Consider the following 57671-nt stretch of genomic DNA (forward strand, 5'->3'; position numbering starts at 1 on the left):
CGGCAATCTGCTGTGCATTGGTGATGTCCACCTCTTCGCAAGGGCCACTCTCTAGGAGCTCTTGCTTTGGTGGTTGAGCCTTGATGTATCCTGCTACTACCTGCCCTTCTTTGTAGATTCCTCTCAGGTACATGGCTAGCTCAGTGCCGATCTGACCTGTAGATCCAATGATAAGAATGTTCTTCATCTCGTGTCTTGAAACTATGTGATGTTGTGTGATATTTTTCTTTCGGCAAAGATAGGTAATAATTTTGAGGTGGAGGGGAAATGGAGGGGAAATTGTAGGGTACAAAGAGAGTCCCAACCCAAATAGGCCAACGGCGAATCAATCTCGCCGACGTGACCTCATCCGCACCCGACAGGGTGCCATTCAGCTAGCCCCCAGTCGGAGGGGACGGTAGTCCCCGAACGACTGGCGGGAAAGAGAGTCCAAAAATAATATTCGACCCTTGTGGTCGCACAAGTCGATATAGGTGCGACCGCAAGGGGCGTGGGTGGGGTGTGCCGGAAACCCGCCAGTCTTCGGCTCTGCGAGCCTCGACTGGGGCTAGCTGAGTGGCACCCTGTCGGGTGCTGTGCGGAGGTTCTCGGGTGGGCGTGCCTTATCGGACAGGTCGGACGAGTCGGACGAGTCGGAAGAAGAATACCCCAGAGGGGGCCCTCGGCTGGGGTTCTCTCCTATGGACACCCCTTTGAATGCCACACAGCCCTTTTCTGATGCGTAACTACCGCTATTTTTATGTAGTTAGCGGGAATTATGGTAGATTTGCGGTAGTTATCGGTTGAATTGCTACGGTTGGTATGAGGTGGAAGGCATTAAACCTCACCGAGTTTGTAGCATCATAACATTGAAGATTAGGCTTTGTGGCCATAGTGCTGCAAAGGAATTTTTAGAGAAAGGAAAGGAATATGAAAAGTATGAATATCAAGGAAAGAATCGGGTCGCTACTTATTATGATGACCCTATTGATAGGACTTCCAATGGTGGCTTCTGCTCAGGAGGATAGTGCTGCAAAGATTGTGGCCAAGGAGACTGAGCACGACTTCGGGGTATTCAAGGAGAGCGATGGCGATGTGAGCCATGTCTTTGTGGTGAAGAACGAGGGCAAGTCGCCTCTAGTGATCACCCGTGTGATCTCTTCTTGTGGTTGTACTACTCCTACGTTTACCAAGGAGCCAATTGCCCCTGGTAAGAGCGGTGAAATCAAGGTGGTTTACAATCCTACTGGACGAGTTTACCCTTTTGTAAAGACTGTTTCTGTCTACAGCAATGGCAAGAAGGGGCCGCTAGTACTCACCATTAAGGGTGAAGTGGTGCAATAAAAAGCCGCTTTGCCCTTGGCGATCGGGCAAGAGATCTCTATGAATTAAGATAACGCTTGAACCCTCTGGTACCACTCTGTGGTGGCTAAGAGGGTTCATTGGCATAATAATAACAACGAAGCATTAGTGAGGAGAAATGAATAGGCAGGAGCCAGAGATAGAAAAGGGGACAGGGACAGTGATGCAAGACCTCCGGGAGCAGTCGTGGCGTGATGGGCTGTGGCTTGGGTGTTGCTATATAGTACAGGCGTTGGCGCTTTTGCTTTATCGCTTTGGAATTATCTCCACGCTCCTTTTTGTGGCTGGCTTTGTAGCGGTGCCAGTCGTTATTTATAAGGTAGGGACACGGTATAGAGACCTTACCAAAGGGGGCTATGCACGGTATCTCGAGGTGACGAGCTATCTCTCTTGGACCTATTTGGCATCGCTAATGGTGGCATTTCTCGCCTATTTTGTCGCCTTCTCGCTTCTCCTAAAGGATGCCACCTTTATTGGGATGATGGAGGAGTCGCTCAATTTGCTACAGGAGATGACTAAGGATATTGATGGGTATCAGGAGGCACTCAGTCAGCTGAGAGGGCTTACCCCTCTGCGAGTTGCGTGGACGGTGGTCTTTAATATGATTGTCCAAGGGCTTCTATACATATATATAGTGAGTATCTTTATCAAGCGAAATCGACCCAATGGAGGAGAACAAATGTAGTCTGGACCTGACGATACTGATTCCCCTCTTCAATGAGGAGGAGTCGCTCCCAGAGCTACACGAGTGGATCTCTCGTGTGGTGAGTAAAATGGGGGTGTCGTACGAGATCCTATTCATCAATGATGGGAGCACCGATGGCTCGTGGAAGGTAATCAAGGAGCTACGGAGCAAAGACCCTCACGTGGTGGCGGTGAGTTTCAACCGCAATTATGGCAAGTCGCCCGGCCTTCAGGTAGGCTTTACGAAGTCTCGTGGGGAGGTGGTGATCACGATGGATGCCGATCTCCAAGACTCTCCTGATGAGATTCCCGAGCTCTACCGTATGATCAAGGAGGAGGGGTACGACGTCGTGAGTGGCTGGAAGAAGAAGCGGTACGACCCGCTTTCCAAGACCCTTCCGACCAAGTTATTCAATGCTACGGTGCGGCTCTTCTCGGGCATTCCTCTGCACGACTTCAATTGTGGATTGAAGAGTTATCACTGGCGGGTGGTGAAGAATATCGAGGTCTATAATGATATGCACCGCTTTTTGCCTTATATGGCGAAGCAGGCGGGCTTCCATAAGATTGGCGAAAAGGTGGTTCAGCACCGTCCACGGAAGTATGGGCATACTAAGTTTGGGATGAGTCGCTTTGTCAATGGCTACCTAGACCTATTGGTACTTTGGTTTACCGGACGATTTGGTCGGAAGCCGATGCACTTCTTCGGGCTTTGGGGGAGTGTAATGTTTCTCATCGGTTTCATTGCTCTCGTGGTGCTAGCGGTTCATAAGCTGGTGGCCCTCCGGAGTGGTGTCCCCGCACGGTTGATTACCGATCTGCCCTATTTCTATGTCTGCCTAGTCGCCATCATCCTCGGCGTACAGCTATTTCTCGCTGGATTTATTGGCGAACTCCTGGCTCGTCAGTCACCTACACGCAATCATTATATCATCGATGAAGAGATTTGAGCATTTACTCCTCCCACTTGTGGCTTTGATGCTGATGAGTTGCCAGGAGGGCACTGGCCAGATGGAGTATTTCCACGAGAGTGGAAGCCGTTTCCATACCCTTTACAATATCACTTACGAGGCACCCGAGTTGCTCACCGAGCAGATCGATAGCACCATGACCGCCTTTAATGCTTCGCTCAACCCCTTTGATAGCACTACACTCATCTCCCGCATCAATCGCAATGAGGCAGTGGTGATGGACGAGATGCTCCGCACAGTGGTGGCTAAGTCGCTAGAGGTGAGCCGAGCCACCGAAGGGCGGTACGATATCACTGGTGCCCCTTACTTCGATGTTTGGGGATTTGGCACCAAGAAAGGGGTGACACGACAGGCTACCGAGGCGGAGCTAGATAGCATCGCCACCTTTGTGGGCTGGCAAAAGCTAGCACTGCAGGGCGATAGCCTCATCAAGGCCGACCCAAGGATGACGCTCAACCCCTCCTCCCTCTCCAAAGGGTATGTGGTGGATCTCGTGGCGGCAACACTGGAGCGATATGGGGTGACCAACTATCTGGTGGAGATCGGTGGTGAGATCGTGGCGAAGGGGGTAAATCCCGATGGCCATTGCTGGAGAGTGGGGATCAATAAACCGACCGAGGATAGCACCTCTACCATTAGCGAACTGGCCTATTCGGTGGAGCTCTGTGACGGCGAGGGGATGGCATCGAGTGGCGACTATCGCAATTTCAAAGTGGTGGAGGGCAAAAAGGTGGCACATACTATTGATGTGCTGAGCGGTCGTCCCGCCCACCAAGATATCCTGAGTGCTACGGTGGTGGCCCCTACCTGTATGGAGGCCGATGCCTGGGCAACGGCACTGATGGCGGTGGGGCTGGAAAGAGGAAAGCAGTTGCTTGAGCAGCAACCACAGCTTAAGGTCTGCCTTATCTATAGTGACCACGCCACCGGGGCACTGAAGACCTACAACAATGGGCTTGAACTACATGAGATAAAGTGATGAGCAAGAGTATCGAAGAGACGATAGAAGGGAAGTGGCACGAGACGCTACAGCAGATCCGCCTACAGCTACGCCGTGGTATGGATGGCGAAACCTCTACCAATCAGCGTAAGATGGGATTGGATTATGAGGTGAACTTTGGGGTCAACCTCCTAAGGCTACAAGAACTGGCCAAGTCGCTTCCAAAGGAGGAGGAACTGGCCGACCTGATGTGGCATAAGAATGTACGGGAGATGAAGCTTCTTTCTCTGATGATACGCTCCGTTGACACCCTCACCATGGAGGAGGCACTCACCTTAGCAGACGAAGTGGAGACACTCGAAGTGGCGGAGCAATTGGTCTTCCGACTCTTTCGTCGTGCCCCTTTTGCTGCGGAGCTACTCTCCACTCTCTTTGAGCGGAAGTACGATCGCCATACCCCTTCAGCTACCCTTCCCTACCTACTGCTTAATCATCTGGCGGGCGAGGAGGGCGTTACCGCCACCTTGATAGAGCAGGCTACCCCACAGATCGTGGCTGACTTTTTGGCGCCCGATTTCTATAGTAGCAGCGTCATCTATCATGCATTGGTAAAGGTGGCGTCGCTGCGTCCTGATATCGACCTTACCCCACTTTGCAACGAGCTACTTTCGAAGGGCAAAGGGACGAGCAAGGAGTTGGTACAACAGTTGGTCGAACTAGCCCAAGAGCAGCAGTAAAAAGCTATGAACGTCTCCATCCACCCCTCTTGGCAAAAGGTGCTACAGCCCGATTTCGATCAGCCTTACTTTGAGCAGATCACTAATGTTGTACGTCAGGCGTATGCCACCAGTGTGGTCTATCCGCCGGCCCCTTTGATCTTCAATGCCTTCAATCTCACCCCCTTTGATCAGGTGAAGGTGGTGATACTCGGGCAGGACCCCTACCACGGACCAGGGCAAGCGATGGGGCTCAGCTTCTCGGTGCCGAATGGTGTGCTCCTTCCTCCCTCCCTGCAGAATATATATAAGGAACTGGAGAGCGACCTCGGGCAGAAGCCACCGCAGAGTGGCGACCTCACCCATTGGGCAGAGCAAGGAGTGTTGCTCCTCAATTCTACCCTTACCGTTCAGGCACATCAAGCCCGCTCCCACTTCGCCGTGGGGTGGCAAAGGCTTACCGATCGGGTGATTCAGCTATTGAGCGAGCAGCGGTCCAATATCGTATTTATCCTTTGGGGCGCCGACGCACAGCGGAAAGCGTGGATGATTGATGAGGCGAAGCATAAGATCCTTAAGGCACCTCACCCATCGCCCCTCTCCGCCTATCGTGGGTTCTTTGGTTCAAAGCCCTTTTCGCAGACCAATTTCTACTTAATTAGTCATCATATAACGCCCATTCAATGGGTGTAATAACCATTAAAGTAAAAGAACTAGCACATATATGAATATTGCAATTGTAGGCGCCTCAGGTGCCGTTGGACAAGAGTTGATCAAGCTACTAGAGGAGCGTCACTTCCCATATACCTCTCTTCGGCTATTTGGTTCGAAGAGAAGTGCCGGGACAAAGTACACCATCAGAGGTCGTGAGATAGAGGTGGAGCAATTGGAGCATGGCGACGCCTTCAAGGGGATTGATATCGCCTTCGTTTCGGCTGGCGGTGGCACCTCATTGGAATTTGCCGAGACCATCACCAAGCACGGCACGCTGATGATTGATAATTCAAGTGCCTTCCGTATGGATAAAGAGGTGCCTTTGGTGGTGCCTGAGGTCAATGCCAAGAGGGCACTTGAGGCACCCAAGCGGATCGTTGCCAACCCCAATTGTACCACTATTCAGATGTTGGTGCCTCTAAAGGCGATTAATGATCTCTCGCCCATCACCAAGGTACACGTCGCTACCTATCAGAGTGCGAGTGGAGCCGGGCAGTCGGGGATTGAGGAGCTGCTGGAGCAGACCCATCAATTTGCCGAGGAGAAGGAGCTGACGGTAGAGAAGTTTGCCTATCAATTGCTCTTTAACCTTATTCCACAAGTGGATCAATTCACTGAGAATGGCTATACCAAGGAGGAGTTGAAGATGATCAATGAGACGCAGAAGATTATGGAGCAACCTATCCAAGTGAGTGCTACCTGTGTCCGTGTACCGGTGCTGAGAGCCCATTCCGAGGCCATCTGGGTGGAGACAGAACAACCACTAACGGTGGAGCAAGTACAAGAGGCTATCCGCCACGCCAAGGGGGCGGTGCTGATGGACCAACCAAGCGAACAGAGCTATCCGATGCCACTCTATCTCTCTGGTAAAGATGATATCTATGTGGGGCGAATCCGCAAGGATCTCACCAATCCCAATGGTATTGCTTTCTGGTGCGTGGGTGACCAAATCCGCAAGGGTGCCGCACTCAATGCCATTCAGATCGCCGAGTACCTCGTCGCCAATAGATAAATCGGGAGATGGGGGTGTCATGTCGGACGAGTCGGACAGGTCAGACGTGTCGGACGAGTCGGGCGAAAAGTTTAGTTGCAACTAACCGATTGACGAGTTGCAACTAAGCATTTGCCGAGTTGCAACTAACCGATTGCTTAGTTGCAACTAAACTAACGCTGATTTATGGGTTTGTATATCAGCTGGTTATAAAACGACTTTTTGCTTGAGTTTTGTTCCTAATATATATAGCTTGTATTAGATAAGTGGGTAAGGACCTCCGCGAGGAGGTCCGATTTGTCGTAGCCCCTAGTCGAGGCTCGCAGAGCCGATGACTAGGGGTAAATAACGTGACCAAAACCCACGACCCCTTGTGGGTCGGACAACCTATTCTAGGATTAACTTGTCTTGTCCTAGAAAAAGTTGACTCATAGATAGATTTTTATGAGTAAGTTTGTAAAAAGGAGTCAACTCCAGAAGATTTATTTTGACCGAGTTATTCACCTCTATTTTGAGGAAAACTTAGGTTATACCCAGATTTCACACCTTGTCCCTATTGGAAGGACTACGATCCTGGAGTGGGTTCATAGGTACCTAGATTCTGGGTTAGACGAAGTTATAGAGATGAAGGCGAAGAAAAAGAAGAAACAAGAAGAGCACCGCGGATATCGCAGGTATTATTATTCGGATGTGGCGTCAGGCGGGGCGTCAGGCGGGGCGCCTGAGAAAAGCTCAGTTGATTTAGAAAGAAGGGTTCAAGAGCTTGAAAAACAGCTTTTTAGGCAGACTGTTTTGACAGATGCATTGAATGAATTAATCAATGTGGCAGAAGAGAATTTCCGCATCCAAATAAGAAAAAAAGCTGGCACCAAACGGTAGATCGCTTGCACGCACAGGATCTGAAGAAATATACAATACAGCTCCTTTGCGACCTGTTTGGTGTAAGTAAGCAAGCCTATTACAAGCGAAAAAAGTCAAAACTTCATGCCAATATGGCACTTGAAGAGATGGCTGTTGAGTACGTTCTTGAGACCCGAGAGAAAGCCCCTGGCATGGGCGGTAAGAAGCTGTGGCATATGTATAAGCGAGAGTTTAAGGAGGGGACTCCACTAGGGAGAGACCGTTTTCTTGACACTCTAGACAAGCACGGCTTGAAGCTAAGGCAACGTAAAAGAAAGCCGAGAACCACCAACTCCAATCACGGTTTTAAGCTCTATGGTAACCTCGTAAAAGATATGATACCAGAAAGAGCTAATCAGGTATGGGTGAGCGACATAACGTATATCCCCATCCATTATGACGGAGTACATCATAAGTTTAGCTACCTATCCGTGATCTTAGACTCATACTCAAAAGAAATTGTCGGGTGGAGCCTAGGCGATAGCCTAGACACTAAGTACCCTATTGAAGCTCTAAATCAGGCACTTAAGAAACTTAAATCGAATGGTAAAGCTAACGATAAGCTCATTCATCACTCAGACAGAGGCTGCCAGTATGCCAGCCACCAGTATGTGGATATTCTTAAAAAGAATGACATAGATATAAGTATGACAGAAACCCCAGATCCCAAAGATAATGCACAAGCAGAGAGGATCAATAACACTATAAAGAATGAGCTCTTAAAAGGCAAACGTTTTAAAACCATCAAAGAGGCAAAGGCTGAATTAACCTCAGTCATAGAGTTTTACAACACAAAAAGGCCTCACATGAGTCTCGACTATATGACACCTGTTGAAGCCTCAAAGTGCAAAGGGAAAATCCCCAAGAGGTGGAAAAGCTATAGAGAGGAGTACCTTGAAAATCAAAAAATAGGATAGGTGCCCAAGTTTTGGTACCTTTAGTCCTGTGAGGGGTTTCCTTACGGGCTACGCCCTCCAGTCAACCCCTCACAGGACTAAAGGCTAGAAAGTCAACATAAAGCAGGATTAATAACAACGTAACATTAACCGAGTCAACCTTTTTCAGGAAACCACAACTTTGATGATTTAGTTCATATTGTCCGACCCGCAAGGGGTCGAATGTATACGTGCACCATTAGTTACCCCCTGTCGGAGGGGCTAACGCCCCTCCGACAGGGGGTAACAACAAATCGGACCCCCAAGGGGGTCCCTACCCATAGCCTATTCAATAAAGACCTTTCTAATGCGTAACCCCTGGGGGTAGGGTCGGGTGTCGCTGAAAATAGCTATATTTGTAGCAGGGAGGGGGTATTTGTTTTTTCTTGCCTATATATGATATGAGTGAGCAAGTGATTGGGTTGGAAGGTTGGAGGAGGAATGGACTGATTCCTGAGTGGTCTCGTGTGGATGCTGTGATCCTCGCGTGGCCCGATGTCTTGATGGATTGGGGCTATAATCTCGATGAGGTACAAGATTGCTACATCGATATCATTGATCATCTATTGGAATACAGTGATGTAGTGCTTTTGATAGATGATTTCCAGGATGTTCCGATGGTTTGTATGAATCGTTGGATGTCGGGAGATTTAGGTCATAGTCTGATACCCTTTTTTGACTTTTCCCTTAACGATACATGGATGCGCGATGTGATGCCCCTCTTTGGTATGCAAAATGGGGAGCGTGTGGCTTATGACTTTGGTTTCAATGGTTGGGGCTTGAAGTTTGCCAGCAATCGGGATAATCAGGCGGTGCGAGAGCTCTTCTTTGAGCGTAAGCTCTTCGACTCGAGTGTACGGTATATCAATCGCCTTGAGACCATCTTGGAGGGTGGGGCGATTGATGTGAATAGTCGTGGCGAGCTTCTGACCACCGACTCGGTGCTTCGGGAGGCGAATCGCAACCCTTCCTATCCAAAGGAGTGTCATGACCTCTACTTCCCTGAGGAGATGGGGGTACAAAGGGTCTTTGAGCTAGAAGGGATAACGCCGATGAGTGGCGATGATACCGATGGGCATATCGATACTTTGGCGCGTTGGGTAGATGATGAGACAATTGTCTATTGTGCGACGAAGAATCCTATGGATGAACAATTTAAGAAGCTGAAGCAATTGGAGACGGAGCTCCAAAAACTGAGGACTAGCGAGGGAAAGAAGTATCGACTAATCCCTCTGCCTATCCCTTCGCCAATGGAGGATGAGATGGGGGAGCCTCTGCCAGCTACTTATGCCAATTTCCTAATTGTGAATGGGGCGGTACTAGTGCCTATTTACAGCGATCCGAAGGATGAAGAGGCGCTGAGGATTATCCAAGAGACCATGCCAGACTATGAAGTGGTAGGGATAGAGTGTAGTGCCTTGGTGCAGCAGCACGGGTCGCTCCACTGTATCACGATGCAGGTACCGAAAGGTTTTATCAACATATATGAAGATGAAGGTAGGAATCATACAGCAACAAAATGGGGCATATAGGGAGGAGAATAGAAGGAGACTGAGAGAGAAGATCCTGAAGCTTGGACGTGAGGGAGCTGAACTGGTGGTGCTTCAGGAGCTACACGAGGGGCTTTACTTCTGCCAAGTAGAGAGTGTCGATCGCTTCGATGAGGCGGAGACGATCCCCGGACCAAGTACCCAATTCTATGGCAAAGTGGCTAAGGAGGCGGGAGTGGTGCTGGTGCTTTCACTCTTTGAAAAGCGTGCAACGGGTCTTTACCACAATACGTCGGTGGTGCTGGAGCGGGATGGCTCGATCGCAGGGCAGTACCGTAAGATGCACATTCCTGATGACCCCGCTTACTACGAGAAGTTTTACTTCACCCCTGGCGACCTCGGCTTTGAGCCGATAGAGACCTCGGTGGGTCGGCTTGGAGTGCTGGTCTGCTGGGACCAGTGGTATCCCGAGGCTGCTCGTCTGATGGCTTTGGCTGGGGCCGACCTATTGATCTATCCTACCGCCATTGGCACGGAGAGTACCGATACTCCTGAGGAGCAACTAAGGCAGCGTGAGGCGTGGACCCTTGTGCAGCGTGGACACGCCGTGGCAAATGGTTTGCCTGTAGTGGCGGTGAACCGAGTGGGGTATGAGCCAGACCCTTCAGGGGTCACTGGTGGCATTACCTTTTGGGGGCAATCCTTTGTGGCTGGTCCGCAGGGCGAGCTGCTAGAGCTTTTGCCAACCGATGCAGAGGCCGAGAGTGTGGTGGAGGTAGATATGGAGCGAAGTGAGCAGGTGCGGAGATGGTGGCCCTTCCTCCGTGACCGCCGAATTGATGCCTATGGCGACATCACCAAGCGGTATCGCGACTAAGCAAGGAAGAGGTAATAAAGTTAGGTAATTGGATCATGAAAAAACTACAGATACTACAGCAGGACCACTGGTTGCTCCCTTACGAGGAGTGCCTCAATAGGCGATATGAAGATGCCATGGCAAAGGAGCAACAGCTATTGGGCAAGGAGCACGCTTCGCTTGATAGCTTTGCCTCGGGACATCTTTACTTTGGCCTCCATAAGGAGTCAACGGAGTGGGTGCTTCGGGAGTGGGCTCCTAATGCTTCGGAGCTTTATCTTTTGGGCGATTGCAATGGGTGGCAGCGTGACAAGGCATTTGCCTTTTCTCCCTTGGAGAATGGGGTGTGGGAGCTGAGACTCCCCAAGGAGACCTTGAAGCACGGCGACCACTACAAACTGCTGATGGTATGGGACGGTGGCGAAGGAGAGCGCATTCCGGCCTGGGCAAGGTATGTGGTGCAGGATCCTGAGACGCATCTCTTTAGTGCCTCGGTGTGGGATCCTAAGGAGCCTTATGTGATGCAGTCGCCGAGGGCGGTACTAGGTCATGAGCCACTGATGATCTATGAGGCGCATATCGGTATGGCAACGGAGGAGGAGCGGGTAGGCACCTATCGTGAGTTTCAAGAGCGGGTATTGCCAAAGATTGTGGAGAAAGGGTACAACGCTGTACAGCTGATGGCGATTATGGAGCACCCTTACTATGGTTCTTTTGGGTATCATGTCTCTAGTTTCTTTGCCCCTTCATCACGCTTCGGTACGCCCGATGAGCTGCGGGAGCTGATTGATACGGCTCACAGTATGGGTCTGGTGGTGATTATGGACTTGGTTCATTCACACGCAGTGAAGAATGAGGTGGAGGGATTGGCTCGTTTTGATGGTACGTCGACACAGTTTTTTCACGAAGGGGCGAGAGGAGAGCATAGTCAGTGGGACTCGAAGTGCTTTGACTATGGTAAGAATGAGGTGCTACACTTCTTGCTCTCCAACTGCAAGTATTGGCTCGATGAGTATGGCTTCGATGGCTATCGCTTTGATGGAGTTACCTCGATGATCTATGAGGATCATGCGCTAGGGCGGAGCTTTTGTAGCTACCAAAACTACTATGATGGGGGACAGAATGGGGAGGCGATTACCTATCTCACACTGGCCAATAAGTTGATTCACGAGCACTATCCACATGCGATTACGATTGCTGAGGAGGTGAGTGGTATGCCAGGTATTGCTTTGCCTGTAGAGGCAGGTGGCTATGGCTTCGACTACCGACTGGCTATGAATATTCCCGACTTTTGGATTAAGCTGATCAAGGAGTGCCCTGATGAGGAGTGGCGGCCTGGCTCTATCTGGTGGGAGTGTACCAATCGTCGTAAGGACGAGCTGAGCATCAGCTATGCCGAGAGCCACGACCAAGCTTTGGTGGGCGATAAGACGCTGATTTTTAGGCTGATCGATAAGGAGATGTACTGGCACATGGACAAGGCGGACGACAATAGTGCCGTGGCTCGTGGTGTAGCTCTCCATAAGATGATCCGAATGGTGACGATGACCACGATGAATGGGGGGTACCTCAACTTTATGGGCAATGAATTCGGTCATCCTGAGTGGATTGATTTCCCACGTGAAGGGAATGAGTGGAGCCACAAGTATGCACGCCGCCAGTGGAGCTTGGAGGAGAATGGCTTCTTGAAGTATCAGCAGTTGGGTGACTTTGATAGAGAATTAGTGGACTTTGTGCGTGGGGTAGAGGACTTCCACAAGTTGCCACTAGTGCAGCTTTGGGATAAGTGGGAGGATCAGGTGTTGGTCTATGAGCGTGGTAAGTATCTATTTGTCTACAACTTCCATCCTACCGACTCCTTTGCGGACTACCGATTCCCAGCACCAGCCGGGAAGTATCGGACACTCTTCTGTAGTGATGAGCGTCGCTTTGGGGGTTATGACCTAGTGGATCTCTCTGTGCCACACTTTACGCTCTGTGACCATGAGTTGACCTTTGAAGGGCGTGGCTGGCTAAGCCTTTATATCCCAGCCCGTACAGCTTTTGTGCTGGTGCGAGAAGAATAAGGGAGCGAGGGAAGTGCTTTTTGGATAATAATTAAGACGGTAATGAAAGAAAGAGTAGAGCTTTATCCCTTGCGATTTAGGGAAGTGTACAAACAGACGATTTGGGGCGGGAATAAGATTTATCAATACAAGGGGAGACCAGCACCGGCCGAAAATATCGGCGAAACATGGGAGATATCGCCTATGGAGGGCGATGCCTCGGTGGTAGCGGAAGGACCTTTGGCAGGAAAGGACTTGATAGAGGTAACGCAGGAGTATGGAGCTGACTTGCTGGGACAGCAGGTCTTTGACCGCTTCGGAGGTAAGTTCCCACTGCTGATTAAGTTGATTGACTCACAGCAGGATCTGAGTGTGCAGGTGCACCCAAATGATGCCTATGCCGAGAAGCGCCACCACAGCTGGGGCAAGACGGAGATGTGGTATCTGCTGGAGTCGGAGCCTGGAGCTAAGATCTATGCCGGTTGGCAGAAGCAGACCTCTAAGGAGGCGTTGCCAGAGATAGTGCAGACTGATGCAGTGATGGGTTACTTGGAGGCGCATACTCCTCACCCAGGCGATCTCTTTTTCCTCCCAGCTGGAAAGGTGCATACGATTGGGGCGGGGAATCTTTTGCTAGAGATACAGCAGGCGAGTAAGATTACCTACCGTCTCTTTGACTTTAATCGAACCGACAAGGAGGGGAATAAGCGAGAGCTACATGTGGCGGACGGTGCAGAGGTGATCGACTTTTCACTCAATACGCACGGGGCTGAGCCGTACGACCGTGAGACGAAAGACCAGCCGGTATCGATGGTAGAGTGCAACTACTTCGCTACCCGTATGCTTCAACTGACGAAGGATTATGCAATGGATCTGGACGGTCGTGACTCTTTCACTATCCTATTTGTAGACGAAGGGGAGATCACTATTAATGGTGCTTATCGTCTTGGGAAGGGGGAGCTATTGTTGCTCCCTGCCGTGATGAAGCAGGTAACGATTGAGACGAATGGGGCGAAGGTGCTGGAGACCTTTATTCCCCACGAAAAGTGATGAATGACGAACTACTCGCCTATGTGTGGAAACATAGGGAGGAGGATGTACGAAAGCTGGCTCTTAGTGGTAGGAACGATGCTGGAGACTTGGACTTTCCGTCGGCACTTAAGGCGATACAAGCACGGCAAAAGCTAAAGCTAAAGCACCCTGAATGGTATGCGGTGCCAGAGGTCTTTGTCCCTGAAGCAGTGGTGGTGGAGCAATCCTCTAGTCCTGAGACGGCTGCCTACAAGAGCCAGTTTGTTCCGACCGATGGGACGGTGCTGGATCTTAGCGGTGGCATGGGGGCGGATAGCTTTGCCTTTGCCAAGGTGGCAAAAGCGGTGACCTATCTGGAACTCTCACAGGAGCGTGCCGAGCTGGCTGCCCACAACTTTAAGGCGTTGGGGAGTGGTAATATCTATTGCCATACTGGAGCTGCGGAGGTGGAGGGGCTTGCATTGGCAAAGGAGCTACAGCCAAACTTGATCTATCTAGACCCCGATCGGCGCCCTTCTGCGGCCCGGTCGAGGGTTTTTCGTTTGGAGGATAGTCGTCCAGACCTCACTACGTTGCTTCCTCAGCTCTTGGCTGTATCGCCGAGTAGTGAAGTGCTGGTGAAGCTCTCCCCGATGGCCGACCTCGCCTATTTAGAGGGGGCACTTCATTTCCCCTTTGATACGCACATCGTATCGCTCAGGCGTGAGGCAAAAGAGCTCTTATTGCACTTTTCTCCTACCGCTACCCAGAGTGTCACGGTGGTGGAGATAGGTAGGACGCGTACAATTACTTGCACCACCGATGGGCAGACTACTCGACCTGTGGAGATTAGTCATCGGGTGGGGCGGTATCTCTACGACCTCTACCCCGCCTTTGCCAAGGTGGGGTATGAGTGTTTGGGCTTAGACGATCCCGTTTGGCAGCCTGCTCGTCACACCCATCTATACTTTTCGGAGGAGCTGCTTCCCGACTTCCCCGGTCGTGCCTTTGAGCTACTGGAGCACAACCTAGGCGAGAAGCGGTGGCTGAAGGAGGTGTCTCGCCAACCACTCCATCTGCAAGCTAAAAATCTCCCCACCTCTACGGATCAATTGAGACGACAGCTGAAGGTGAAGGAAGGAGGTGACTTATTTCTCTTTGCTTATGCCGATGAAGCGGGAAAGCGAAATTTTGTACTCGCAAGGCGCCTGGAGCCGACTTTGTAACTTGATTTAACTAATTAAAGGGGGGCAACTCTCTCTAATTCCTTATATTTGTGGTTGGAGACTGTTGCACGAAGGCGATCTGCTTCGTTGCTTTCGGAATTCGGCCTAGGTCACGTACGTGAGTACGCTCCCTTCAGCCTCATCCTCAGCGCCTTGCATCTCATCCTTCGTGCAAAGTTTCGGCACATTTGATTCAAATGTGCGAGAATGGCACTTCGTGCAACATTCTCAGTTGATAAGTAAGGAATGATATGTGTAGAAACAGTGTGATTAATAGAGTCTATTTCTGGGGAATGCTCTTGGTAGTGGCCGTGACAACGACCTCTTGTGCCAAGCAGGCTTATTATATCGATGCCTATTCTCGGCAAAATGCCAAGGGTAATCACACCATTCAGTGGCAAATCAATCCTGGAATGAATGGCGAGGTGGCCATCTATGCCTCGGAAAGCCCCAATAAATATCCCGACCAGCCACTCGCTGTGGAGCAGATACGAAAGGAGGTTTACCACTATAATAGTCCGGAGGGTAGCTACAGCCACACTTACTTCTTGCTGGTCTTTAATAATAGCGACATGAGGGTGGTGACGAGTCGGGTGATTCCTACCGTGGGTATCCTCAATCTCCGTGACGCTGGGGGGTATATGACGGCTAGTGGAGAGCAGATGAAGTGGGGGATGCTCTATCGGTCGGGTGACTTATGGCGAAGCTTTGAACAGGATATTCCAATCATTGGGACTCTGGGAGTACGGACACAATACATCATGTCGCCTTCGAGGATAGCCAACTATCCTCCCCAGATGGGAATGTCGGCGATTGAGCAGATCCAAGTAGAGCCAGATAAGGAGATCGACTTCCAGTATCTCATCGATAAGATTTATGAGGGGGAGAGAAGCAGTGAGGAGATCAAGGGGATGCACCGAGAGGTACTCTATAATATAGCGTTTGATAACCCTAATCAACTCCGAATTATCCTCAATGAGATGACGAATCCCGCCAAGTATCCTATCCTCTTGAGTGATGACCTGGGGAAGGATCGGGTTGCCTTTGTGATTCTCTTGATTCACCATATTCTAGGGGTGAGTAAGAGTGATGCCATCGTAGATTATATGATGAGCAATGATAATCTGCCTGCAAATAGGTTGGAGCCGAAGGGCTTTACTATGCCTCAGGGTGTGCAGGAGGCTCTGACCGAGTACTTCAGGTGTGAACCAAATCAGATCAATGAACTCATCGACGAGATAGAGCGGAGGTATGGCTCCATAAATAACTATCTGACCGACTACCTCCACTTTGATGAAAGTAAGCAGGCTGTAATACGGAATATCCTCCTCTATTAATGCTGTAGGGAGGAAGGGCGCTTGCCAAGTGGTATCCTTCGGCGTATCTATGGTTAAGGACCTCCGTGAGGAGGTCCGATTTGTTGTAGCCCCCATTCAAGGCTCGCAGAGCCGATGAATGGGGGTAAATAAGACGATCAAAACCTACGACCCCTTGTGGGTCGGACAACCTATTCTAGGATTAATTATGATTTTCTAGGGTATGTTGTCCGACCCGCAAGGGGTCGAATATATATGTGAACTAATGCTTATCCCCATTCGTCGGGCTACGCCCTCGAATGGGGGCAATCTATGATCACCACCAAATTTATATGGTTAAAAAGTGTTATTTCGACCTATGCTCGTTTTGCGTCATAATCAGAATAGAATTTGGTCCTTCTCGTGGCGATTGTAAAGGCAACCGTAAGTAGCTTGTTTTTGATGTTGTTCATAATGAGCAAATGTGGCTTGCCTTTGCTCTTCAGCTTTTTCTTGTAGTCTATGAACTTCGAGTTGAATCTGCTCGCAGAGAGTGCCGCCATATGTAAAAGACTTGCAAAATAAGGGTCGGCAAACCAACTCCTATGATTGCCATTTTGGACGGATGTACCTGACTGATTCGGGTGTGGAGAGACCCCTAAAAAGCAGGCAAGTTGCTTGGGGTTATCGAACCTTGTAAACCCTCGAGTAACAACGATCAAAAGAAGGCTTGTGATCTTCCCGATACCTGGTATGCTCAGTAGGCATTTATGGATCTCATTAAGCTCCTCATTGGCTTTGATGATTTCCACCATTTTAGCCTCAATAGCTTTGATTTCTTTCTTCAGAAACCTCTCCTGCTTCTCTAAGCGTTGGATCATGAACTTTAGCGTCTCATCATTGGGTTCTGACTTAAGAATATGCTTATACTCTTTTATCTGACACTTCAATCGCGCTCTTTCTCTCACCTGTCCATATCGGTATGAATAAAGTCTCTCTAAGCTCTCCATATCCTTAGATAGGGGCTTATAGAGCCTAATCTGATCGCGAAAGCGATAGAAGTAGTAAGCGATCTTTTCTGCGTCTATCTTATCGGTCTTGTCGCGAACAATCTTGCCACTACCACATTTGATCGAATAAGCATTTTGTAAGGAGCAATCAATCCCCAGCACATAAAGCTGTTTAGGCAGCGTGATGCTATAGTTACCTGTATCTTCTCCACCTACGAGAACAGAGGAATAGTCGCCAGACAATGCACAAGTCTTATTCAGCCATTTTACAAATCGCTTACAACCTGGCACATCGTTTTTGAACTGCTCATTACCAATGATCTTTGGATCAATAGAGCTCTCTTCAGATACCTTGAGGATAGCTGCGTCAAATGTTTCTTTTGAGAAATCAATTCCCACAAATAATTTTTTATTCATAACTTTGTACATGTAGTGATTAGATAGCCATTAGTCGAACGATAGCTGTTTGTACTCAAGCTGTAAATAGGAGTGAAATCCTAACAATCTATATAGTATCCAACAGCGTGATTAGGTGTCCTTACTGCCCCCAATAGGTTCTATGACCTCGCTACGGTATTAAGGTTTCTCACCTAATCGACTAATGGCTATCTTTCTACAACAAAGATACGACATTAGTCTCGCTATTAGACTATTTTTACTGGCTATTTCATCTTTGATATACCCTTTATCTACGTATTTGAATTTAACTTTTTTTGTTTGATTTTGGCGGGCTCGATAAACTCGCCCGGGCTACCTGCAAACTTACAGCTACGACAAATCGGACCTCTCCGAGGTCCTTAACCATTGACTCTCTGATGAATGTCTGGTGATAAGACTTTTCTATTGCGTAATCCCTGAGGAGGGGCGCTTGCCGGTACTGGTAAGTACCACTTCCCTGAAGACTATCTGCGTTAGGGCGGAGCTGTAGGGTACTTTTTCTTTTATCCACTCTCTAAATCTCTCCTCGCTGAGGGCTCCCTTTTCAATCAATTCTATTTCTAATCCGATGCTATTGCCTAGTGTGGGGTTGTCTATCGTAAAGGCTCTCGCTGTAGCTATCAGGGGGTGTTGCTCTACAACCATTTCTAAGTGATCTAGGTGGATATTCTCTCCTCCGCAGACCACCATTCTATCCGCTCTACCTCGGTGGTAGTAAAGCCCTTGAGGGTCTCGGTAGACGAGGTCACCAGTGGCTTGCCATTTCCCTTGTCGGCTACTCATGGCCCACTTCGAGGCCACCCATAGTTCGCCCACTCCTTGGGAAGATGGGTTATTGATCTTGCACGCTACCCCTTTGATGGGTCTGCCGATCGGTATTTCTGTGGTCGCCTTTCTGAGTTCTTCGGAGGTGGCCAGCATGAAGAATCCAGCCTCCGACGTGCCGTAAAGGTTGAATAGCTGTGTATTCGGCAGTTCCTTAAGACAAAGGTGTGCCTGTGTGAGGGTGAGCCGATCTCCGCCTGTGATGATGGTTTGAAGTGAGGCGAGTTGGACTGAGGCGTTGGGATGCTGTAGCAATCTCGGTATCATCGACGGAACCACGATGAGTACTTCTATCTCTCCTGTTTTGATACTGTGCAGCGTCTCCAAGCTACTAAAGTGCTTAGTGAGCCATATCTGCTTTCCCATTGCGAGGGAGATGAGTAGTGTGGCTAACCCAAACCCGTGAAATAGGGGTAGGGGTATATAGACACTCTGTTGCCGGTGGATGCCAATTTGCCTAAGCAGAGCTAAGAGAGGAGGAAGGAAGGCGGTGGTGGAGGGCTTGCGACTTGCCTCTGTGTAGTGGCCACTGGAGCCTCCGGAGAGAACAGATATCATGCCGCCTCGTGCCACTTTCGGTAGAGCGGTATGGTTTGTGGAGGGGAGGGTGGATAGCTCTTCGGTCGTCACCACTCTGCCTTTTACAAAAGGCAAGTCGGAATCGGTAATCCATAGCTGATACCCCTTGTTTTTACTGGAGAGGTCAGAGAGCTGTTGGGCAGATAGGTCGCTATTGAGGAGGTAAAGGTGAGCCCCCAGGCGTGAGACTGCAAAAATCGAGAGCACCGCTTGGGTATGATTGCGACAGAGTAGAGCCACTTTGCTCCCCTCTGTGATGCCATACTTCTGCTGAAGGTGGCTGGCTAGTGCATAAGCTTGCTCAAGAAGCTGTAGGTAGGTCAGCTCTTCGCCTTCGCTATTGAGCGCTTTCTTATTGGGGTAGGTCTCTGCTGAAAATCTGAGCAGCGCCATCAGGCTGACCCCCTCGGAGTAGATGGCTTTTCCCCAAGTGAAGAGCCCCTTGGGGGTGATGAACTTGATCTGCCAAAGGGCTTTCAATAGGGAGAAGTGGGATTTATTTCGCATAGTTAGTACGTTGGTATATCCATTCAATATGTGTCCTAAGCAGTCGTGCTACTGGAGCGGTGATTCTTGCCCACCACGGGATATAAGTGGTGCGAACTTTGCTAAGGGCGAGGCCGAGTAGCTTCATCGCCGCTTCATCTGCCGAGTAACCAGGTAGATTGCGGTATGTTGCATTGGCTCCCGACATCGGGGTGTGGACGAGTGGCAGGTAGGCAGTCAGCACCTTGATCCCTTCTTGGTGCCACTCTACCTTGGCGGTACGTAGCCAAATATCCATGGCACCTTTTGAGGCGTGGTAGGCCGACCACCTAGGAGCGTATGGGTATAGCAGACTGACGGTTCCACTGTAGATGACCCGTCCACCACTTCGCTTCAGAGACGGCTGGAGTGCTAAGAGTAGTGCCACGTGCCCAAGGTAATTGACGCTGATCGTCCGTTCATAGTCGTGCAGTCGCTCTAGGGATTCGGGGATGGCCCTACAGATAGATTTGCCTGCATTCAGAAAGAGGTAATCTATCTTTGGATATCTTTCGGCAATCAGGCTTGAGATGCGGAGCAGCTCTTCCCGATTTCGGAGGTCCACGGGATAGATGGCCACACGGCTTTCATTGCCATACAGCTGCTCCAGCTCTTCGGTATGGCGCGAAAGGAGGATCACCTCGGCACCAAGAGCGATCAGCCTGCTAGCTAAGGCAAAACCAATGCCCGAGGAGGCACCTGTTACGAGGCATACCCGCCCCTCTAGCCTCCCCTTTAATTTGCTTTCGGCGATACAAGTGGGAGGATAGATCAGTCGTCGGAATATGTCGTGGCACCAATTCTTCATTCCAATTGCAAAGCTACATAAAAGAACGTTTATGGTGGGAGCCAAATTAAAATACCTCCAGGGGTTACGCATTAGAGAAGCCAGGTAAAAATCTGGCTAAAATAGGGTCGCAAAGGCTCTTTTGTAACTGTCTGTAATTCAGTACTATATAAATGTGTCTGCCGAGATGCAACTAAGCATTTGCTTTGTTGCATCTCGGCATTTGCTTAGTTGCAACTCGCCGATTGCTTTGTTGCATCTCAACTTTTACTCTACTAGCATAGAGGTTTTATGGAGATGCCTCAGGATAGTATTTTTGGTTCATCCGACATTTCGTGTGATACGGCAGTCATGTAGTGCAAAAAGTCTAAGTTTGAAATAGTCATCATCTCTATATCCGTAAGCATTTCTCTTCATCACTTTAATTTTATTGTTTATACCCTCCACTTTGGCCGTTGATAGCCGTCCATAATACCATGCGAGTATTTCCTTTTTAGCTGTATTGATTGTATTTGCTAATGAGATTAGAGGTTTTGAATCTGTATCTAATGCCATTGAGACCCAGCTGTTTAATCTTTCCTCTGCTTCATTAATGGTTCGTTGATTATATATTTCTCTCAGGTCCTCCTTGAGGTAATAGGCTTGAGAGAGGGGTTCGTTCATTGCGAGTGCTTTCTGGAGCTTCGTTCTCCCTTTCTCATCAATCATCTTTTCCCCGTTGGCAAGTAGGAGGTATCTTGTTCCTTTGATTAGTTTTTTCTTTCCCTCGTCCACCTCTTTTGCCACTAACTCTCTTCGCACTTTATCAAGGGTATCATTCATTAGCTTGATGACATGAAAGTGGTCAAATACGTGTATGGCATCAGGGGTATTCTCACGTACTGATTTAGAGAAGGCTGATGACATATCTGTCGCCACATACTTTATCTGAACGTTCTTCTTCCTTACCCTTTTCCAAAACGTTGTAAGAGCATCCGCCCCCTTTCCATCGCCAACATGAAGGATTCTTCCTGAGATTAGGTCCACTACGATTGTCTTATAAACATGTCCTTTTCGGACAGCGAACTCATCAATACCTATGCACTGCACCCCTTGTAAGGAGGGCTTGCTGTAGTGTCTCTTAAGATAGGTTGTGTGAATATCCTTTACTACATCCCAACTAACACCTAGCCTTTTTGAAACCTCCTGAATAGTCATTGCCCTTAGCAAATCAACCACGTACTTGGCAAAGCGATTAGAGTACGACCTATTGCCTTTAACAAAGCTGACCCTCTCGTAATCATCGTTTCCGCATTCTTTGCATTTGTATCTTTGTACTTTCATGTGCAATATGGTTTTGGTAGAACCAATTGGTAGCGCATGGATATTACGATACCGGTAGCCATTCTTCACGAGAGTGTATTCCCCGCAGCACGGGCACCTCTTTTTTGTTTTAGAATACTCTATATCTAAAACTATTTTGTTAGTTTTGTAGTGTGTAGCAGTACATTTGACTCCAACAAGACCATATACATGTCGTAGAAAACTGGTATCCATTGTGTAATTAAGCGTTTAGTGGATGATTCGCTCAATTATAATGGATTTCCAGTTTTCTTTCAAATTATCAAAGAGAAAAAAGACTCCGTCGCCCATATCTTGCGGATTTCATCCCGCAAGATGATTGGTGTATACAGGCTGACGCAGTAGTCTCAAGGTGATACAGTCACCCCATCACGCAGAATATCGGATGAGGCGTATTTTTGCCCTAGATGAAACTATAAAAGCGTAGCCTATCTTGATACTCACCCGATGATCCTCTCGATATTCTTACTCATAACCTAATCCTTGAAAATATCTCTGACCCTTAAACTTTTGTGGCGAGAAGGCATCCAAGGGATATTTAAGAGAAGTATAAATATATTAAAGTGCAGGCGTGATGCGAAAGTGGCTATGGATCGTAGGAGCTTTGCTGGTGTCTGTTTTGGCATCAGCACAGAGTAAGACTTATTCAATCAAAGGGGTAGTTTATGAGGAGGCGACAGAGGAGACTATTGTAGGGGCGGGAGTACGTCTTTTGCATCAAGCCGATTCCCTTTATGTGGCAGGTAGCTCTACAGGCACAAAGGGTCAATTTTCTCTTGCGAATATTGCCCCAGGGAAGTATCTCCTACACATCAGCTTTTTGGGTATGGAGCCCTATTATAAAGAGGTGGAGGTAGTGAATAAGAGTGTAAACTTGGGCAAGATTCACCTCTCCGAGTCGGTCACTAGGCTAGGGGTGCTAGAGGTAAGGGGGCAGGTGACGCCAATGACGGTGAAGCAAGATACGATCCAATTCAATACGGCTGCTTTTAAGATGCGACAAGGGGCTAGCTTGGAGGAACTGTTACGGCGTATCCCTGGTATGGAGATTGATGAGGATGGGAAAATCACCTATAATGGTGAGGCGATAGAGCGGATTGAGATGGACGGGCGGTCTTTTTTCGGAAACGATCCACAAATGGCTACGCGCAACCTCCCCTCGGATATGATAAAGAATCTGCAGGTGGTAGATAAGAAGTCGGACGAGGCAAGGCTCACCGGGATGAGCGATGGGGAGAAGGTGAAGGTGCTCAATCTGGAGATAAAGGAGGATAAAAAGCGTGGGTTGATCTCTAATCTATCGGCCGGATATGGCACGCAACAGCGGTATACTGCCAATGCCCTTGTCAATCTATTTAATCATGATGCGAGGTACACTATTATCGGCGAGCTGAATAATATTGATGGCGTGCGAAGGGGAAGAGGAGAGGAGACCACCCGTAGGATAGGGGGGAATTATGACGACCTCTTCCTCAATAAAACCCTGAAGGTCACTGCCGAAGCCTTTTATAATAGCCGTGATTTCTCGGTGGATGGCAAGACGATGACGACTCAGTTGCTGGGTGGCGAAAAGGCCAATAACGAGGCGGAGCAGTATCACAACTTTAGGAGGAATGAGGAGGTCAACCTTAATGGTCGCCTGGAGTGGAACCCCCAGGAGTCCACGATGCTGGTCTTTGAGCCTTACTTTAGATATAATTGGAATAAAACGGATAATAGCTCTCAATTTCAGACAACTAACCGCCAGGGTATCGCTATTAATGATGGACAATCGTTACGAACTAATGATGGAACTTCTTACGAGGTGAATGGCGATCTGCACTTCCGTCATACCTTTAATGAGCTAGGGCGGAATGTTTATGCCCGTCTCTCCTACCGATTTAATGGCTCTGATGGAGAGGGGCTTCAGCTATCTGAGACCAACTTCCGACGGTCGCAGGAGAAGAAGCTACGCGATCAGCAACAACGCTCTTATGACCGTGGAGAGTCGGGACGTTTTAGAGTCGCCTATCTTGAGCCCTTTAATAAGGAGTGGGCACTTCAATTGATGTATGATGCCAACTTTGGTAGGAGAAAGAGCGATCAATCAACCTTCAATAAGGGTGCTACGGGAGAGTACACGGAGCTAGACCCTATCTACTCAAGGGGGTCGGAGAATAGCTATTTTACCCATAGGATATTAGCGCGCCTGCGTTATAAACTTGCCCCTCGCAGTTACCTCTATGCAGGAATGGGGGTGAACCCAAGTACATCGCATACGATATCTACGCAAGGGGGAGAGGTGACCTTTGATAAGCAACGTACGGTGTGGAATTATGCACCTACCGCGATTTTGGAATACCGACCTTCGGATTCATTGCAAATCAATATCCGCTACAATGGTCGTACCAGTCAACCCTCTATGAGTCAGCTCAACCCTGCAACGATTGTCCTTTCACCGCTCGCTCAGGTGCAAGGTAATCCCGACCTACTCCCCTCTTTTTCGCATAGTGTATGGGGAAGCATCAACTTCAATAGACCTATGACTCGCCAAAGTCTCAATATGATGTGGGGCTGGAACCTCACCAATAACGCGGTGGCACCGATACAAAAGATTGACGCTACCACAGGGGTGAGGCAGACTAGCTATCAGAATATCAGTGGTAATCAGTCGCTCTTCGGCGGATTTATGATGAGTTTGCCGATGGGTGGAGCTTCGTCGAAGTGGAGTAGTTTCACCTTCGGAAGGGTGCGTTATTCGCGTGATAAGGGGTTTGTCAATGAAGCCCTTAACCGAGCCGATGTGTGGCGACCTATGCTGTCTCAAAGGATTACTTGGAGTGGCTCGTGGCTACAAGCGACCGTGGGTGGCTTTGCGATGATGCAGCAGGCGAAGAATAGCATCTCTAAGGAGATGGATAGCCGCACATGGGATTTCAATGCGTTTGGCGAAGCGATAGTCACTTTGCCCTTTGGCCTTTCCTTAACTTCCAAGCTCACCTACCAAGATGCTTCGGGCTATCAAGATCAATTGAAGCGCAACTTTTGGCTCCTCGATGCTTCGGTTAGTTACTCGTTCTTGAAAGAAAAACGTGGCACGCTACAGCTATCAGGCTATGACCTTCTACAGCAACGTACCACGTTTATGAGGCAAATCTCACTGGATCGAATTACAGATAGTGAGGTCAATGGAATTACCTCCTATGTGATGCTGACCTTCTCTTACCGCTTTAATAATATGGGTGCCGATGTCCGGCCTTCAGGAATGCACAGCGGTCAACGCCACGGAAGGGGATATAGAAGGCACTGATCTATCTGGTGGGTCGCTTCTCACTCACCAATAGAGCTACAGCGATAATCACCGCACCGATGCCGAGGGTGCTTTGTGCCGTGAGTTGCTCCCCTAGTACGGTAACTCCGACGATCACTGCAGTGAGGGGCTCAAGTACTCCCATAATAGCAGTGGTGGTAGAGCCGATGATAGGAATGGCAACAATGAGGAATAAATTGGATATCAATGTAGGCACCAACCCCAATAGGAAGAGTAAGCCCCATGCTCTTGGTGTGGGGGGTAGCTCAAGTGTCTGCTTACCGATGGATAGACCTATAAAGAATAGGGTGCTAAATAGCATCAGGTAAAAGGTGAGTCGCCACTTTGGAATGGTACCAATGGTGGTTTTATTCACCACAATAATATAGACTGCATAGCAGAAACCACTGAAAGCGACTAGTGCGATATCAGTTAGCTTTACTTGCACCCCTTCGCTACCTAAAATCCCCGAAAGTAGTACTACCCCCATAAAAGCGATGACTAGTGAGATGAGCCCACGGCGGGTCATCCGTTGTTTGAAGAATATGAGCATCAGGAGTGCCACCATCAGAGGGTACATAAAGTGGATCACTGTCGCCACGCCCGAGGTCATCACTTTGTAGCCATTGATCAGAAATAGTGCACTACAGAAGTAGAGGGTAGACATAATGAATATGATACGTATGTGCTTGGCTGTCTCCCGAAAGGATATTCGCTTTTGGAGCATTACTAGACCTACTAGAAGTGTAGCAAAGCCGAAGCGGTAGATGAGAATCGTCTCTGTCTCCATCCCCTCTCTCATGAGTGGGACGGTGAATAGTGGAATCAATCCAAATGTTGCAGACGATAGTAGGCCTGCAATATAGCCTTTAGTACGTTCGTTGGTCATAATGAATCAAATAATGTTGGTTGGCACGGTGCAAAGGAGCGTCGGTGGAGTGGGGTAATGCCTAGCTTTCGGATCCCGAGGAGATGTCGGGGCGTGCCATATCCCATATTGTGCTCCCAGTCGTATCCTGGGTATTCCTCTGCGTATTTTATCATCAATCTATCTCGGTAAGTCTTGGCTAGGATAGAGGCGGCAGCGATGCTTGCCACCTTGTCGTCGCCTCCCACAATTGTCTCAAAGGGGATGTCTGTCTCGGGCTTAAACTTATTGCCATCTATCAATAGGTATTCAGGCAGTGTAGAGAGTGCCGAGATGGCTTTATTCATTGCTCTGAAGGTGGCTTGGAGGATATTGATCTCGTCAATCTCTGCTGGTGGTACCTCGCTAATGGCATAAGCAAGAGCTTGCTCTTTGATAGCACTTGCTAGCTCCTCTCTACGCTTTGGCGAGAGCTTCTTCGAGTCGTGCAGGCCAGAGATAGAGCATTCGGATGGAAGGATTACTGCGGCTGCCACTACAGGACCTGCCAAGCAGCCTCTGCCCACCTCATCTATCCCCGCCTCTATTCGCTCGGGGATCAACCTATTGGGCAGTTTCATTTTGGACTTTTTTTGTAGGAGCCTACCTTATGCACAAAAGGGGTCATCGGCTCAATATGAATGATGATGTGCGTCTCCTCTCCAAAGCGTTCCCTCAGAAGCTCTTCCACGCGTATGGTGAGGTCGTGTGCCTCGTAAAGCGGTATGTTCCCATCCACTCTCACGTCCATTTCGATGGCGATGGTATCACTACCAGTCATCCTCGTCCGTAGGTTGTGAGGTAGTTGTATCCCCTCTACACTTTCAGCGATCTGGAGAATCTCCTCCTCAGTCTCTTGGGGTAGGCTTGCCTCTGTGAGCTTGTTGAGTGCTGGGATAGTTACAATTGCACCCATCCGCATTACAAAGCCAGCCACCACAATAGCGGCCACAGGCTCCATTAGCCTAGCCACCCCTCCAAAGGCTATCGCGCACCCAGCTCCTATCAGTACTGCGAGTGAGGTAAATACGTCACTCCTATGGTCCAATGCTTCTGCACGAAGCACCTCGCTACGGGTTTCCTTCGCCTTTTTCATTGTGTAGTGATAGACCCACTCCTTAAGCCCCATCGCAAAGGCAGCTACAGCCAATACTATCCACGAGGGGATTTCTGGCAGCTCACCATCAGTAAAGTAGGTAGCAATGGTTGATATACCATCCACCACAATCATCACACCAGCGACAATCATCACTGCACCGAGCGAAAAGGTGGCCACCGTCTCATACTTGCCGTGCCCATAATCGTGGTCTTCGTCTTGGGGCTTACCTGATATTTTGAGAAGTAGATAGACTACCAGATTAGAGAGAATATCAGCTAGTGAATTGATACCATCCGCGATGAGGGCAAAGCTATTGCCGAGGATCCCTACCACGAGCTTCAGCGGGGGCAATATTGAATTGACCCAAATACTGGCGTGGTATGCCTGTACTTTAGCGGTATGATTATCCTTCATTGAAATGGATTATGGCTCTACATTGACTGTAATAGTATCGGACTTCAGCCCCCTAGCTGAGGCTGTTAGCTGGATAGTACCACCCTTTTTACCCGCTTGTACAATGGCAGTGAGCTGTCCGCTAAAGGCAGGTTGCTTATTGCTTTGGAATGGCACAATACAGGTAGCGTCACCATTGGCTGCAGCGTGGAAGTGCCCCGCCCCTTTCGCCTTAAAGGTCACCTCATTAGTGGCAGTTGGCACTACGTTGCCCTCCCGATCCACTATCTGCACACGCACATAGGCGATATCCTCACCATCCGCCTTGATATAGTCATTCTCCAATGTCATCTTGATAGCATATGGCTTGCCCGTAGTCCTAATAGCTCTAGTTGCCACCTCATTACCTCGCTCATCATAAGCCACTACCTTCACTTCACCAGGTTGGTAAACCGTATCCATCCACATCAGGCGGTAGCGTGGTTGTCTTTGCAGTCCATCACGGGGCGTCTCCAGAGATACAGAGAGATCCTTTGTCCGCTTCCCTTGGCTTTTGCCATTGATAAATAGCTCCGCCGTAGGGTAGTTGGTGTAGACAAAGATAGGAGTCACCTCCCCTTCGCGTCCTTGCCAATTCCAATGCGGAAGGATATGGAGTGTCTCCTCGCCCTTATTCCAATGCGAGCGATAAAGATAAAAGCGATCCTTCTCAATCCCCGCCAAGTCCACTGCTCCGAAGTAAGAGGAGTGACTAGGCCACTCTGTGTAGTAAGGAGTTGGCTCACCAATATAGTCAATACCAGTCCAAATAAACTCTCCAATCGTGTAAGGTAGGTCCTCTTGATTGAGGAAGTCGTCCTCTGGTAGATTGCTCCATCCGCAATGCTCTACATCATAGCTACTGCACTGCTGGTCGGGGTACTTGGCCATAGACTTCCGCTCTACAGGGAATTTGTAGATGCCACGAGAAGAGAGCGTAGAGGTGGTCTCGGCACCTAGTATCAGCCGCTGTGGCAATTGCTCATACGCCTCTTGGTACTGCCAATTGTAGTAGTTGAAGCCTGCTAAATCCATAATCGTAGCAAAGTTATTCTTCACCGCTCCTAGAGGGTTGTTCATACCGACTGTCACGGGGCGAGTAGGGTCTTCGCGGTGCAGTACACTCTGTAGGAAGTATGCCACCTTATTACCGCCAGGGGTCACTTGCTCATCTATCTCATTACCGATGCTCCACATCACGATAGAGGGGTCATTGCGGAAAGCTCTCGCAAGATTGGTGAGGTCACGATCTGCCCACTCCTCAAAGTAGAGGTGGTAACCATTCTTCACCTTAGGGCGTGCCCACTCATCAAAGCTCTCAGCCATCACCATCATCCCCATCTCGTTGCAAGCTTCAATCAACTCAGGGGCTGGCATATTGTGCGAAGTGCGAATAGCATTCACACCCATATCCTTCATCAGTCGAATCTGCCTCTCATATCCCCTCTTGTGGCTTGCTCCGCCCAATGGGCCTAGGTCGTGATGCAGACAGACGCCCTGAATCATCACCTTCTTACCATTGAGATAAAAGCCATCATCGGGGCGTAGCTCAATCGTTCTCACCCCGAATCTCGTTTGGTAGCTATCCACCAGCTCGCCATCTACAAATACCTGAGTAAGGGCAGTGTATAGGTTGGGCTCATTGAGATCCCACAGCTTGGGGTGTTGGAGCTTGATATTCTGCTCCAGTAGATTTCCCATTAGCTCGCTGCCAGAATTCTCCATTACCGCCACCTCATTTCCTCCTTCAAGAAGTGCAGTACGGATAGAGATCCTCTCAGGCTCGATAGCGGTATGGTTTTCGAGTGTCGTCTTGATATTCACCTGTGCCCACTCCTTGTCTACTCTGGGTGTAGTGATCTGAGTGCCCCATTCGGCTACCTTTACCCCAGAGGCAAAGGTAACCCATACATTGCGGTAGAGCCCAGCACCAGGATACCAACGAGAGGTCTCGTCAGGGTTTTCTAAGCGAATGGCAATGCTCTGAAGCTTCTCTTGTGGATTGATATAATCAGTGATATCCACCTGAAACGGACTGTACCCATAAGGCCAGTAGATCGCCTCCTTGCCATTGATAAAGACCCTTGCATTGCTCATCGCTCCATCTATTCGTAGATAGGTGCGGTCGGAGCTCTGATAACCCTCCTTTAGGGCAAAGGTATTGCGGTACCAACCAACGCCTACGTGTGGTAGACCACCCGTACGGGCAATATGGTAAATAGGTGTATTCTGACCATCTTGTGAAATGGCCAAGAACTGCTTATCTATCTCTGGGCTATAAGGGCCATAGATGGCCCAATCGTGTGGCACCACCACTTGTGACCACTTGCTATCGTCGTACTTGGGGTTGCTAAACGCCTTTTGGTCTTCTCTAGTGAAGTGCCAACCCTCTCTTAGGCGAAGAACCTCTCTGGGCGTGAGGCTGTTATCCAATTTATTCTGTCCAAAGCTCGGCAGAGCCGCTGCTGTGATAGCTATGAGAGCCACAGCCAGTGATAGGTAATGTCGCATACGTTTCCTAATATATGTTCCTTAATAACTATCTGCAAATATACCCATTTTTACCGACCTTCTCTCTATAATAAAAGGCAGTCTCGGCTTAATGTCAAGACTGCCTTTTTTGTTGCTCATAAAGCAAATGAGAGTTACTTGCGTACGAGTGTAGCTAGAAGCTTACGGTGGTCGTCAAGTAGATAGAGCTCACCATTTTCAGAGATGGTAAAGTGCTCAACCTTATCGAGGAGCTGAGTGAATTGCTTCTCAATATCCATATGCTCGCAGAGGGCTAGGGTGCCAGCAAGGTCATCGAAGTCGATCTCCGTGGCATCATAGTCATCATCGGTGGGGTCGTCAAATTCAAGGTTGCCCATGTAGTCATTGCAGCCAAAGTTGCCTGCGAAGCGATTCTTGGCAATGTCAAAAGAGAGGGTGAGGCTCACCTCAGTCATCTCCGTCTCCCCGATCTTTTGGACAGTCCACTCGCCCTCGAGTTGCTCCTTAGGAACAGCCTTAAAGAAGTCCACTCCCTCATCTGCCACTACGGCTGTTTCAGTTGTGGTGGTTGCTGTTTGCTCGTCATTTGTCTTTTGCTTACTACTGCAGCTACTTAGAGCAATACCTGCAAGTGCAATTCCTAGATAGATAAAATACTTTCTCATAATTCTTTTGTTGTTATTAATTAGTTAATTCCTATTCCCGTATATACCAAGCCGAGTGCCTCCAGCTCCTCCATCGGATAGATGTTTCGCCCGTCTACTACTAGATTTCCACGCATTAGCTCCTTGACACGCTTCCAATTGGGGAGCCTAAACTGCTTCCACTCAGTCAGTAGAATAAGGGCATCTGCTCCCTCTACCGCATCATATATATCTTGCCCATAAGTGACACCCGAGGGCAAGATGTTGCGGGCATTCTCAATGGCGATTGGATCAAAAGCGGATACCTCTGCCCCTGCCTTGATCAGCTCATTAATCACCACGATAGAGGGTGCTTGTCGCATATCATCCGTCTCAGGCTTAAAAGCCAGTCCCCATACTGCCACCTTTTTCCCCTTGAGGTCGCCTAGGTGCTCTACCACTTTTTCGTAGGGGCGTAGCTTCTGCCACTCATTCACCTTATGCACCTGCTCAATAATGGTCAGTGGCCGGCCATGCTCACGGCCAGTGCTGGCGAGTGCCTGTACATCCTTTGGAAAGCAAGAGCCCCCATAGCCACAGCCGGGGTACAAAAAGGCCTTACCGATGCGTTTGTCCGAACCCATACCCTCCCGAACAAGAGAGATATCTGCCCCTATTGCTTCTGCTAGGTTGGCCAGCTCGTTCATAAAACTGATGCGAGTGGCGAGCATCGCATTGGAGGCATACTTAGTGAGCTCCGAAGAGTGGATATCCATGCTGATAACACGATAATTATTAAGCAGAAAGGGTCTGTAGAGCCGATGCAACAGCTCCTTGGCATAGTCGCTTTTGTACCCCACCACTACACGATCGGGGCTCATAAAGTCTTTGATCGCTGCCCCCTCCTTTAAGAATTCAGGGTTATTTGCCATGTCTAGCTCGAGTGTTGCGAGCCCTCGCTTGGCATACCCAGCCCTTATTATCTCCTCCACCCGATCTGTAGTCCCCACTGGTATGGTGCTCTTGGTCACCACCAATAGGTGCTTGGTGGCCAATTGTCCTATCTCCTCGGCTACAGCAAATACATACTGAAGGTCGGCTTCCCCGCCCTCGCCAGTAGGGGTGCCGACAGCAATAAAGAGGATGTCTACCTCATTGATCACCTCTCCCAAATCTGTGTAAAAGGAGAGACGTCCTTGGGCTCTATTCTTAGCCACTAGCTCGGCCAGTCCTGGCTCGTATATTGGTATTTCTCCCCTTCTGAGTGCTTCAATCTTGGTTTGATCCTTATCAATGCAGCAGACATTTACCCCCATCTCCGCAAAGCAGGTGCCACTCACTAGCCCCACATATCCTGTGCCAATAATCGCAATATTCATACTTACTTCTCTACCTCGTATTTACAATAGTTGCACTAAGGTACCAAGAATATATTGATTAATCCACTATAGTAACAGGGGTTACGCATTAGAAGTCTCAACAATAGGTGTTAGATTTGATTGAAAGTATCGTTTATATGGGCATAAGAGCACCCGCGAGGGTGCCACTCAGCTAGCCCCCGTGTCGGAGGGGCGAAAGCCCCGAACGACCGGCGGGGGCGGAGTAGACCAATCCTACGACCCTTGTGGTCGCACAACCTTTTGGGGGTGCGACCACAAGGGTCGATTGATATTATCGTACCATTTCCCCCCCGGTCTTCGGCTCTACGAGCCTTGACCGGGGGCTATCTGAATGGCACCCTGGCGGGTGCTGTTTTGGAACCTCCTCCAGAGGTCCTTAACCATAGGCACTCAGCTGAATTCCACTCGGTAAGGATTTTCTAATGCGCAACTCCTGCCTATTGATTTGTCTGGGCTGATGCACGAGAGGTTACTATTTTTTAGTGTAAAGTAGAGTGAGGTGTTGGTCGCTAAAACTGCTTTTATAATGAGCTGATATCCAATGCGGTATAAAGGCGTTAATTGAGTTGCAACTAAGCGTTTGCTTTGTTGCAACTCGCCGTTTGCTTAGTTGCAACTCGTCGATCGCTTAGTTGCATCTCAGTTTTGGCTGTGATCGCCTATTCTTTTTTCTGCTGGTGGGTGGCGTGTTGCGTGTTGTGGAAAATAAATCTTAATTTTTATTGTTTTTGTGTTTCTTTTGGGTACCTTTGCAGAAAGCAGATGGGTATGGTCACTTGTGTACGATGAGTGGCTATTTAATAGGGAATTTGGTGAGAATCCAAAACAGTTCCTGCTACCGTAATGTCTTGAGGAGGTAGGTTGCCTCCGCCTTTCAGATATTCTCTGAAGCCACTGGATTTACTCTGGGAAGGCTTTTCTATTGAAAGGGATAAGACTAAGTCGGGAGACCTGCCTACTTGCCTAGTATTTTTATGGATACTCTTGGCTCAGGAACAGGCTAGTATCCGTGTGTATTTATTTATCGTTATTATATTATGTGCTCACGTAAAAGGTGGAGTGTATGGCACGTGTTTGGGTGCCTGCTTTGCTGTGCTCTTTATGGGGTAGGTGCAGAGGCTCAGTCGCTTCCTAAGGATTCTATTCAGCTCTCGGATCAGCTGGAGGAGGTGGTGGTGACAGGAACAGGTACCCGCCATTATAGTGCGGTAGCACCAGTGCGTACAGAGGTGGTGTCGAAGCAAGACTTGATCAGCATCTCGGGGCATAATCTAGATGGTATTCTGACCACGATATCTCCTTCATTTGATGCTCTGAATAGTGGTATGGGAAGTGGAATCACTCTTGGCGGGCTAGGCAATAGCTACATCTTGGTGCTGGTGAATGGCCGTAGGCTACATGGCGATGTGGGTGGGCAAAACGACCTCGGCAAGATCAGTGCCTCTATGATAGAGAAGATCGAGATCGTCAAGGGGGCAGCCTCTACGCTTTATGGGTCGGATGCCATTGCGGGTGTAATCAATATCATCACCAAGGACTATACCGATACGCCGCTTTCAGTAGTCAATAGCACACGCCTAGGGTCGTATGGGCAATGGCAGCAGAATAATACCATTGCGTGGGGATACAAGACCTTTTCAAGCGTGACCCAATACTCTGGTGATAGGAGCAATGGTTGGCAAAATAGCACGCAGGAGCTTTACCGGAAGGAGCTTTACGAAAATAGCACTACGGAGACTACTAGTGCCTTTTATAATCATCGTATCCAGCAAGAGATCGCTTGGCGACCCAATAGGCAGTGGGAGGTGCGTGGCACAGGTATGCTCTACAAAAAGCGTATTTATCACAAGCCAGGGGGTCCACGGTGGAGACAGTTCAACCTGAGATACAATGACCAGGCAGCCAGTGTGGAGACCACCTACCGACCAAGTGCCTACCAGACCTTTAATCTCTTAGCTAGCTTTGACCGACACGCCTACCACTATGATTATTACAGTCGGTACCTAGATGAGTATTTACAGCCTGAGGTCCTAGATGATGGTAGGCTACATTATGTGCCGATGCCATTTTATTATCAGCCTGGAGAGTCGTCTTTGGAGAGCGACCAACGCCAATACCTACTTCATGCCAAGGGCTCTATGTACTTTGGCACGGACCATCAAGCTACCTTTGGTGTGGAGGGGATTGTGGACCATTTGATTGCTCCCAATCGTATGCCCAATGGCTCAGGATCGGCCTATACCCTCTCGGCTTATGCTCAGGATGAGTGGCAGGTAACTCCTCTATTTAATGTCACGGGTGGCGTGAGGTATTTATACCATAAAGCATTTGGTAGCCATATCACTCCAAAGCTCTCCCTGCAATACCGTTTTGGGGAGAGTGGGTTGCAACTCCGTGGTACCTATGGTCGAGGGTTCAAAACTCCAACCATTAAGGAGATCTACTACGAGTATCAGCGGACGATGATGAGTAAGCTAAGGGTCTATCTGGGTAATCCCGACCTGAAGCCTCAAGTATCAGATTACTTCTCTTTAGGCTTTAGCTATGACCCTAGCAAGAAGCTCTCGATGCATCTATACGGCTCTTATAATCAGCTCAATAATATGATTACCCTAATCCCAGTTCCATTGCCTTCTAAATACCAAAGCGATGAAGGGCGAGAGCTAGATGGTGCCATGCAGTATATCAATGCTGAGGATGCCAAGATATGGGAGCTGGAGTATGCCATGACGTGGGCACCAGTGAAGTATCTGAAGCTCTCTATGGGCTACACGCTCACCAATACCAGTACCCATGTGTATGATTCGGAGCTCACCAAGAAGGGCGATGGCAAGCCGGTGATCGTGGAGCGACCAATAGACGGCACCTCGAAACATAAGGGGACAGTGGGTGCTACCTACACGCTTCGCAAAAAGCACTACGACCTTGTGGCGGGGCTACATGGTAGGCTTCAGACAGATAGATACTATGCCTACTATGGCGATGCCCCTGGCTTTGCACTTTGGAACCTCACCACTACCCACCGATTTAAGTATTGGAAGCAGTGGAATCTCCAGCTGACGCTAGGAGTAAATAATATCTTTGACTACAAGGAGACCCATCCCTATGGGCTCAACTTCGGTACGAAGACGCCTGGACGTACCTACTTCGCTACGGTGAAGATAGGCTTTGACCAAAAGAAGGATTAATGATTTTCTAATAAACTTTTAACTACAAGAATTATGAAGAAGTACTACAACTTGATGCTGACGCTAGTCGCTCTAGCTATGACAGCAATGGCATTTACTGCCTGTGATGAAGAGGTAAAAGCTCCTACACAAAACCCTGCCGACGCTTTCCCAAAGAAGCACGACACTGCTCTACTACTAGTGACCTTTGGCTCTACCTATGATGTGCCACAGCAAACCTTTGATAAGCAAAAGGCATTTTTCCAAAAGCAATTCCCCAATACCGACCTTTACCTCTCCTATACTTCTAGGATTATTATTAACCGTATGCAGGCTCAAGGAAAGGAGTTTATTCCACCTGCAATGTGGATGCAAAGCTTCTTGAAGAAGAACTACAAGAATGTCCATGTACAGTCATTCCACGTTATCCCAGGTGAGGAGTTTACACTTCTAAGGGACGCTTATGTGAAGAAGGAGTACAACGTAAAGTTGGTTGATGATCGAAAAGGTCGTAATGATGCTGTGCTAGGTCACCCTCTTCTCTACTCTAAAGAGGATATCCAAAAGGTAGCTAAGATCCTAGTGGATGATCATAAGGAGCATATCCAGAAGGGTGAGGCAGTCGCCTTTATGGGACACGGTAACCCTGAGGAGAACTACGAGTATGCCAACCAAAAGTATAAGATGCTAGAGCAAGAGATGCAAAAGTATGCTAAGGAAAACTACGGACATGGCTATGTATATGTAGCTACTGTGGACTATCCAGCAATGCTATTTGACTACCTCGTTGGTGAACTAAAGATGGTAGAGGATAAAGTAGCTAATAAGAAAATCCATCTACAACCTCTTATGACCATCGTAGGTGACCACGCTAATAATGATATGGCTGGAGATTACGAGAAAGGCGAGGCTGATGAAGACCAGAGCTGGAAGTGGCAATTGGAAAAGAAAGGCTGGAAGGTGGAGACACATATGAAGGGCCTTGGCGACTATAAGGAGATCAACAATATTTACCTTGAGCACCTCAAAGCGGCTATTGCTGATGGAAATAAGGAGTAACCCTCCTATTGACTGATAATAATAAGGGCGAGCACCAATTGGTGCCCGCCCTTACTCGTTTCCTCCTTTTGCATAAAGGGCAGAGCGATAAAAGAGATAGCCATTAGTTAGTTAGGCGGAATCCTTGATTATTCTATGAATATCATAGAATCTATTGGGGGCAATAAGGAGGCCTAAAAATACTGTTCAATACTATTATAGATTGTTAGGAGTAAAATCCTATTTACAGCTTGAGTATCAACAGTATTTATTCAACTAATGGCTATCAAGTTATGAACAAAAATGTACTCGCAAAGTTATCAATAATAACTCAAGAAATCAACTTTTCCCTAAATCTATTCAGGGTTACCCCTGGCGGAGTGGCAAGGGGTAACGCATTAGAAAGGTATCACCGTATGGTTTTTGGGGAGGTGTCTTTGAGTAAGGACCTCTGCCGAGGTCCTTTCTCGCTTGTCTAGTACAAGCTATCCATATTAAGGCTGTAACTTAAGTTTATATTTCTAATGCGTGGCCCCTGCGCAGGGGTTCAAGTGGTGTCGTAACAATTTGGTATCTTTGCAACGGCTTTAGGAGCTTTTATTTTGGAGAAACTGAGAGAGTAAGAGCGTATGAGTCCGAAAGCGTGCCGCTGGTGTAGCGTGCTACACGAGAGGAAAGTCTGGGCCACAAAGAGCACTACACTTCCTAACGGGAAGCTATCGTGAGGTAGATGAGCATAACAGAAAATAACCGCCACGTGGCTTTGCACTGAGTGCAAACTTCACAGGTAAGGGTGAAAAGGTGGGGTAAGAGCCCACCGAGCTGATAGTGATATCGAGCTGCAGTATGCATTGTGGGTGGAAAGGTCGCGTATACCAGCGCTTGTAGGGTGGCTCGCCCGATGCTGGGGGGTAGACCGATAGAGCCTAGGGGTGACTCTAGGTCTAGATAGATGGCAAGCAGCCTAATCCCTAGGGAGAAGGCAGACAGAACCCGGCTTATTGAGGACTCATACGTTTTTTCTTTACTCATTATATATATAGGAAGTATTGAATGAGAAATCAAGAGGAGGATATCAACCAAAGGCTGGAAAAGATCCAAGAGGAGAGAAGTAAGAGGGAATCAAAAAACTCCGTCTTTAATCGTCTCTGCAAGTGGTTTGGCAATGCCTATAATTTTATCACGAGTGATATGTGGCGGCTTTATGACGCCGAGATGAAAGGGGTGTCGGGCTTTTTCGTGCGTATCCTAAGGGTGCTTTATATCTCAGTAAAGGAGTTTATTGATGGGTCGGTGGCCCAGAAGTCCTCCGCCCTCACCTATACCACGCTGCTGGCATTGGTGCCTACGCTCGCTATTATCCTGAGTGTGGCGGCTGGTTTCGGGATGCAGGCCTCGGTGCAGCGTGCCCTCTACGATGCTTTCCCAGCCCACCAGATGGAGCTCACCACAGCCTTTGACTTTGTGGAGTCGTACCTAGCTGAGATCCAGAGTAGCGTGCTGATTATTGTGGGTCTTATTGTATTGATTTACACGGTATTTAGTATGCTACTGACGGTGGAGAGTGTTTTCAACCAGATTTGGCAGATCAAAGACTCCCGCCCTATTAGCAAGAGTCTAATCGGCTACTTTGCTGCCATTGTGATCGTGCCCATCTCACTGATTGCCATCTCATTTTCCAACATCTTTATCGGCTCGCTTAGTTCTATTGAGCTACTTGGTACGATTAGTATTGCTCCAGTTGTCACCACGCTACTGAAGGTACTTCCTTTTGTGGTGATTATATTGATTCTTACCGCCCTCTATATGCTACTCCCCAATACGCGGGTGAAGTTTCTACCCGCTTTTGCTTCGGCGGTCTTGGCTGGAGCAGCTTTTCAGATTTTTCAGATGGTCTATATCTCGGGGCAGTTATGGGTTTCTAAGTACAATAGCATCTACGGAAGTGTCGCTGCGATCCCCCTACTGATGCTCTTTATGCAATTCTCGTGGACCATCATCCTCTTTGGGGCACAGCTGAGCTATGCTATACAAAATGTAAAGCAATATGTATTTAGGAAGGAGAGTGAGCGCATTAGCCGACGCTTTAGAGACCTTGTAGCCCTGATCATTATGAAGAAGATATGCAAGGCCTTCAGGCACGAGGGTGAGTCGTATAGTGCCGATCTACTAGCGGGTGAGACCGACCTGCCGATAGTGATTGTGCAAGATACTCTAGATAAGCTAGTCGCCTGTCGCCTTCTAGTGGCAATAGAGTCGAAAAAGTCCAGCCTGCCTGTTACCTATGCACCTGCCTCTGAGATCACCTCTATTACGATCAAGAGGGTGCTCACAGCGATGGATCGACTTGGTTCGGAGAACTTCCGAATGGATATTTACGATGAGTATGCCCAGGAGTGGGAGGCCATACGATTAGCTCGACAACTACCCTTTACTGAGCTCGAACAACCCGTAGTAGACATTGATAATATCAAGGGAATGGGGGAGTAGAGATAAATTCGTAAGAAAGGATATTTGATATAGTCCTAAAAAATTGCTAACTTCGCAAACCAAATGGGTACACTTCGAAACAGGGTGCACCAACGGTGACGATAGATGTGGAACATGTAAACAAACATTAGTGTATATATGGCAGTATTAGAAAAGATTAGAAGCAGGGCAGTCATCCTAGTGATAGCCATCGGCTTGGGTCTCTTTGCCTTTATCTTTGGGGATGTGGGCAATTGGTTTTCGTCGCTTTATCGCGACAGCGAGATGGATGCTTTCATCGTCAATGGCAATAAGGTGAAGATCCAAGACTATGAGCAGGCAGTGAGCCAAACAATGGAGCAGTACAAGCAGATGAACCGCAACCTAAGTGAGGCGGAGACTCAGCAAGTACGCAATATGGTCTATCAGACAATGGTGAGCAAGCAAATACTCTCCGAAGAGGCTGATAAGATTGGTCTCACAGTGACTCCTGCAGAGACATTTGACCTAGTGCAAGGGGATAATCTATCTCCAATGATCCTACAGAGTGGGCTATTCACTAATCCCGAGACGGGGCTCTTTGATAGGGCTGCTCTTCTCAATTTCCTTAAGCAGATCAAGACAAAGGGAGCCACTCCTCAAGAGCAGGCACTCATTGATCAGTATAAGGCCATTTGGGTACAGCTAGAGGATGATATTCGCTCTAATAAGCTAGGTGAGAAGTACACTAGTCTGATTTCGGGTGCCGTAGTAGCCAACAAGCTAGAGCTAGCCTACTATACCAAGGCTAATAGCGTAGCGGCGGACCTCGCTTATGTACAGCAAAGCGTAGCTCAAGCTCCTGATGCAGATGTTCAAGTGACGGACGCAGATATCAAGGCCTATTACGATAACCATAAGGAGCTATTTGCTTCACAAAATGGCGGTGCTGACCTAGATGTGATCTATGCTACTATTACCCCATCGGCTAGCGATGTGGAGTCGGCGAAGAGTGATATTGCCGAGGCGGAGAAGGCACTTAAGGCTGGCGAGAACCCAGCCAACGTTTTGGAGGACTACTCTGATGTGAAGTACGTTGATTACTATCTTCCAATTGGTGAATTTAATAATCCTATCTTCCCTGCTGACTTTGCTGCGTTCCTTGAGTCGGCTCCAGTAGGAGAGGTTTCTCAGGTTTATGACCTTGGACAGTCTGTAAGTGTGGCAAAACTATTGGATAAGAAGGTTTCGCCAGAGATGCTGAGAGTAAGCCACATCATGCTGGCACCTGCACAAGCTGGTCAGCCAACTGTAGATAGCCTTCTCACTGTATTGAAAGCCGATCCAAGTCAATTTGCCACTTTGGCTGCTAATTATTCGATCGATACCAATACCAAGACCAATGGTGGAGAGATCACTTGGCTCAATGAGGCCACTGCAGCTCAATATCTAGGCGAAGACTTTAGCGATGCTATTTATAAGGCAACCGTCGGAGTGCCCTTTGCATTTAAGTCGCAATATGGTGAGCATATTGTGCTTGTAAACGAAGCTAAGGACAATGTGGTTAAGTACAAGGTGGCCTTTGCACAGCGAAATATCGTGGCAAGCAATGAGACACAGACTGCCCTCTATAATGATATCAGTAGCTTCATTGCTCAGAACATGAATAATGATATTGATTCATTGGCACTTAATAAGGGGTATCAGGTGCTTCCAAATGTTAAGGTGAGTGCCGACCAGCCTATGCTTACTCAGGGCATCGAGAATAGCCGTTCGCTAGTTAAGTGGGCAATGTCGGCTAAGCCAGGTGAGGTCAGCGATATCACGGAGTGTGGAGATAAGTGGGTATTTGTGCGTCTCAACTCTTCATTTACCGATAAGGTGATCCCACTAGCAATGGTAAAGGATCAAGTAACTGATATCGTACGTGACGAGAAGAAGGTAGAGGCAATGTATGCGCAACTCACAGGTGCTAAGTACAGCAATCTCGAGGCCTTTGCAGAGCAGCTACATAGCCAGGTCGACACCCTCAGCACGGTGAAGTTCAATACTACACGATTGGCAGGTATCGGCTACGAGCCAGCTATCAATGCTGCAGCTGCTTATGCTCCAGTAGAGAGTCTACAGCCACTCAAGGGAGTGCGTAGTGTCTACCTCGTTAAGGCTCTGAATCGTACTGAGGATCCTGCTACGGAAGCAGATACTAAGGGGCTACTCGATGCTGAGCGTAAGGGCATAGTTCGCTCACAGGCACTTACCTATATTATCCAGAAGTCGGATATTAAAGACCGCAGATACAAGTTTCAGTAATCTTTAATCCGACACTTGTCAATACATAGAGACACCTTAGACCTAGGTCTAGGGTGTCTCTCATTTTATATTCAACTTATATTCTACGTAACTCAAAAAACTTTGGCGACTTCTTTGGTAGATTGAAATATTTATAGTACCTTTGCAAAGCTAAAGCAAAAAGAAGACATATCGGATCCTTAGCTCAGTTGGTTTAGAGCATCTGCCTTACAAGCAGAGGGTCGAAGGTTCGAATCCTTCAGGGTCCACTCACTAGTTTTGTCATTTATATTGGATCCTTAGCTCAGTTGGTTTAGAGCATCTGCCTTACAAGCAGAGGGTCGAAGGTTCGAATCCTTCAGGGTCCACTCATAATGATCGTTTTTTCCACTGTACTTACTAATGGGAGTACAGTGGTTTTTTTTTATCGCCCCCCCCCCATTTGAGGTCGATATAATCCGTCTAAACCTCAATATTTCTTATGTAAATGCTCTATAATCTCATTTATTTTTGGTTAATTTGTGGTGGTTGATACCTAAACAAAACAACTAAAGGTTAACAAAAAACAATTAGCAAAAGAAACTATGGGAAAAAGAGCTAAGCTATGGCTATTTGTAGCACCTATCGTGCTACTTCTGCTACAACTAACAGCGTGTAGCACATCTTCGGATAACGAGATCAATGATGGGGCACTAGAAGTAAGCCTGACCAATGTGGTATTTAACAAAGATGGCGGACAGGAGGTCCTAACTATTTCTGGCACCAAGGTGTGGAGCTATATCTCCAATGTGGGCGAGAGTAGCTGGCTTGTTCCAACGAAAGATAATGACAAACTCACCCTCACAGCTACTGCCAACACTCTAGGAAAGGAGCGTAAAGCAGAGATCATTATCTCTAGCCCTGCAGGTGTGCAAAAAGTCTATGTTACCCAGTCTGCAAGCGACCTGCTCTTTAGCTTTTCAGAGAGTGAGCTAGTCTTCTCACATAAGGCAGGCGAGAAGATGGTGCAGATTGCTACGAATAGCGACGACTGGCACTTTGAGCCAATAGAGGAGGAGGCTAAAGAGTGGCTCTCAGTAGTAGGCGGTGATGGCGCAAAGATGCTTATCGTAAAGGTAACAGCCAATAAGGAGTATGAGAGTAGATCCACCACGCTGATTGCTAAAGCACAGAATGGAGAGCAAGTTGGTCTACTTATCACACAGAAAGGAGTGGCAAAATACTTATTGCCCTTTGAACCTACTTCCAGAAGCCATTCCGATGTAGAGCTTATTAATTATGAGCAAGAGCGTGGCTCCATACTACAGGGCTACCAGCAAGGCAAGTATGATAACTTCCAAAAAGAAGAGGTGCCTACTGTGATGCAATTCATCACCAATAGCGACTACATGCCAATGTTTGCCTATATGCGCAATCTAGGGGAGCTCAAATATACGGTAGCTCAGTCAATTCTATATATAAATGATGATGCTGCTCAGGTAGAGCTAAAGGAGTACCAAGCATTCCTAGAAGACAATGGCTATGTTCAGGATAAGGAAGCAAGCAAAGACCTTGTATTGGTATATCGTAATACACAGAAAGCAATCAATGCTCAGATAGAGATCAAGCAAGGCGGGGCAGTGGTCGCCTTCTTCCCTTACTACCCCCAGACGAAGAAATACCCTACCTTCCCAACCCTACCAGTAGGTAAAGGCAATTGGCTAGATCGCCTATCCAATACTCAATACAAGGCAGCAGACATCATCCGCCTTGAGGGTGAAGCAGGCTCTAAGACTTCATTTATCAATCAAGACCAAAGCACTCAGCTCTACAAGTCTGCAGGCTTCGAGTGCGCAAAGAGTGATGATCAATACGATGCAATTAATCATACCTACTGGTTCTATACCAGCACACCAAAAAACTCTACGGCTGATTATATCCAAACCGTTAATGAGCAAGCTATGTACTTCTCCAACCTAAGCTGGGGTATACGCGAGGAGGGTCGTCGCTACATTATCACCGACGAGCTTGAGAGCTTGATACTCGATGCAGGTTATCAATTTGATGGGGTAGACAAAGATTCCCAGGCCTATTACTATTGGAAGTCTGTAAGCGATACTCAAGAACGTGTAATCTATGTAAGGAGAGTACAATTCACTGATGTGAATAATAACAAGCCTTCACTGATGATTGGTTATTATACTCTATTCATACAGCCACAAGGCACCTCAGCACTATCGCGTGAGGAGCAGAGAGCATTCCAAGCCGTAAAGAAGGGCGACTTCAAGGCTCTTGACTACCTACATACTAGCCCACGCATACGTGTGCACGAATCACTCCATAGCCGGAGTGCCAAGAAGTCATTCTAATAGGAGCTTAATCAACTATGAGACATTATATAAGACAATTAATAGAACTCCTAATAGTAGGAGTAGCTCTAGCTTCCTGCCAAAAAGATGAGCCCACAGAAGCCGACTTCGGAAGTATTGAGCTCTCTCAGTCCGAGCTTTCTTTTGACCGATCTGCAGGTGTGCAAGAGGTCAATGTCAAAGTTTGCAATCGTTGTGGCGATGCTATAGATTGGATTTACAGCATCTCTCCACAAGTAGAGTGGCTTACAGTCACTCCGTCTGATAACAAACTAGCTATAGCGACTACCGAAAATCATAGCAGTAAAGAGCGGCATGCCACAGTATCTGTCATTTCAGATAATAATTTGGTACGCCATATCACAGTATCCCAAAAGGGTGCAGATCTACAGCTAGACCTCTCCCAGCTTTCTGATGACAAACTCCAACTACCTAGTATGGGTGGCGAAAAGTACCTTCAGGTAATCGGTGGAGAGATAAGTTGGGATCAGATCACTGCCTCTGAAGAGTGGCTCGCAATCACTCCATTGCAAGATAGCCAGTCCATAAAGCTGGCAGTGCCTCGCAATCACAGCACCGAGCCACGGCAAGCAATCGTCACAATAAAGAAAGCCGACGCTTCCGAGCTCACCATTACTGTGGAGCAGGCTGGTCAATTGGAGTACTTTGTTCCCTACCAAGAATCGCACAAGTATATGGTCTACAAAGACCTTGTCGCTTATGAGGAAGCTAGGGGTTTTAAAGTCGTTCAGATCCAGTTTGGCGATAGTGACTTCGGCTCACCAGATGCCCTACTTTTCGAGACCTCTAGCCAAAAGCTTCCTGAGATCAACTATTTCCATAGTCTTGATTCGCACTTCGTCTATGACCAGGTGATGATTCTTCTCTCCGACCCAAAGGAGTTTCAAAAGGAGGGTGGCTATCTGCAGTATCTGAAAGATCTAGGCTACAAGGAGCGCTACAATAGTAAGCCCGAATCGCCCAAGCTGATCAGCCCTGATGGGTTCCTTGTGGCATCACTCTTCCATGAGACTAGGTATGATGAGTATTATGTCCGTTTCAACCCACAGTATCTACCCGATAAACCTCTTCCTACATTCGATAAGCTACCGGTTTACACCGATGAAATTCAGAAGAGGATTTATGACCCAAGGGTGAAATTCAAAGATATTTCCGCATGGGAGAAATCGCTTGGTAGTAAGGTACTCATTGAGATGCCAATTGGAAATAACGACCCTCAGCATCCCGACGAGATGTGGGCAGCTATCTATCAAACTAATCAAGAGACTGATGTGGATAAGCAGGAGTTCCGCTTCTACGAGTTCCACCTATCTTTATTAAGGGCAACGCCAGAAGAGCTACAGAGCGTACGCTTATTACGTCTTTGCTACAATGATTGTGAGCGTGTCATCTTTGAGACCTCGCCTGGACAGTTTAGAACCACGCCAGAGTTTGAAGCATTGGCCGAGAGTGAGGGCTTCATATTCTACGGTATGAATATGGATGGCGTCAACTTTGTCAATAAGGAGAAAGGCCTAAAGATGGTAGTCTTAATGTATATGAGCCCAGAGATATTTGGTGCTAAAAAGACCGCTACCATTAGGTACGAGAAGCTACCTCAAGAGAGTGGCACTTCGGCTGTAGCAGCCAACAACCTGCAAGAGCCTCAAGAGACACTCACCAGTGTGCCAGCTCGTAGGTACAATACCAGAAACTTCTAAATAGTATTTACAGATGAAACAACATAATAAAACCATCTATTTCTACTTTGCTACACTGATGGCAGCCTTGCTTCCATTGGGTGGATGTCAGCAAGACCTGCTGCAGAGAGGTGAAAAACCAATAGAGAAAGTAGAGCAAGAGGGCGATCGAGACCAGCTCACACCCTCCATCATTTCTGGGCAAGTGGTCGTAAAGCTAAAGCCTTCCGACCTACAGCTCCTCAAGGCAGCAGGCAATACTTCTCTCCGAAGTGCCTCATCCGAAGTGCAGTCCAGCCTTCGCCAAATTGGAGCTGTAAGTATTGAGCCTCTCTTCGTTGACTATCCTGAGTATCGTGAGCGCCGTCACAAGGCAGGCCTTGACCGCTGGATGATCGTCAACTTCGATGGCCAAATCTCTTCAAGAGAGGCACAGCAGGTACTAGGTGCTACTGAGACTTTTGAGTACGTAGAGCTGAAGTATGCTGTCGCACAACCAGAGACAAAGGCAACGCCCATCTCTAGTGAGGCACTTGCATCTACTCGTGCCTTGGGCTCGGGCGACTTCAATGACCCCCTATTGCCCAACCAGTGGCATTACTATAACACTGGTAGTAGCCTGATGGCACGTTCTCTAGCAGGAGCCGACATCAACCTAAAAGAGGCTTGGCAAGTGGAGAGTGGCCGACCAGAGGTAGTAGTCTGTGTGGTGGACGCTGGTATTGACTATCAGCACGAAGACCTCGCCGGTCGAGTAGACCTAGATCGAAGCTTCTCCTTTGTTGTGGATAAGAAGACTCAGAAGCTTAAAGGCAAAGGACAGATCGAAAGCAAAAGCTCCGACCATGGTACCCACGTAGCCGGCACCATTGCAGCCATCAATAATAATGGAATAGGTGTGGCTGGTGTCGCTGGCGGTAATGGTGAGGCGGGAACCGGGGTAATCCTTATTAATGCACAGATCTTTGGCTTCAAGGGTGAAAAGACAGTACCAGGCGTCAATGGAATTGTCTACGGAGCCGATCATGGAGCAGTCATTAGCCAAAACTCTTGGGGCTACATCGCCCCTGGTCCAGGTCAATTGCCCGAGTACGACAAAGAGGCAATGGACTACTTTATCAAGAATGCTGGCTGTGATAAAGATGGTAATCAACTCCCCGACTCCCCGATGAAGGGTGGTGTCATTATCTTCGCAGCAGGTAATGATGGGCTAGAGTACAATAACTACCCAGGTGCCTACGAAGGCTGTATCAGCGTGGCATCTATGGGTTGGGGCTTTAAGAAAGCCTACTACTCCAACTTCGGAGCCTTCGTAGATATTACCGCTCCCGGTGGCGACCAAGACTTCGGAATGACTGCAGGTGTGCTTAGCACCATCCCAGGGAATGATTATGGCTACATGCAGGGAACCTCCATGGCTTGCCCACACGTATCAGGTATTGCTGCACTTGTAGTCTCCAAGTTTGGGGGCAAGGGCTTTACCAATGAGATGCTCAAAGAGCGCCTACTCTCTGCATTGCGACCCTACGACATCTATAGCTTCAACCCAATACTCAAGGGCAAGCTAGGTGCAGGCTATATTGATGCAAGCATAGCACTCTTAGAGAATAAGGATAATGCACCCGAAGAGGTAAAGTCGGTAAGTGTCACTCCCGACTACATTACGGCCCAATTCACATGGGCTACTTCCAAAGATGCCGATGCCCATAATGGAGAAGCCTACTACTACAATCTCTACATTGACACTAAGGAGATTGCTTCTACCAAGGACCTAAAGCCTATCAAGGTATACCCCGATAGCCGTGGCGACAACCAGATGGTTAAGTATTTGCTCAAGGGCATCAACGATGGCACACTCTACCACTATGCGATTGAGGCGGTAGACTACTTCGGTAATCACTCGGCCAAACTAGCCAGAGGGCAATTCACTACTAAGGAGAATAAGGCTCCTATCGTGACCGATGGTCTACCAAAGGGTATGATAAAGCTAGCTACCAATCAAAGGGAGCACCTGACCCTTAAGGTCAATGATCCTGACCAGCACCAGTGGAGCTATGCCCTCAAGGGTGATCTCTATGGAATCAAGCACCACCGCGATGGTGAAGTGATAGAGATAGAGATAGCACCAATCAAAGCAGCAGGTGACCACGAAATCACACTGGTACTGACAGATGAGTATGGTAAGAGCACCGAAGAGGTTATTAACTACCACATCAGCCAGTATCAAGCCGTGACACCGCTCAAAAATCTCAGCGAGCAAACCGTTTCGGTAGGGAATAAGGGCGAGGTAAAGCTACCAACTCTCTTCAAGTATCAAGAGGGGGCCACCCTTACCTTCACAGCACGCTCAGAGCGACCAGAGGTAATGGAGGCTACCGTCTCTGGTGAGACGCTCACCTATAATGCAAAAGCAAAGGGACGGGTGATCATCATAATCACTGCCACCGATGGTATCACTTCGTCACAGGTGCCTCTTCACTTCAAGGTGAAATAATCCAATTATCAGTTTTCAATTAGCGAGGGTCGGGACTTCTCCCGACCCTCTTTTTTTGGTATGACGGGCATGTCATACATCTGTGGTGAAAGTCCACTCGGGGCGTAGTTGCCAACGAACCCCATAGCGACTTGCAAGTTTCAAGGGGTGACCCTTGGGAGAGAAGAAGCAATAGCGAATTCGTGGCCTGACGAACAGAAACCTAATACCAAGGCGTATCAAGCGGACAAGCTGGCTACAGGCAGTGAAGTTCCAAAAGGCAACCGTAACCTTGATGCGTAAATTAGGCAGGTAAACGATGAAAGATGTATGGCTTATCCCGTGAGGCCTCGGCAGTCCTATAGGATAGTAACAACGAATGTCGAGGAGTCAGCAGAGGTCGAAGTAGCCGTTCTCGCGCAGGACAAGGCGAAGGACCGAATAATTTGTAACGTTAATCAAGAATGTATGTTCCGATGTCTTTGCTGACGAGTGGCAACGTTCAAAACGTCAATGCGAACGCCCACATAGAGCTAAGCACGCAACCATCGGAAGCGGAAATTAAGAAAGACGGAAGATGAAACTAATCGAACAGACACTCGCCAAGAATAACGTACGCGAGGCACTCAATCGCGTTGTGAGCAACAAGGGCGCCTCGGGTATAGACGGCATGAAAGTCGAGGAACTCCGCGACTACATGAACGCCAACTGGACGAGCATCAAGCAGTCCATCCTAGAGCGCAGGTACAAGCCAGCTCCCGTACGGAGGGTTGAGATACCTAAGCCCAACGGAGGCGTACGCAAGCTCGGTATTCCGACAGTTGTCGACCGAACTCTTCAACAATCGATTGTCCAAGTCCTCACGCCCATCTTCAAGGCAGAGTTCCAAGAGAACAGCTACGGTTTCCGCCCCGGCAGGAGCTGTGAGCAAGCCGTACAGAAGCTTTTGGAATACCTCAACGAGGGAGCGGAGTGGATAGTTGACATAGACTTGGAGAAGTTTTTCGACAATGTTCCTCAAGACAAATTGATGAGTTATGTAGGTCGCGTCATCCAAGACCCAGACACCGAAAGCTTGATACGCAAGTATCTGAAGTCGGGCGTAATGGAGAATGGTCTTTACGAAGCTACAGAACTTGGCACGCCCCAAGGTGGCAATTTGTCCCCCTTGTTGAGCAATGTGATGCTCAACGAGCTAGATAAGGAACTCGTGAGACGGGGTCTGCGCTATGTTCGTTACGCAGACGACTGCGTTATAGCAGTAGGAAGCGAAGCCAGTGCCAAACGAGTGATGCACTCTGTCACCCAATGGATAGAGCGTGTTCTCGGGCTCAAGGTCAATGCCACCAAGACACACGTCTGTCGACCGAGCAAACTCAAGTACCTCGGTTACGGATTTTACAAATCCCCTCAGAGCAAGCAATGGACGGCAAGACCTCACGAGGACTCCGTAGCGAAGTTTGTCAGGAAACTGAAGAAACTATGCAAACGCTCGTGGAGCATCTCCATGACTGTCCGCATCACAATGCTCAACAGAGTGATACGTGGATGGATAAACTACTTTGCTATCGGAGCCATGAAAGGGAAGATGGTAGGGATAGACGAACATCTACGCACGATGTTACGTAAGGTGATATGGAAGCAATGGAAAACTCCACACAAACGAGCCTGGGGACTACGCAAACTTGGTGTCTGCAACGACTTAGCCAAGCTCACATCCTACTGCGGAGACCGCTACGAATGGGTGGTGAGACGTACATGCGTGGTACGAGCTATATCGAAAGATGTACTTGCCCGCAGAGGCCTTGTAAGTTGTTTGGACTACTATGCGATTAGACACTCTTTGAAAACGAATTAAACCGCCGTATGCCGAACGGCACGTACGGTGGTGTGAGAGGGAAGGAAACGAAAGTAGGTCAGAAAACTTTCGTTTCCCGACCTACTCGATCCCTTTCTCTACCCTTGCCTCCTTCCCTTCGTAAGAGGGCAAAAGTTTAGTTGCAACTAAGCAATTACTGAGTTGCAACTCGGCATTTGCTTAGTTGCAACTCGCCGATCGCTTAGTTGCAACTCAGTTTTCACTTTTATATAGTGTTGAATATCAATTTGTTATTAATGGGCTTTTTAAGCCACTACTTTCTCCTATTTTATAGGGTCATTAACTTATGAATATACCCCTAATGCGTAACCCACGCACCTGAATTCTCCATTGTCTTCAGCGACTTACATTTTATCTTTCGAGCAACAACCTCCAACAAAGGAATAGCGCATAAAAGGGAGGAGGTTGGGGGAAGGTTCGTCTTCATTGAACTTTTTTGATTACTTTTGTAGAAGAATTATGGGCTTTGCCCACCATTAAACTAGGTATACCCAATGAAATTAAGAAGAGTGATATTGCTGGCTGTGATAGCCTTTGGTAGTTGCCTCCTCTCGCAGGCGCAGATAGCGAGGAGTGGCGAGCGACCAACGGAGAGTGGTGGCTTGCGTATGGCGGAGCTACTACAGTTGCCCACCTATCGGGCACCACAATTTGACCAGGACTCCGCACGGCTAGAGATGGAGCAAAGTTCTGCTGACCTTCGGGCTTACCTCTTTGCGCATACGATAGAGGTGGGCTTGGATATTATCCAAGATGGAGAGTACACTCAGTGGAGTGATGGCACCGAGGTATGGCGGTATCGTGTTCGATCTCAAGGGGCCAAGAGTTTGGGCTTTTTCTTTGACCAGTGGGAGCTTCCCAGGGGGGCTTATCTATATATTTATAGTACTTTGGATCCTACACGGTGCCTTGGTGGCTTTGGGTGGGAAAATAATAACGAGCGTGCCTCTCTGCCAATTCAGCCTATCTTAGCTGATGATGTGGTGATAGAGCTACAAGCACCTAAGGGTAGCCGACCACGTCTGCACTTGCAGGAGCTGTACCATGGTGTTCGCTCCATTGAGGGACTGCTGAGGTATAGTAATCCTCAGGTTGGTTCTCCCAGAAATTTGGCTTGTACACCTGAAGTGGCGTGCTACCCTGAATATCAGGATGTAGCAAGGAGTGTCGTGGTGGTAGTTACTGGGTCAGGGTATTTAGGAACAGGTGTTCTGGTCAATAATACGAGTAGTGATGGTCGTCCGCTAATTCTTACTGCTTCACATGTGATGGAAGCCAACTTTAGTAATGGTATACTCTCTCCTCAGAGGCTGGAGGAGGAAGCGGAAAAATCGGTCTTCTTCTTTAATTATCAGACTCCTATGTGCGATTCTGGTATCCAGCCAAGTACCACTCAGAGCATTGCGGGTGCCAAGATGTTGGGGTGTCATCCCTTTACCGATGTGGCATTGCTGGAGTTGAATGTTGTTGCTCCTCCAGCAGATTACCAAGCATACTATGCTGGATGGAATGCAGAGCCTAAGATGGATGTGGCACATGCCAATATCCATCACCCGTATGGCTATACCAAGCGGATTAATCTCGCTCTATCTCCACTTAACTACTCTACCTATTCGGGTTCAGGACTACCTTTTGGCGAGAACCAGCACATCAAGGTGCCTTTTTGGGATCTTGGAACCACCGCCTCAGGCTCTTCGGGGTCGCCACTCTTGGACCCCGAGCATAGGATTACTGGAGTGTTATCGGGTGGAGAATCATATTGCGGTAATCGCAGCCACGACTTCTTTGCCTCCCTACAGAGGGTATGGGAGTCGGAAGATGCGGAGGCGAGGAAGATTGTAGCCGCACTTGACCCTACAGGTGCTAAAGCTACTACTTGTGCTGGTAAGGGTGCTAGCCAAGGGGGGGAGCAAGCTCCAGTGCGGCTCACCAATATGCGCATTGCTCCAAGTAATACCCGTGTGATAGAGCTACTTCCTCAGTTGGATAGGGCTAAGCTCTTGGGTAGCGACCAAGGGGTACAGGAGATTGGGGAGAGCTACAGAATGGCTGCTGGTAGCAAGGTGTATGGCGTTTATGTGATGCTATTAGGAGAGGCACAGTCGGGAGATGAGCTGGTGGTCAATATTTATGGTAATGACGGAGCCACTCATCTTGGTAGCCAGGTGATCTCTCTGAAGTCTTTGGTGACAGATCCGAAGAATAAAGGGCAACAAGTACCAGGAGCCTTTAAGGAGATCTACCTCAGTCTGCCATCTCCTGTGGAGGTTACCACAGATCAGGTGCTTTGCTTCGCGATCCCTACCGCCACCATCCCTCAGGGTATTTCGGTGGTGCACCAGCAGCATTCCGACCTTTCTGCTAATAGCGCCATGTGGCGAGTGGCGAATGAGTGGCAGCCCTATACGAAGTACCAGCAGAGTGGAGGGCTTACTCTATGGGTGGATCCGGTTGTGAGTAATGCGACACTCAAGTCACCTACACTAGCAGAGCCACGCCTAAAGATTACACCACTCAATGGTGAGCAGATGCTACTGAAGATTAATGACCCCTCAGGGTCTGCCACCTATTCTCTCCAGGCTTATAGCTTGTTGGGAGAGCCAATCTACAGTGACCAGTGTGAGGGTAGTGACTTCTTTGTCTTCCCTCGTAATATGTTTGAGGGCTTGGGAGTGGTGATTCTCCGAGTGTCGGGTGATGGCTGGCAAGAGTCGGTGAAAGCTCTTTTCCCTAAGAATTAAGTGTACATATAAATTATAGATATAGCAGCGATGAAGCGAAACAATTTTCTACTCCTATTACTCTCACTCAGTGTGGGACTACTTTCGATGGTAGGGTGCAGTAAGAGTGATGAGCAATTTAGAGTACAAGGAACTATTTCGGAGTCGGAGGGACAAACCCTTTACTTGGAGTATCAGGGGCTGACTGGAGCGGAGTTGATTGATTCTACCGTGCTACAGCGTAAGGGTAGTTATCGATTTGATGTGCCACTGCCCGAGTATCCTGATTTCTATCGGCTAAGGCTTGGTAAGCAGGTGATTCCGATGGCAATTGATACCATCCCCTCTACCACTACTATCAATGGTGACTCAAGGAATTTCGCTACTAGCTACTCTGTGGAAGGGAACCAGGCTACGTCGCAAATCCGAGAGGTATGGTTGGCTCTTTTGGATGCCAATGTGTCTCTCTCTAAGCTTGAAGGATCATCTCTAAGTAGCCCAGAGCTATATGTGGCACAGCGGGATAGTATATTCGATAGCTACAAGGAGGTGGCTCGAAAGTATATCTATAGCAATCCTCGGTCGCCCGTCGCTTACTTTGCTCTATTTCAGCAGGTAGATGGCAACTTGGTATTCAATCCGTATGATAAAACCGACTCCAAAGCCTTTGCAGCTATCGCTAATATCTACAATACTTTTCAGCCCGAAAATCCACGTACTAAGCATCTGTATGACCTTGCACTACGCTCGATTGCGGTGGTCAGGCAGCAAGAGAGAGGTGAGGAGGTACAAGGGAGTAGTACTGAACTATTGAAAGCTGCTGGAGTGGAGGAGACCTCGTATATCGACTTTACGCTACCTGATAGAGAGGGTAGGGAGGTGACGCTCTCGAGTGTCGTGGCAGGTCGGAATGTGCTCCTTGCTTTTTCTACGATGCAGGCCAATTGGTCGGCAGAGTTCAACAGTGCACTTGCGGAGCTTTATAGCCAGTATGGCACCCGTGGTTTGGAAATCGTACAGGTGGGGTTGGACACCGACCCGCATATTTGGATTAGTGCCACGAAAGCGCTCCCATGGATCAACCTACAGGATCGTGACGGAAGCTACTCTAAGTTGGTGGGCTACTACAATCTTTACCGGCTACCTTCGCTCTTCTTGATTACTAAGGGGGGTGGAGAATTGCATCGTATTGAGAGCGTTGCACAGTTGGAGCAGCTCCTTAAGTAGTTGCAAGGTATTGGAAGGAGCCGAAAGCTTCGCTAAAATGTGTATATTTGCAGTCAAGCCTTGACAATAATAGTGTATGATTTTTGATATCAAGAAACAAGCAAGGAGGGTAGCTAGCTACTTTGGGTCGGAAAAGGAGGGGCGTGGACTGACTCTAGTGCGTGTCACTGATAAAAGTGAGCTCAAGGAATTTGTGCAGTTTAATCTAGACTTGTACAAGGACAATCCCAATCATGTCCCCGACCTTATCGGCGATGAGTTGAAATCGCTATCGCGAGAGAGTAACCCCGCTTTTGCCTTTTCTGAGGCCGACCTATTTATGGTGAAGCGTGGGGGTGAAGTGGTCGGTAGGATTGCCGGTATCATCAACCACCGAGCCAATAAAAAGTGGAAGCAAAACAGAGCTCGCTTTGGATGGGTGGACTTTATTGATGATGATGAAGTGGTAGACCTACTCTTTGATACCGTAGAGGCGTGGGCTAGAGAGCGAGGCTGTGACGAGATACATGGGCCGATGGGATTTACCGACCTTGATAAGGAGGGAATGCTGATAGAGGGTTTTGACCAAATGGGTACGATGATTACGATCTACAATTACCCCTACTATCCCAAGCAATTGGCTCGCCGTGGATATGAAAAGGATATTGACTGGCTGGAGTACAAAATATATATCCCCAAGATTGTACCGGAGAAGCATGCTAGGCTCTGCCAAATAGTGCAGGATAGGTATGGGGTGAGGCTCCTTAAGTTTAAGGAGCGTGATGGGCTGATGCGGTATGGGCGGGCTATCTTTGAGCTGATCAATGAGGCTTATGCCCCACTGTATAGCGTGTCGGAGCTGACCGATGACCAGATTGAGTACTACATCAAGCAGTATCTCCCTATGGTCAATCTAGACTTTGTCAATTTAGTGGTGACTAATGATGATGAAGTCGTCGGCTTTGGTATTACTTTGCCAAGCATCGTTAAGGCTCTGAAGAAGGCCAATGGTAGGCTCTTCCCTACTGGCTTTATCCATATTCTTAAAGCCCTTAAGTCGAAACAGCCTGAAGTAGTGGAGCTCCTTTTGATTGGGGTGAAGCCGGAGTATCAGAATAAGGGAATTACCGCACTTATCTTTGAGGATCTGATCAAGGTGATGCATCGCTACCAAGTGAAGTATGCCGAGAGTAATCCCGAGCTGGAGACGAACCTCAGTGTGATGCTGCAGTGGAATTACTTCAAAAAGGTACACCATAAGCGGAGAAGAGCCTTTTATAAGAAATTAGTGTAGTAAAAAGGAGAGAGAGGATATACATATATATGGAGTTGGAAAACCAGATAAATAACGCACAACAAGACCCTACAACGGAGGGGAATGCTAAAATCTATAAGGATGATACGGTGGTGACGCTGGACCCTATGGATCATATCAGGCTACGTCCGGGTATGTATATAGGGAAGTTGGGCGATGGCACCTCCAAGGACGATGGTATCTATGTACTATTGAAGGAGGTGATTGACAACTCTATTGACGAATACACTATGGGATATGGTACGCAGATCAAGATATCGCTTGATGAGTCTGAGATGCGACATATCGTGGTTAGGGACTTCGGACGCGGTATTCCGCAAGGGTCGCTCGTGAAGGCGGTGGGCACTATGAATACGGGTGCCAAGTATGATAGTGAAGTATTTAAGAAGGCGGTGGGGCTCAATGGAGTGGGTCTTAAGGCGGTTAATGCCCTTAGTACACGGATGCAAGTGACTTCCTATCGAGAGGGAAAGGGGAAGTATGTGATCTTTGAGAAAGGGGTGCTGAAGGAGGAGAGTGACCTCTTTGATACCACGGAGCGTGACGGGACGGAGGTGGACTTCTTACCCGATGTGGCACTCTTCAAAAACTACCGCTATCAGGTGGAGTATATTCAGGAGATGCTCCGGATGTATGCCTATCTGCAACCAGGGCTGAAGCTGACGCTCAATGGCAAGACCTTTGTCTCTAAGAATGGACTGATGGACCTTTTGGAGGAGAATATGACGAGTGAGCCACTCTATCCGATCATCCATTTCATCGGTAAGGATATTGAGGTGGCGATTACGCACTCTACCCAGTATGGTGAGGAGTACTACTCATTTGTCAATGGTCAGAATACCATTCATGGAGGTACGCACTTATCGGCCTTTAAGGAGGCAATAGGACGTACGGTGCGCGACTTTTTTCAGAAGAACTTCGACTTTAATGATATCCGCTCTGGTATTACCGCTGCCATAAGTATCCGTATACAAGAGCCCTTATTTGAGAGCCAGACTAAGATGAAGCTAGGCTCGAGAGAGATAGAGGAGGGGGGAATAACGATACAGAAGTTCGTGGGAGACTTCCTCAAAGCTAACCTCGACGACTATCTGCATATCCATAGTGAGACTGCCGAAGCGTTGCTCAAGAAGGTGCAGGAAAATGAGCGCGAGCGCAGAGCCCTTGCTGGTGTCTCTAAAGCAGCAAAGGAACGTGCCAAGAAGGCATCGATACACAATAAGAAGCTACGTGACTGCACACAGCACTACAATGATCCTAAGGCCTCTCTAGCCGATGATACTCAGATATTTATCACGGAGGGTCTCTCGGCAAGTGGAAGCATTACGCAGAGCCGAAATGCGGAGCACCAGGCGGTCTTTTCGCTCAGAGGAAAGCCGCTTAATTGCTATGGTCGTAAGAAGGAGGTGGTGTATGAAAATGAGGAGTTCAACCTACTTCAAGCAGCGCTCAATATTGAGGATGGACTGGACAACCTACGATATAATAAGGTGATTGTGGCGACGGATGCCGATGTGGATGGAATGCATATCCGTCTGCTGATCATTACCTTTTTTCTACGCTTTTTCCCTGATCTGATTCGCCAGAATCATGTCTTTATCCTGCAGACTCCTTTATTCAGAGTGCGGGATAAGAAAGATAGCACCACCATCTATTGTTACGATGAGCGGGAGCGAGATGAGGCGATCAAAAAGCTGGGGAAGGAGAGCAGTGTGACCCGCTTTAAAGGTCTTGGTGAGATTCGCCCCGAGGAGTTTAAGGAGTTTATCGGGGAGCAAATTCGTTTGGATCCTGTGATGATGAAGAAGGAGGATAATGTGCAGGAGTTGCTCGAGTTTTATATGGGCAATAATACCCCCGAACGCCAGGACTTTATTGTGCAAAATCTAGACCCAGAGAGTGTGTAAAGATGAAGCGAGTGGGTGTATATGCGGGGAGCTTTGACCCTTTTACAATAGGGCATGCCGATATCGTGTCGCGTGCACTGCAGTTGCTGGATGAGCTATATATAGTATTGGGGCAGAATATAGCGAAGCAACCATTTCAGTCGGTGGAGGAGCGTATGAAGTTTATTGAGGAGCTTTATCGAGATGATTCACGGATTAAGGTGGTGGCATACGACGGTATTGTGGCCAATTATGCCAAGGAACAAGGAGCCGTATTGGTTCGTGGGCTGAGGGGAATTGGCGACCTTGATAACGAACAGACCCTTGCCGAGGTCAATCGCTCCCACTTTGGCGTGGAGACAATTTGTCTATTCGCAGCTCCCGAGCACCGCATTATTAGTAGCTCTTTGATACGTGAGCTAGCAGCTTTTGGTGAAGATTATTCAGAGTATATCCCTTTGAGAGACTAAAGATATGGCTATTAATTATTATGGAGAGGGTGTGACTATCCCAGCTTTTAGGAGAAGAGAGGTCAATGCATGGATTAAGGATGTAGCAGAGGAGTATGGCTACGAGGTGGGCGATATTACCTATCAATTCTGTGACAATGAGCGGATATTGGAGATTAATCAGAAGTATCTAAATCACGATTATTATACCGATATCATCACCTTTGACCAGACGCGAGATGGGTTGCTTTTTGCAGATATCGTGATTAGCGTGGAGATGGTGACTAGCAATGCTGAGGAGTATGGCGAGCCCTTCAGGCGGGAATTCCTAAGGGTGCTGATCCATGGCGTGCTCCATCTCTGTGGGGTGGACGATCAGACCGAGGAGCAGGCAAAAGAGATGCGGCAGGCGGAGGAGAACGCCCTCGCGATGCTACCTGCCGAACTCTCTGAGGTATGGAGGAAGTAGTCTACAAGCCAAAAGATGGACAATTGGCCACAATTTAATCAACGTTACCAACCCAATATAATAGCTGAAATACCAGCTTATAGAGATTATCTCATAGGGGTACTATTGCTATTACTGGTAACTGGGGCGTTGCTTTGGGCTTTTTATCAGCGTAACAAACGACAGCGAGGGGCAGGAGGAGGTGTGGCCCTCTATTCTTATCTTGCACTGCAGACGATACTCCTCGTGGGCTTTCTCTATGCTGAGTTGGTATGGAGCAACTCGGGAAGTGCCCCCTATTGGTTGGTGGCCGGCAGTGGTTTCCTTTACGGATTGAGCTACCTATTGATTAATTTACTGGTATACGGGGTATTGTGGTATGCTTTTGGCGTGCCAGAAAAGGTGAGCCAGTGGTTTCTAGCCTTCTTTAGAGTTTGGGGGC

At 48.3% G+C, this 57671-nt stretch carries 42 protein-coding genes, 2 tRNA genes, 1 other RNA gene and 1 riboswitch (2 of these 46 only partly in view); of the genes, 34 read left to right on the forward strand and 11 right to left on the reverse strand.

Annotation, left to right across the window (positions count from 1 at the left end; all coding sequences use genetic code 11):
- A protein-coding gene (locus MWL85_RS00665) for an NAD-dependent epimerase/dehydratase family protein (RefSeq protein WP_244400959.1) crosses the window boundary here: on the reverse strand, positions 1 to 187 show its beginning. Its footprint begins 770 nt before the window's first position; the window shows 187 of its 957 coding nt (coding positions 1–187); the start codon lies at positions 185 to 187; the stop codon falls past the left edge of the window.
- A 722-nt stretch (positions 188 to 909) separates the two neighbouring features.
- On the opposite strand from MWL85_RS00665, the gene MWL85_RS00670 reads away from it, so the two are divergent.
- From MWL85_RS00670 to MWL85_RS00740, 15 genes are all read left to right on the forward strand, one after another.
- Positions 910 to 1323, forward strand: a complete 414-nt coding sequence (locus MWL85_RS00670; protein WP_018028235.1) for a DUF1573 domain-containing protein — start codon at positions 910 to 912, stop codon at positions 1321 to 1323.
- Between the two features lie 136 nt (positions 1324 to 1459).
- On the forward strand, positions 1460 to 2026 hold the full coding sequence (locus MWL85_RS00675; protein ID WP_244400961.1) for a DUF4199 domain-containing protein: 567 nt from the start codon (positions 1460 to 1462) through the stop codon (positions 2024 to 2026).
- Positions 2007 to 2975: a glycosyltransferase family 2 protein gene (locus MWL85_RS00680; RefSeq protein ID WP_018028237.1), complete on the forward strand. Its 969-nt coding sequence runs from the start codon at positions 2007 to 2009 to the stop codon at positions 2973 to 2975. The genes MWL85_RS00675 and MWL85_RS00680 overlap by 20 nt, the downstream gene beginning before the upstream one ends.
- On the forward strand, positions 2962 to 3975 hold the full coding sequence (locus MWL85_RS00685) for an FAD:protein FMN transferase (RefSeq protein ID WP_244400963.1): 1014 nt from the start codon (positions 2962 to 2964) through the stop codon (positions 3973 to 3975). The genes MWL85_RS00680 and MWL85_RS00685 overlap by 14 nt, the downstream gene beginning before the upstream one ends.
- On the forward strand, positions 3975 to 4673 hold the full coding sequence (locus MWL85_RS00690; RefSeq protein WP_244400965.1) for a DNA alkylation repair protein: 699 nt from the start codon (positions 3975 to 3977) through the stop codon (positions 4671 to 4673). The genes MWL85_RS00685 and MWL85_RS00690 overlap by 1 nt, the downstream gene beginning before the upstream one ends.
- A 6-nt stretch (positions 4674 to 4679) precedes the next feature.
- Complete coding sequence (gene ung, locus MWL85_RS00695) at positions 4680 to 5345, forward strand: uracil-DNA glycosylase (protein WP_244400967.1); 666 nt, start codon at positions 4680 to 4682, stop codon at positions 5343 to 5345.
- A 31-nt stretch (positions 5346 to 5376) separates the two neighbouring features.
- Complete coding sequence (locus MWL85_RS00700) at positions 5377 to 6378, forward strand: aspartate-semialdehyde dehydrogenase (RefSeq protein WP_244400969.1); 1002 nt, start codon at positions 5377 to 5379, stop codon at positions 6376 to 6378.
- Positions 6379 to 6801: 423 nt separating this feature from the next.
- Complete coding sequence (locus MWL85_RS00705) at positions 6802 to 7236, forward strand: hypothetical protein (protein ID WP_244400172.1); 435 nt, start codon at positions 6802 to 6804, stop codon at positions 7234 to 7236.
- 5 nt (positions 7237 to 7241) lie between these two features.
- The gene (locus MWL85_RS00710) at positions 7242 to 8174 is read left to right on the forward strand and encodes an IS3 family transposase (protein WP_244400171.1); all 933 of its coding nucleotides are present in this window, start codon (positions 7242 to 7244) and stop codon (positions 8172 to 8174) included.
- A 419-nt stretch (positions 8175 to 8593) separates the two neighbouring features.
- Entirely contained in the window at positions 8594 to 9724 is a 1131-nt protein-coding gene (locus MWL85_RS00715; protein WP_244400971.1) for an agmatine deiminase family protein, read from the forward strand.
- Positions 9684 to 10559, forward strand: a complete 876-nt coding sequence (locus tag MWL85_RS00720; protein ID WP_244401834.1) for a carbon-nitrogen hydrolase — start codon at positions 9684 to 9686, stop codon at positions 10557 to 10559. The genes MWL85_RS00715 and MWL85_RS00720 overlap by 41 nt, the downstream gene beginning before the upstream one ends.
- Before the next feature lie 35 nt (positions 10560 to 10594).
- Positions 10595 to 12604 carry an alpha amylase C-terminal domain-containing protein gene (locus MWL85_RS00725; protein ID WP_244400973.1) on the forward strand — a complete coding sequence of 670 codons (2010 nt, stop codon included), beginning with the start codon at positions 10595 to 10597 and terminating at the stop codon, positions 12602 to 12604.
- 42 nt (positions 12605 to 12646) lie between these two features.
- Positions 12647 to 13633, forward strand: coding sequence for a type I phosphomannose isomerase catalytic subunit (locus MWL85_RS00730; RefSeq protein WP_244400975.1), 987 nt, complete (start codon positions 12647 to 12649; stop codon positions 13631 to 13633).
- Positions 13633 to 14820 (forward strand): THUMP-like domain-containing protein, encoded by a 1188-nt coding sequence (locus MWL85_RS00735; protein ID WP_244400977.1) that lies wholly within the window; start codon positions 13633 to 13635, stop codon positions 14818 to 14820. Before MWL85_RS00730 ends, MWL85_RS00735 begins: the two co-directional genes overlap by 1 nt.
- A 251-nt stretch (positions 14821 to 15071) precedes the next feature.
- Positions 15072 to 16157, forward strand: coding sequence for a tyrosine-protein phosphatase (locus MWL85_RS00740; RefSeq protein WP_244400978.1), 1086 nt, complete (start codon positions 15072 to 15074; stop codon positions 16155 to 16157).
- 335 nt (positions 16158 to 16492) lie between these two features.
- Here MWL85_RS00740 and MWL85_RS00745 read toward each other — a convergent pair whose 3' ends face one another.
- From MWL85_RS00745 to MWL85_RS00760, 4 genes are all read right to left on the reverse strand, one after another.
- Positions 16493 to 17542 carry an IS110 family RNA-guided transposase gene (locus MWL85_RS00745; RefSeq protein ID WP_244400173.1) on the reverse strand — a complete coding sequence of 350 codons (1050 nt, stop codon included), beginning with the start codon at positions 17540 to 17542 and terminating at the stop codon, positions 16493 to 16495.
- 423 nt (positions 17543 to 17965) lie between these two features.
- On the reverse strand, positions 17966 to 19474 hold the full coding sequence (locus tag MWL85_RS00750; RefSeq protein ID WP_244400980.1) for a class I adenylate-forming enzyme family protein: 1509 nt from the start codon (positions 19472 to 19474) through the stop codon (positions 17966 to 17968).
- Complete coding sequence (locus MWL85_RS00755) at positions 19464 to 20300, reverse strand: SDR family NAD(P)-dependent oxidoreductase (RefSeq protein ID WP_244400982.1); 837 nt, start codon at positions 20298 to 20300, stop codon at positions 19464 to 19466. Before MWL85_RS00755 ends, MWL85_RS00750 begins: the two co-directional genes overlap by 11 nt.
- Before the next feature lie 300 nt (positions 20301 to 20600).
- The gene (locus tag MWL85_RS00760; RefSeq protein ID WP_244400646.1) at positions 20601 to 21815 is read right to left on the reverse strand and encodes an ISL3 family transposase; all 1215 of its coding nucleotides are present in this window, start codon (positions 21813 to 21815) and stop codon (positions 20601 to 20603) included.
- A gap of 379 nt (positions 21816 to 22194) precedes the next feature.
- Here MWL85_RS00760 and MWL85_RS00765 point away from each other — a divergent pair, with 379 nt between their 5' ends.
- Positions 22195 to 24909: a TonB-dependent receptor gene (locus MWL85_RS00765; RefSeq protein WP_244400984.1), complete on the forward strand. Its 2715-nt coding sequence runs from the start codon at positions 22195 to 22197 to the stop codon at positions 24907 to 24909.
- Position 24910: 1 nt separating this feature from the next.
- Here MWL85_RS00765 and MWL85_RS00770 read toward each other — a convergent pair whose 3' ends face one another.
- The 6 genes from MWL85_RS00770 to MWL85_RS00795 form a co-directional block, all read right to left on the reverse strand.
- Positions 24911 to 25798 carry a DMT family transporter gene (locus MWL85_RS00770; RefSeq protein ID WP_244400986.1) on the reverse strand — a complete coding sequence of 296 codons (888 nt, stop codon included), beginning with the start codon at positions 25796 to 25798 and terminating at the stop codon, positions 24911 to 24913.
- Positions 25795 to 26397, reverse strand: coding sequence for a ribonuclease HII (locus MWL85_RS00775; protein WP_021903173.1), 603 nt, complete (start codon positions 26395 to 26397; stop codon positions 25795 to 25797). Before MWL85_RS00775 ends, MWL85_RS00770 begins: the two co-directional genes overlap by 4 nt.
- Positions 26394 to 27329, reverse strand: a complete 936-nt coding sequence (locus MWL85_RS00780) for a cation diffusion facilitator family transporter (protein WP_244400988.1) — start codon at positions 27327 to 27329, stop codon at positions 26394 to 26396. The genes MWL85_RS00775 and MWL85_RS00780 overlap by 4 nt, the downstream gene beginning before the upstream one ends.
- A gap of 9 nt (positions 27330 to 27338) precedes the next feature.
- Positions 27339 to 29858: a glycoside hydrolase family 2 TIM barrel-domain containing protein gene (locus MWL85_RS00785; RefSeq protein WP_244400989.1), complete on the reverse strand. Its 2520-nt coding sequence runs from the start codon at positions 29856 to 29858 to the stop codon at positions 27339 to 27341.
- Positions 29859 to 29992: 134 nt separating this feature from the next.
- A complete protein-coding gene (locus MWL85_RS00790; protein ID WP_244400991.1) occupies positions 29993 to 30505 on the reverse strand; it encodes an META domain-containing protein in 513 nt (170 codons plus the stop codon).
- Positions 30506 to 30525: 20 nt separating this feature from the next.
- Positions 30526 to 31842, reverse strand: a complete 1317-nt coding sequence (locus MWL85_RS00795; RefSeq protein WP_244400993.1) for a UDP-glucose dehydrogenase family protein — start codon at positions 31840 to 31842, stop codon at positions 30526 to 30528.
- Between the two features lie 768 nt (positions 31843 to 32610).
- Positions 32611 to 32836, forward strand: a riboswitch (cobalamin riboswitch).
- 64 nt (positions 32837 to 32900) lie between these two features.
- Between MWL85_RS00795 and MWL85_RS00800 the strand changes: the two genes are divergently transcribed.
- From MWL85_RS00800 to MWL85_RS00885, 18 genes are all read left to right on the forward strand, one after another.
- Complete coding sequence (locus MWL85_RS00800) at positions 32901 to 35051, forward strand: TonB-dependent receptor plug domain-containing protein (RefSeq protein WP_244400995.1); 2151 nt, start codon at positions 32901 to 32903, stop codon at positions 35049 to 35051.
- A 33-nt stretch (positions 35052 to 35084) separates the two neighbouring features.
- Positions 35085 to 36089 carry a sirohydrochlorin cobaltochelatase gene (locus MWL85_RS00805; protein WP_244400997.1) on the forward strand — a complete coding sequence of 335 codons (1005 nt, stop codon included), beginning with the start codon at positions 35085 to 35087 and terminating at the stop codon, positions 36087 to 36089.
- A 609-nt stretch (positions 36090 to 36698) separates the two neighbouring features.
- An RNA gene (rnpB, locus tag MWL85_RS00810) (RNase P RNA component class A) lies at positions 36699 to 37084 on the forward strand.
- 37 nt (positions 37085 to 37121) lie between these two features.
- Positions 37122 to 38558: a YihY/virulence factor BrkB family protein gene (locus MWL85_RS00815; protein ID WP_244400999.1), complete on the forward strand. Its 1437-nt coding sequence runs from the start codon at positions 37122 to 37124 to the stop codon at positions 38556 to 38558.
- 138 nt (positions 38559 to 38696) lie between these two features.
- Positions 38697 to 40826: a peptidylprolyl isomerase gene (locus MWL85_RS00820; RefSeq protein WP_244401000.1), complete on the forward strand. Its 2130-nt coding sequence runs from the start codon at positions 38697 to 38699 to the stop codon at positions 40824 to 40826.
- A 173-nt stretch (positions 40827 to 40999) separates the two neighbouring features.
- Positions 41000 to 41074 (forward strand) — tRNA-Val (locus MWL85_RS00825).
- Between the two features lie 24 nt (positions 41075 to 41098).
- A tRNA-Val gene (locus MWL85_RS00830) sits at positions 41099 to 41173 on the forward strand.
- A 216-nt stretch (positions 41174 to 41389) separates the two neighbouring features.
- Complete coding sequence (locus tag MWL85_RS00835; RefSeq protein ID WP_244401002.1) at positions 41390 to 43153, forward strand: BACON domain-containing protein; 1764 nt, start codon at positions 41390 to 41392, stop codon at positions 43151 to 43153.
- Positions 43154 to 43170: 17 nt separating this feature from the next.
- Positions 43171 to 44874: a BACON domain-containing protein gene (locus MWL85_RS00840; protein ID WP_244401004.1), complete on the forward strand. Its 1704-nt coding sequence runs from the start codon at positions 43171 to 43173 to the stop codon at positions 44872 to 44874.
- Positions 44875 to 44887: 13 nt separating this feature from the next.
- Positions 44888 to 47347 carry a S8 family serine peptidase gene (locus tag MWL85_RS00845; protein ID WP_244401006.1) on the forward strand — a complete coding sequence of 820 codons (2460 nt, stop codon included), beginning with the start codon at positions 44888 to 44890 and terminating at the stop codon, positions 47345 to 47347.
- Between the two features lie 556 nt (positions 47348 to 47903).
- On the forward strand, positions 47904 to 49184 hold the full coding sequence (gene ltrA, locus MWL85_RS00850) for a group II intron reverse transcriptase/maturase (protein WP_244401008.1): 1281 nt from the start codon (positions 47904 to 47906) through the stop codon (positions 49182 to 49184).
- A 515-nt stretch (positions 49185 to 49699) separates the two neighbouring features.
- Positions 49700 to 51946 (forward strand): trypsin-like serine peptidase, encoded by a 2247-nt coding sequence (locus tag MWL85_RS00855; RefSeq protein ID WP_244401010.1) that lies wholly within the window; start codon positions 49700 to 49702, stop codon positions 51944 to 51946.
- A 30-nt stretch (positions 51947 to 51976) separates the two neighbouring features.
- Positions 51977 to 53152, forward strand: coding sequence for a thioredoxin-like domain-containing protein (locus MWL85_RS00860; protein WP_018028644.1), 1176 nt, complete (start codon positions 51977 to 51979; stop codon positions 53150 to 53152).
- A gap of 76 nt (positions 53153 to 53228) precedes the next feature.
- A complete protein-coding gene (locus tag MWL85_RS00865; protein WP_021903156.1) occupies positions 53229 to 54425 on the forward strand; it encodes a GNAT family N-acetyltransferase in 1197 nt (398 codons plus the stop codon).
- Between the two features lie 29 nt (positions 54426 to 54454).
- Positions 54455 to 56353 (forward strand): toprim domain-containing protein, encoded by a 1899-nt coding sequence (locus MWL85_RS00870; protein WP_394802106.1) that lies wholly within the window; start codon positions 54455 to 54457, stop codon positions 56351 to 56353.
- A gap of 2 nt (positions 56354 to 56355) precedes the next feature.
- On the forward strand, positions 56356 to 56802 hold the full coding sequence (coaD, locus tag MWL85_RS00875; RefSeq protein ID WP_244401012.1) for a pantetheine-phosphate adenylyltransferase: 447 nt from the start codon (positions 56356 to 56358) through the stop codon (positions 56800 to 56802).
- A 4-nt stretch (positions 56803 to 56806) separates the two neighbouring features.
- Positions 56807 to 57250 (forward strand): rRNA maturation RNase YbeY, encoded by a 444-nt coding sequence (gene ybeY, locus MWL85_RS00880; protein WP_244401014.1) that lies wholly within the window; start codon positions 56807 to 56809, stop codon positions 57248 to 57250.
- Positions 57251 to 57265: 15 nt separating this feature from the next.
- Positions 57266 to 57671: the 5' portion of a DUF4271 domain-containing protein gene (locus tag MWL85_RS00885; protein ID WP_244401015.1), read on the forward strand. 224 nt of this gene lie beyond the right edge of the window; 406 of the gene's 630 nt are visible here — the first part of the coding sequence; it begins with the start codon at positions 57266 to 57268; its stop codon lies off the right edge, out of view.

Source organism: Porphyromonas somerae, assembly GCF_022845615.1.
Taxonomy (GTDB): domain Bacteria; phylum Bacteroidota; class Bacteroidia; order Bacteroidales; family Porphyromonadaceae; genus Porphyromonas_A; species Porphyromonas_A somerae.

Excerpts from the sequence above, each read along its gene's own strand:
- MWL85_RS00670 (WP_018028235.1), top strand. The coding sequence starts at position 910 with ATGAAAAGTATGAATATCAAGGAAAGAATCGGGTCGCTACTTATTATG.
- MWL85_RS00675 (WP_244400961.1), top strand. The coding sequence starts at position 1,460 with ATGAATAGGCAGGAGCCAGAGATAGAAAAGGGGACAGGGACAGTGATG.
- MWL85_RS00680 (WP_018028237.1), top strand. The coding sequence starts at position 2,007 with ATGGAGGAGAACAAATGTAGTCTGGACCTGACGATACTGATTCCCCTC.
- MWL85_RS00685 (WP_244400963.1), top strand. The coding sequence starts at position 2,962 with ATGAAGAGATTTGAGCATTTACTCCTCCCACTTGTGGCTTTGATGCTG.
- MWL85_RS00690 (WP_244400965.1), top strand. The coding sequence starts at position 3,975 with ATGAGCAAGAGTATCGAAGAGACGATAGAAGGGAAGTGGCACGAGACG.
- ung (WP_244400967.1), top strand. The coding sequence starts at position 4,680 with ATGAACGTCTCCATCCACCCCTCTTGGCAAAAGGTGCTACAGCCCGAT.
- MWL85_RS00700 (WP_244400969.1), top strand. The coding sequence starts at position 5,377 with ATGAATATTGCAATTGTAGGCGCCTCAGGTGCCGTTGGACAAGAGTTG.
- MWL85_RS00705 (WP_244400172.1), top strand. The coding sequence starts at position 6,802 with ATGAGTAAGTTTGTAAAAAGGAGTCAACTCCAGAAGATTTATTTTGAC.
- MWL85_RS00715 (WP_244400971.1), top strand. The coding sequence starts at position 8,594 with ATGAGTGAGCAAGTGATTGGGTTGGAAGGTTGGAGGAGGAATGGACTG.
- MWL85_RS00720 (WP_244401834.1), top strand. The coding sequence starts at position 9,684 with ATGAAGGTAGGAATCATACAGCAACAAAATGGGGCATATAGGGAGGAG.
- MWL85_RS00725 (WP_244400973.1), top strand. The coding sequence starts at position 10,595 with ATGAAAAAACTACAGATACTACAGCAGGACCACTGGTTGCTCCCTTAC.
- MWL85_RS00730 (WP_244400975.1), top strand. The coding sequence starts at position 12,647 with ATGAAAGAAAGAGTAGAGCTTTATCCCTTGCGATTTAGGGAAGTGTAC.
- MWL85_RS00735 (WP_244400977.1), top strand. The coding sequence starts at position 13,633 with ATGAATGACGAACTACTCGCCTATGTGTGGAAACATAGGGAGGAGGAT.
- MWL85_RS00740 (WP_244400978.1), top strand. The coding sequence starts at position 15,072 with ATGTGTAGAAACAGTGTGATTAATAGAGTCTATTTCTGGGGAATGCTC.
- MWL85_RS00745 (WP_244400173.1), bottom strand. The coding sequence starts at position 17,542 with ATGAATAAAAAATTATTTGTGGGAATTGATTTCTCAAAAGAAACATTT.
- MWL85_RS00750 (WP_244400980.1), bottom strand. The coding sequence starts at position 19,474 with ATGCGAAATAAATCCCACTTCTCCCTATTGAAAGCCCTTTGGCAGATC.
- MWL85_RS00755 (WP_244400982.1), bottom strand. The coding sequence starts at position 20,300 with ATGAAGAATTGGTGCCACGACATATTCCGACGACTGATCTATCCTCCC.
- MWL85_RS00760 (WP_244400646.1), bottom strand. The coding sequence starts at position 21,815 with ATGGATACCAGTTTTCTACGACATGTATATGGTCTTGTTGGAGTCAAA.
- MWL85_RS00765 (WP_244400984.1), top strand. The coding sequence starts at position 22,195 with ATGCGAAAGTGGCTATGGATCGTAGGAGCTTTGCTGGTGTCTGTTTTG.
- MWL85_RS00770 (WP_244400986.1), bottom strand. The coding sequence starts at position 25,798 with ATGACCAACGAACGTACTAAAGGCTATATTGCAGGCCTACTATCGTCT.
- MWL85_RS00775 (WP_021903173.1), bottom strand. The coding sequence starts at position 26,397 with ATGAAACTGCCCAATAGGTTGATCCCCGAGCGAATAGAGGCGGGGATA.
- MWL85_RS00780 (WP_244400988.1), bottom strand. The coding sequence starts at position 27,329 with ATGAAGGATAATCATACCGCTAAAGTACAGGCATACCACGCCAGTATT.
- MWL85_RS00785 (WP_244400989.1), bottom strand. The coding sequence starts at position 29,858 with ATGCGACATTACCTATCACTGGCTGTGGCTCTCATAGCTATCACAGCA.
- MWL85_RS00790 (WP_244400991.1), bottom strand. The coding sequence starts at position 30,505 with ATGAGAAAGTATTTTATCTATCTAGGAATTGCACTTGCAGGTATTGCT.
- MWL85_RS00795 (WP_244400993.1), bottom strand. The coding sequence starts at position 31,842 with ATGAATATTGCGATTATTGGCACAGGATATGTGGGGCTAGTGAGTGGC.
- MWL85_RS00800 (WP_244400995.1), top strand. The coding sequence starts at position 32,901 with ATGTGCTCACGTAAAAGGTGGAGTGTATGGCACGTGTTTGGGTGCCTG.
- MWL85_RS00805 (WP_244400997.1), top strand. The coding sequence starts at position 35,085 with ATGAAGAAGTACTACAACTTGATGCTGACGCTAGTCGCTCTAGCTATG.
- MWL85_RS00815 (WP_244400999.1), top strand. The coding sequence starts at position 37,122 with ATGAGAAATCAAGAGGAGGATATCAACCAAAGGCTGGAAAAGATCCAA.
- MWL85_RS00820 (WP_244401000.1), top strand. The coding sequence starts at position 38,697 with ATGGCAGTATTAGAAAAGATTAGAAGCAGGGCAGTCATCCTAGTGATA.
- MWL85_RS00835 (WP_244401002.1), top strand. The coding sequence starts at position 41,390 with ATGGGAAAAAGAGCTAAGCTATGGCTATTTGTAGCACCTATCGTGCTA.
- MWL85_RS00840 (WP_244401004.1), top strand. The coding sequence starts at position 43,171 with ATGAGACATTATATAAGACAATTAATAGAACTCCTAATAGTAGGAGTA.
- MWL85_RS00845 (WP_244401006.1), top strand. The coding sequence starts at position 44,888 with ATGAAACAACATAATAAAACCATCTATTTCTACTTTGCTACACTGATG.
- ltrA (WP_244401008.1), top strand. The coding sequence starts at position 47,904 with ATGAAACTAATCGAACAGACACTCGCCAAGAATAACGTACGCGAGGCA.
- MWL85_RS00855 (WP_244401010.1), top strand. The coding sequence starts at position 49,700 with ATGAAATTAAGAAGAGTGATATTGCTGGCTGTGATAGCCTTTGGTAGT.
- MWL85_RS00860 (WP_018028644.1), top strand. The coding sequence starts at position 51,977 with ATGAAGCGAAACAATTTTCTACTCCTATTACTCTCACTCAGTGTGGGA.
- MWL85_RS00865 (WP_021903156.1), top strand. The coding sequence starts at position 53,229 with ATGATTTTTGATATCAAGAAACAAGCAAGGAGGGTAGCTAGCTACTTT.
- MWL85_RS00870 (WP_394802106.1), top strand. The coding sequence starts at position 54,455 with ATGGAGTTGGAAAACCAGATAAATAACGCACAACAAGACCCTACAACG.
- coaD (WP_244401012.1), top strand. The coding sequence starts at position 56,356 with ATGAAGCGAGTGGGTGTATATGCGGGGAGCTTTGACCCTTTTACAATA.
- ybeY (WP_244401014.1), top strand. The coding sequence starts at position 56,807 with ATGGCTATTAATTATTATGGAGAGGGTGTGACTATCCCAGCTTTTAGG.